The sequence below is a fragment of the Streptomyces sp. NPDC055815 genome (assembly GCF_053616475.1).
In genome coordinates, this window is sequence record NZ_JBSHDU010000051.1 from 1 (window position 1) to 56,218 (window position 56,218).

A 56,218-nucleotide genomic window follows, 5' to 3' on the forward strand; every position below is an offset into this window, starting at 1 on the left:
GCATCGGTCATGAACGCGGCGGGGATGACGAGGACCGGGTCCGCGCCCTCACCGAAGAAGGAGACCGAGCCGTCCTTGTTCTGCTTCGGCGTCAGGCCACCGGCATCCAGGGTGAAGGTGAAGGACACCGGACCGGACGGCTTCGCGCCCAGGACGATGTTCTCCTTCACGCGCCCCGGACCGACCACGTACAACAGATCCGCACCGGACACCGCGTCCTTGTACGTGACCGTGTCGCCCTTGGCCACCGGCGCGAGCTTGCCCGCGCTCTTCAGCCCGAGCGTCACCGCGTGACCACCGGCCTGGAATCGCAGCAGCCGCTCGGCATCCGAGCCGAACCAACTGGAAGCCGCGTTCGTCGTGTTGGCGAAAGCGAAACCCTGGGCATCGGACGGAACGACCGTCGGGTCGATGTCCTTCCAGGACTTCCCCGCCCGGTACCCGGTCGGCACGGCCGACACCTCGGCCTGCACACGGCCGTCGGACAGCTGCCAGTACCGGGCGTTCGCCGTCCGCTTCCCGATCAGCTCAGCGACACGCTTCGCCTTCGGCGCCGCCTTGCCCTTCGGCAACTTCTCCCGGGACGGCAGCACCGGGGCACCACCGGTAGTCGGCTCCTCCGGCCCGCCCGACTCGCCCTCGTCGTCCGAGAACCAGTCGGCGAAGGCATCGAAGGCACCCTCGCCGCCGTCATGCGAAACCGGTGCCGCATAAGCGACTTGCGGCAGCATGGCTCCGGCGACCGCCGCAACCACGAGGCAGGCTATCGCCCGCCCGTATCTGACTTTCACGCCATTCCCTTCATCGGAGCCCATCGCGCGCTTGGCGAAATGGGCATGCCGACGCGCCGGCGCGGGTGCTCCGCGCCGGTCACGGTGGATCTCGCCTCGACCGGAGCGCCTCAAGGCATGCCAAACCAGGCCATCTTCCGTTCGCGGAATGGCCTGGCCAGAGGCGACTGATCGCGGCGGGGGGATTCTGCAACACGGAGTTGATGGTTCGTCAACTGATCACGCATATGGGGCATTTCCCTGGCCGAGTGAGGGTGATCGGGGGTGCCATGTCCGACTTCTCCACTGCCTGGCATTCGTTGAATCCGATGATGTATAACCCCGGTGAATTTCCATCGACAGAGCACGTCCAACGCGCCATTGCCACCGGGGCCTTCGGTAGGACCACGTGCGGCAGTGAACTCCCCACCCCCGAATCATCCGCAGCCCCTGAAGGAGCCCAGTGACCCCGCACCATTTCCGTTTCCGGCGTACGGCCCGGGTCGTGGCGGCCACTGCCGTCACCCTTGCGACCCTCGGTCTCACCTCCCCGGTGGCGCCGGCGGCGCAGATTCCGGCCGGAGTGCGCAGCATCGCGCTGCAGGGTTCCGACCCCGCCCAGCGCGCGCTGTCCGCTCGGAGCACCGCGCCGTTCAGCATGCTCGGCGTCACCTGGACCGACCCGCGCGCTGAGCTCGGCGGAACGGCGCAGGTCCGTACCCGCGACAGCGTCACCGGTGTCTGGTCCGGCTGGCGTGAGCTCGAACTCGACGTGCGTACGCCCGAGGTGGGGACCGCCACCGAAACCGGCAGGGTGCGTGCCGGAACCCAGCCGCTGTGGACCGGGCCGTCCGACGGTGTCCAGGTCCGGGTGACCGGGCAGCACGGAAAGCTGTCGAAGCTGCCCGCCGGGCTGCGGGTGGAGCTGGTGGACCCGGAGACGGTCGCGGCCTCGGCCACGTCGTACGCCGCCACAACCGCTACGACGACGGCCACGGCCACGGCGAGCACGGCTCCGCAGCCTGCTGTCATCCCGCGTTCCGGCTGGAATGCCGACGAGTCGCTGGTGAAGGACCCGCCGACGTACACCACCGACACCAAGGTGGTGTTCGCCCACCACACCGCCGGCACCAACGACTACACCTGCGACCAGTCCCCGGACATCATCCGCGCGATCTTCCTATACCACGTGCAGAGCCAGGGCTGGAACGACATCGGCTACCAGTTCCTCGTCGACAAGTGCGGCACCGTCTTCGAGGGTCGCGCGGGCGGCATCGACAAGCCGGTCCTCGGCGCGCAGACCTATGGCTTCAACACGGACACCACCGGCGTCGCCGTCCTCGGCAACTACAACGAAGCGATCTCCTCGCAGCCCGTGCTCGACGCGGTGGCCGGGGTCGCCGCCTGGAAGCTCGGTCTGTACGGCTACGACGCCGCCGGCACCGTCGTCCTCACCGCGGCCGCCGACAACGGCAAGTACACCAAGGGCCAGAGGGTCACCCTGAACCGGATCTCGGGCCACCGCGACGGCTACCCGACCGAGTGCCCCGGCAACAACCTGTATGCCGATCTGTCCGTCATCCGCACACTCGCCTCGGCGGCGCAGACGGGCTGACCTCGCCCGGAAGCGACCGCACGGAAAAGGGCTTGCCCGCCATTGGGGAAGGAAATGCACCACATGAAGAACACTTCGGTTCGAGCCAAGATATCCGCCGCATTCACCGCTCTCGCTGCCGGCATCGGGCTGCTGGTCACCGCCACACCGGCGCACGCCGCCGAATACTCGGTCACCAGCAACTGCGATGTTCCGTGGATCACGTGTTCCGAAGGCGACCTCTGGCTGCTGTACAACTCCAAGGAGTACGCCATCAAGGATGGCCGCTACATCACCAGCTGGGCCGCCTTCTACGGGAACGTCTCCGATTACTGGGGAACGAGCCAGTACCAGGGGTCGACCCTGACGACGTACCGCTACGTGTTCAACGGGAACGGCAACGGCGCCTGGCAGTACGTGAAGAACAATGCGGCCTCGGTGCAGAACTGCTCCTACGCCGACAACTACCGCGTGTACTACAACTCGGGCTACGGCGGCACCTCGCAGTACTTCGCCCACAACGAGCCCTGGGGCGACTGCAATCTCACCAACCTGATCTCGGCGCTCAAGAACGAGAACGCGTCGCAGCACTTCGCCTGAGCCACCGCCCCTTGCCATCGCTCTCGCAGATCGGAACATCACTCATGACCTGGAACAAGCGCGCGGGCCTCGCTGCCGCGACCATGGCGGCGGCGACCGCCCTGCTCACCGGATGCGGCGCGGGGACCGCGACCGACGTCGGCACCACGCCGGTGGCGGAGAACAAGCCGATGGTGGACAAGGCGAACTGGCCCAAGGCGACCCCGGAGCGGGGTCTGGCCAAGGGCTTGAACCTGCCGCTGGAGACGTACATGCAGACCTACCAGGACACCGTGGCCCTGGACCAGGCGTCGCGGAATCTCCAGGAGAAGTGCATGGCCGAATACGGCTTCTCCATCGAGCTGCCGCTGGCCGGTACGACTCCGCCGCCGAACGACAACGACGCCAACATGGAGCGCAGATACGGGCTCACCGACAGGCAGGCTGCTGCCCAGTACGGGTACGGGCTGCCCGAGGCGCTGACCCGCCAGGTGCGGCAGAAGATGCCGGAGCTGACCGACGAACAGGTTCAGGTGCTGACCGGGCACTCCAAGCCCACCATGGCGAACACGCCCGGTGCGGCCTGGGCCGCCGACTCCGCCCCCGCGTCCTACAAGGGCAAGAAGATCCACAAGGGTGGTTGTTTCGGGTGGGCGAAGGGCAAGCTGACGCAGCCCACGCCCGAAGACCTGACGTTCGTCTCCGAGCTGAACGGAAACAGCTTCACCGAGTCCATGCAGGCCCCGGCCGTGAAGCAGGCCCTGGCCGGCTGGTCGCAGTGCATGAAGGCCGCGGGCTACACGGCCCCCACCCCGTTCGAGGCGGCGGAGATCGCGCCGCGCGTGGAAGGCGGGCCCGCGTCGCAGGAGGAGATCGCCGTCGCACTGGCGGAGATCGACTGCAAGGCGAAGACGGGTCTGGTCGCGGTGTGGTTCGCCGAGGAGTCGAAGATCCAGAAGGCGCAGATCGCCGAGCACCAGGACAAGCTGAACGGCACCCGTACCCGTAACAGCAACGCCGTGGCCGCGGCCCACGCGGAACTGGCCGGCTGACGCCGGGCGCGGGGCGCGGGGTACAGACACCCGTTCAAGGGCATGTAAGCCCCTGCGGGCGGCAAGCGAGCCTTTGGCCTCGATCCTTCGTGACGGTCCGCCGGTTTCTCCGGCGGGCCGTTTCGGCCGTTCGGGGCGCGTTCGGGGCGCTGCCTCCAGAAGAAGCCGAGCTTTCTCGGTGGCGCGTCAGCCCGGGCGGGGGCCGGAGGAGTCGTCGTCCGGGTTCACGCCGGTGAACGCCGAGTCGTCCTTCGTGCCGCTGGGGCGCTGGGTCCGGCCCCTTCGGCCGGTGTCGCGCATGCCCTTCTCCGACGAGCGGCCTCGCTTCTCGCCTCGGGCCGTGTCGCTGTGAACGGTGTCGCCGGGGACGTTCCGTTCTTCCTCCTTGGCGGTCTTCCGCCCCTTGCCGGGCGGGGGCGCGTGCTTCTCGGGATGGAAGGAACGCGAAGCGCTCGGATTCTCCTGCTGTCGTGTCTCGTCCACATCAGGGGACCAGCCGTGCTGTCCGGCCATACCGTCGCGGCTCGGCTCGCCGCGCGAGGGCCTGGAGGACTTCGGATTCTCGGCCATGAGTCGACCTGCCTGTCCGTGCGAGGGGCATGCATGCGCGTACCCGTACGACTCTGATTTTCCCACGAGACACAGGGCGCGTCTCCTGGCGGCGCGCTGCGGCGATCACGCCGCCACTCGGCCGGACGCCCACCTCGTACGGGTGAGGTGCGGGCTCCGTCGCCCTGCCGACCTCCTCGGGCTGCCCGATGATCGCAGGCGGTCGGTGGTCCGCGGTTCCCAGGACCGCACCGCCCCCCGCGACCCGGAAAGGCCGTCCATGCGCATCCTGCTCGTCGCCAGCAGCTTCAACAGCCTCACCCAGCGTGTCCTGGTCGAGCTGCGCGACCGCGGGCACACCGTTCCCGTGGAGGTCACCCCCGACGGTGCCGCCGTGCGCGAGGCCGTGGCGCGCCACGCGCCGGATCTGGTCGTGGCGCCCCTGTTGAAGGCCGTCGTGCCCCGCGACGTGTGGACGGCGCACCGTTGCCTGATCGTGCACCCGGGGCCCGTGGGCGACCGCGGCCCGTCCTCGCTGGACCACGCGATCCACGACGGGGTCGAGGAGTGGGGCGTCACCGTCCTCCAGGCCGACGAGGAGATGGACGCCGGCGACGTCTGGGCTTCCGCGACCTTCCGCGTGCCGGAGGTCGGCAAGAGCGATCTGTACCGCAACGAGCTGTCCGACGCCGCCGTGGCCGCCGTGCTCCGCGCCGTCGAGAGGGTCGCCGCCGGGGCGACACCGCGTCCGCAGACCGGCGAGATCCGCGCCCGACCCGCTCTCCGCCAAGAGGAGCGCCGGATCTCGTGGGACGAGGACACCACCGGGACCGTTCTGCGCACCCTGCGCGCCGCCGACTCGCAGCCCGGCGTACCGGACCGGCTGCTCGGCGCCGAGTGGTTCCTGCACGGCGGCCACGCGGAGGACGGTCTGCGCGGGCGGCCCGGTGCTCTGCTTGCCACCAGGGCGGGCGCGGTCTGCCGCGCCACCGTGGACGGCGCGGTGTGGATCCCCGAACTCCGTGCCCGCACCGGCCCCGGCAGGCCGCGTGCCTGCAAGCTCCCCGCCACCCTGGCCCTCGCGGGCCGGCTCCCGGAGCTCCCCGAGCTGCCGGCACCCGTCGACCCGGCGCCGGGCCGGCGGACCTGGACCGACATCTCGTACCGCGAACAGGGGCCGGTCGGCGTCCTGTCCTTCGCGTTCCCCGGCGGGGCGATGAGCACCGACCAGTGCCGCCGCCTGCTTGACGCGTACGAGACCGCCCGTGGGCGTCCCACCTCCGTCCTGCTGCTCGGCGGGCAGCGCGACTTCTTCTCCAACGGCATCCATCTGAACGTCATCGAGGCCGCCGCCGACCCCGCCGCCGAGTCCTGGGCCAACATCAATGCCATGAACGACCTGGTCGAGGCGGTTCTCACCACGACCGACCGGCTCGTCGTGAGCGCGATCGGCGGCAACGCCGCCGCCGGCGGGGTGATGCTCGCCCTCGCCGCCGACGAGGTCTGGTGCCGTTCGGGTTCGGTGCTCAATCCGCACTACCGGCGCATGGGTCTGTACGGATCGGAGTACTGGACCCGCACCCTGCCCGGGAAGGTGGGCGAGGCCGTGGCCGCGCGCCTCACCGAAGAGGCCCGGCCGGTGTCCGCGGCCGCATCGCTCGACATGGGTCTGGTCGACCGGGTCGTGGACTGCGGACCCGGGGAGTTCGCCGCCGAGGTCACCCGATTGGCCCTCCGTCTGGCATCCCGTGGCGGTCTCCAGCCGCGGATCGCGGCGAAGAAGGCGGAGCACGAGCGCCGGGAGTCCGTCTCTCCCCTTGCGGCCCATCGTGAGCGGGAGCTCTCCCGGATGCGGACGATCTTCGACGATCCCGCCGCGAGCTACCACGCGCGGCGCCGGGCCTTCGTCCGGAAGGAGGCCCCCCGAGCGCCGCTCCCGAACGGCCCAGGTGCGGGCGCGGGCGCATCGGCCGACTGTTAAGCAAGACCTAGGCCCGACATGAGGCCTTCGCCCCATCCCTCCTCAGGAGGCGACCCATGAGCGCAGTGAAACCGGCCCCGGTCGAGGACCAGGGTGCCGCACCCGGCAGCGAAGAGAAGCCGATCCACATCCTCTGGATCAACGCGGGTCTGAGCTGTGACGGAGACTCGGTGGCCCTGACCGCCGCCATGCAGCCCAGCATCGAGGAGATCGCCCTCGCGGGGCTGCCAGGGCTGCCCAGGATCGCGGTCCACTGGCCACTGATCGACTTCGAGTGCGGTCCGGTGGGCGGCGCCGACACGTTCATCGAGTGGTTCTTCAAGGGGGAGCGGGGCGAGATCGACCCGTTCGTGCTGGTCGTGGAGGGATCGATCCCGAACGAGGCCATCAAGCAGGAGGGCTACTGGTGCGGCTTCGGCGACGACCCGGAGACCGGTCAGCCCATCACCACCAGCGAGTGGGTCGACCGGCTGGCACCCAAGGCCCTCGCGGTGGTCGCGATCGGCACCTGCGCCACGTACGGCGGCATCCACGCCATGGCGGGGAACCCGACCGGCGCCATGGGCCTCCCGGACTATCTCGGCTGGGACTGGAAGTCGCACGCCGGCATCCCCATCGTGTGCGTGCCCGGCTGTCCCATCCAGCCGGACAACTTCGCGGAGACGCTGACCTACCTGCTCTATCAGGCGGTCGGCTCCGCGCCGATGATCCCGCTGGACGACAAGCTCCGTCCGAACTGGCTGTTCGGGGCGACCGTGCACGAGGGCTGCGACCGGGCCGGCTACTACGAGCAGGGCCAGTTCGCCTCGACGTACGACTCGCCCAAGTGCCTCGTCAAGCTCGGTTGCTGGGGCCCCGTCGTCAAGTGCAACGTCCCCAAGCGCGGCTGGATGAACGGTGTCGGCGGCTGCCCGAACGTCGGCGGCATCTGCATCGCGTGCACGATGCCCGGATTCCCGGACAAGTTCATGCCGTTCATGGACGAACCTCCCGGTGCCAGGGTCTCCGTCTCCGCCAGCGGTGTGTACGGCTCGGTGATCCGCCGGCTCCGGGGCATGACGTCCAAGACCGTGGACAAGGAGCCGAAGTGGCGGCACACCGGCGAGCGCATCACCACCGGCTACCGGCCGCCCTGGTGACCGTTACCGCCATCGCGCCACCCCGCAAGACCCCCCCATCCAACCCACTGTTCGCGTAGACGAAGAGTTGACGAAGGGCACCGCAGCGACCATGGCATCTCCGGCGAAGACGACGGGTGACGGCTCCGGCCTTGTGGAGATGGCCTGGGACCCCATCACCCGGATCGTGGGCAGCCTCGGAATCCACACGAAGATCGATTTCAAGCAGAAGCGCGTCGCGGAGTGCTACAGCACGTCCTCCGTCTTCCGCGGCTACAGCGTCTTCATGCGGGGCAAGGACCCCCGCGACGCGCACTTCATCACCAGCCGCATCTGCGGCATCTGCGGTGACAACCACGCGACCTGCTCCGTGTACGCGCAGAACATGGCGTACGGCGTGAAGCCCCCGCACCTGGGCGAGTGGATCATCAACCTCGGCGAGTCCGCGGAGTACATGTTCGACCACAACATCTTCCAGGAGAACCTGGTCGGGGTCGACTACTGCGAGAAGATGGTCCGCGAGACCAACCCCGGCGTCCTGGAACTGGCCGAACGCACCGAGGCGCCGCACGCCGCCGAGCACGGCTACCGCACGATCGCGGACATCATGCGCTCCCTCAACCCCCTCGAAGGCGAGTTCTACCGCGAGGCGCTCCAGGTCAGCCGCTACACCCGGGAGATGTTCTGTCTCATGGAGGGGCGGCACGTCCATCCCTCCACCCTCTACCCCGGCGGCGTCGGCACGGTCGCGTCCGTGCAGCTCTTCACCGACTACATGAGCCGCCTCATGCGCTACGTGGAGTTCATGAAGCGGGTCGTCCCGCTCCACGACGACCTCTTCGACTTCTTCTACGAGGCGCTGCCCGGCTACGAGGAGGTCGGCCGCCGCCGTGTGCTGCTCGGCTGCTGGGGCGCGCTCAACGACCCCGAGTACTGCGACTTCACCTACGCCAACATGACCGACTGGGGCCGGCGGATGTTCGTCACCCCCGGTGTCGTCGTCGACGGCAAGCTGGTGACCAACGACCTCACCGAGATCAACCTCGGCATCCGCATCCTGCTCGGCAGCTCGTACTACGAGGACTGGCAGGGCCAGGAGCAGTTCGTCACCCACGATCCCCTGGGCAACCCGGTCGACCCGCGCCACCCGTGGAACCAGCACACCATCCCGGCCCCGCAGAAGCGGAACTTCGACGACAAGTACAGCTGGGTCATGTCCCCGCGCTGGTTCGACGGCAAGGACCACCTGGCACTGGACACCGGCGGCGGCCCCATCGCGCGCCTGTGGTCCACCGCGCTCTCCGGCCTCGTCGACATCGGCTACGTCAAGGCCACCGGGCACAGCGTCGTGATCAACCTCCCCCGGACGATGACCAAGCCGGAGACCACCTTCGAGTGGAAGATCCCGAAGTGGAGCAACGCCCTGGAGCGCAACCGCGCCCGGACCTACTTCCAGGCGTACGCGGCCGCCGTCGCCCTGCACTGCGCCGAGAAGGGCCTGGAGGAGGTCCGCGCCGGACGCACGCAGACGTGGGAGAAGTTCGACGTGCCGGACGAGTCCATCGGTGTCGGCTTCACCGAGGCCGTACGGGGCGTCCTCTCGCACCACATGGTCATCAGGGACGGCAAGATCGCCAACTACCACCCCTATCCGCCGACGCCGTGGAACGCCTCCACGCGGGACACGTTCGGGACCCCCGGTCCGTACGAGGACGCGGTGCAGAACACCCCGATTTTCGAGGAGAACACGCCCGAGAACTTCAAGGGCATCGACATCATGCGCGCCGTGCGCAGCTTCGACCCCTGCCTGCCGTGCGGCGTCCACATGTACACGGGCGACGGCAGGACCGTGAAGCAGATGCACGTGCCCACCGGCCTGAGCGGTCTGGCCGGATGAGCGCGACCACCGCCGAACAGGCGGGCCGACGGGTCGAGGAGGTCCTGGACCGGCTGGCCGAGAACGGCGACGCCGAGGCCTGCGCGGCCGCGGAGGAAGTCGTACGCGTCCTCATGGAGTTCTACGGCAGCGGCATCGCCCGCGTCGTCGAGCTCCTGGGCCGCCCCGCCGCCCGTCCACCCGCCGACCCGCTGGGCCCGCTGCTCGCGGACGAACTCGTCGCGAGCCTCCTCAACCTGCACGGACTGCACCCCGAGGACGCGGCGACCCGTATCGACCGCGCCCTGGCCGCCCTGCCGCAGCCCGTGGAGAACGCCGGATTCGACCCGGCGACGGGCGTGCTGCGGCTGCGGGTCGCCGCCTCGACCGGCTGCGGCTGCTCCGGCACCCAGGAGTCCGTCCGGCAGGCGGCCGTGGACGCCCTCGCCTGCTTCGCCCCCGAGGTGACCGGTGTGGAGCTGGAGAGCCGCGCCCCGCGCGAACCGGCGCTGCTGCAGATCGGCACCCGTCCGTCGCTCGCGGGCGCGGACCACCGCTCATCGGCCGCCCTGTGAACGGGCCGCCGAACAGCGCCGTGCGGCCCCCGGCGCCCACCGGCCTGCGCCGGTTCACCACTCCCCGCCCACCCCGCGAGGAGCGCTGCGAACTCTGCGGCGCCCCGCTGGCGGCCGAGGAGCGCCACCCGCATCTCGTCGACACGGACAAGCGGGCCCTGGTCTGCGCCTGCGGCCCGTGCGCGCAGCTCATGGACCGCTCCGCCGCCTCCCCGGGGCGGTTCCGGGCGGTCCCCGGCCGCTTCCTGAGCGACCCGGGACACCGGATCGACGACCGGGCCTGGGAGTCGCTGCGGATCCCGGTCTCGGTCGCGTTCTTCTTCCGCAACTCCGCCCTCGACCGGCCGGTGGTGCTCTACCCGAGCCCCGCCGGCGCCACCGAGAGCGAGCTGGAGGAGGACGCCTGGCGGTCCGTCCTCGACGCCACCCGGCTCGCCGCCCACCTCGAACCCGACGTCGAGGCCCTGCTGCTGCGCCGGCACGAGGGCCGCACCGAGTGCTTCCTCGTGCCGATCGACCTCTGCTACGAACTGGTGGGCCGCATGCGACTGCACTGGCAGGGCTTCGACGGAGGCGCGGAGGCGCGGGCGGACCTCGACGCCCTCTTCGCCCACGTCCGCGGCCTGGCCCGCGAGCCGCAGGGGAGCCGGCCGTGACCGAGTTCTCCTTCGGCTGCACCGACGTCCGCGCCGACGCCTACGCGGCCGGACCCACGCTCGTGTTCCGGCTGCGGATCACCGCCACCGGCGGCACCCGGGTCCACGCCATGGCCCTGCGCTGCCAGATCCGTGTCGAACCCGCCCGGCGCGGCTACGACGACCACGAGGCCGCGGCCCTGGCCGACCTCTTCGGCGAACGCTCCCGGTGGGGCAGCAGCCTCAACCCGATCCAGTTCGCCCAGGCCTCCGTCATGGTGCCCGGCTTCACCGGCGAGATCGAGACCGACCTCGTCGTGCCGTGCACCTACGACACCGACATCGCCGCGTCCCGCTACTTCCGGGCGCTCTCCGACGGCGACGTCCCGCTGCTCCTGCTCTTCTCCGGCACCGCCTTCACCGGCGCCGGCGGCTTCCACGTCGAGCCCGTCCCCTGGGACAAGGAGGTCTCCCACCGCATGCCCGTGAAGGTGTGGCGCGAGATGATCGACCAGCACTTCCCCGGCTGCGGATGGATCAGGCTCCCGGGCGACGCGATGGACGCCCTGCTCGCCTACCGCTCGCGCCGGGCCCTCCCGTCGTGGGAGGCCACCGTCGAGTCCCTGCTCGAAGCGGCGGGGGAGAGGACACGATGACCACCGTCGCCTTCACCCCCGGCACCGAGGCGCGGTTCGCCGTCGCCCGGCACGTCGCCGACGCCGTCCTCTTCGAGGGGTACGTCCTCTACCCGTACCGTGCGTCCGCCGCGAAGAACCGGCTCCGCTGGCAGTTCGGGGTCCTGGTGCCGCCCTCCTGGAGCGCCGCCGCCGAGGAGCACGACTTCCAGCTCACCGAATGCCTCATGGAGCCCAAGGCCGACGCCGAACTCGCCGTGGAGGTCCGCTTCCTGCGGGCCCAGCGGCGCACCGTCGAGGAACTCCGTGAGGACGGGACCTTCGCACCGACCGGCGAACTCCGGCTGGCCGACCGGGTCCTGGTGGCCTGGGACGAAGGCGTCGAGGAGCGCGTCACCCTCGTCGTCCCCGTCGCCGAACTGCGGGGCGACGGCACCGCCCTGCCCTTCACCCGCCCCGCCGCCGAGGAGACGGAGGAGGTCACCGACGCCGACGGACGCGTCCTCGGCCGGCTCGTACGCCGCCGCGAGGAGATCCGCGGCGCCCTGCGGATCTCGGCGGCCGAACTCGACGGCCCGTACCGCGTCGAGCGCCTCTCGGTCACGGTGGAGAACACCAGCGACTGGACCGCCGAGCGGGACACCGACCGCCACGCGGCACTGCCTTACTCCCTCGTCGCCGCCCACACGCTGCTCCGCATCGACGGCGGCTCGTTCCTGTCGATGACCGACCCGCCGGAGTGGGCCAGGGGCGCCGTCGCCGCCTGCCGCAACCTGCACACCTGGCCCGTCCTCGCAGGCGAACCCGGACGCGACGACCTGATGCTCTCCTCGCCGATCATCCTGGAGGACCACCCGGCCATCGCGCCCGAGAGCCCCGGCGCCCTCTACGACGCGACCGAGATCGACGAGATCCTCGCCCTGCGCACGGCGGCCCTCACCGACGAGGAGAAGCGCGAGGCCAGGGGGACCGACGCCCGCGCGGCGGCGGTGATCGAGCTGGCGGACACCATGCCGCCCGAGGTCCTCGAACGCCTGCACGGAGCCGTACGGAGTCTCCAGAGCGTCACCGGCCCCGCGAAGCCGGCCGGAGACCTCCTCGAACCGGAGACGCCCTGGTGGGACCCGGGCGGCGACACCACTGTCGATCCGGGCAGCGACCACGTCCTCGTCGACGGGCGCGCGGTCCGCGCGGGCAGCAGGGTCCTCCTGCGCCCCCGGCTGCGCCGCACGGACGCCCAGGACCTGTTCCTCGACGGGCGCAGCGCCCTGGTCGAGGCCGTCCTCCACGACGTCGACGGCGGAGTCCACCTCGCGGTGACCGTGGAGGACGACCCGGGCGCCGACATCCGCCGCGAACAGGGCCGGTTCCTCTACTTCCAGCCGGACGAGGTCGAAGCCCTGGAGGACGTGTGAACGGCCCCGCGCCCGAGGCCCGGACGCCCGGCACGGGCCGCACCCTCGTGGCCGGGGTGGGCAACATCTTCCTCGGCGACGACGGCTTCGGCGTGGAGACCCTGCGGCGGCTCACCCGCGAGGAACTCCCCGCCTCCGTCGAACTGACCGACGTCGGGGTCCGGGGCGTCCATCTCGCCTACGAACTCCTCGACGGCTGGGACACCCTCGTCCTCGTCGACGTCACCGCCCGCGGCGGTGAACCCGGGACGCTCTATCTGATCGACGCCTCGGCGCCCGACGACCGCGGCCGCGGCACGGAGCCCGCGCCGCTCGACGGCCACCGGATGACGCCCGACGCCGTCCTCGCCCTGCTCGACACCCTGTGCGCGGGAACCGGGGCCGCGCCGCCACGGCGGATCCTCGTCGTCGGCTGCGAACCGGCCTGCCTCGACGAGGGCATCGGGCTCAGCCCGCAGGTCGCCGCGGCCGTGCCCGAGGCGGTGCGCATGGTGACCGAACTGGTCCGCCAGGAAGCCGTCGTATGAAGACCGAAACGGAGAGCACCATGCACAGGAACGTCCTCGGCGCCGCAGTCGCCGCCACCGCCGCCCTGGCCGTCGTGGCCGTCGTCGTCGGAGTCCTCCCCGACCTCCGGCGCTATCTGCGCATCAGCAGGATGTGACGCGCCGGCGGGTCCGGCGGTGGCGGCTGCACCGAACGGACGACACCGCCGTGCGGTCCCGGCGCGCCGGGCGGAACTCCGCCGCCGCCCGGCCTCTAATGGCGCCCGAGACCCACCCGCGCCAGGACGGAGACCGATGCACGAGATGTCCCTCGCGGTCGCCGTCGTCGACCAGGTCGAGGCCGCGGCGAAGTCCCGCGGGGCCGTCGGTGTCAGCAGCATCGAGCTGGACGTGGGCGAGCTGGCCGGCGTCGTCGCCGACGCCCTCGCCTTCTGCTTCGAACTCGCCTGCGCCGGAACCGTCGTCGAGGGCGCCGAGCTGATCACCCGTACCGTCCCGGGCACCGCGCGCTGCGCACCGTGCGCCGAGGACTGGACGGTCGGCATGCCGCCCCGGCTGCTCTGCCCCGGCTGCGGCGGCGCAGCCGACGAACTGGTCTCCGGCCGTGAACTCCAGATCCGGGAGGTCCGCTGGGCCGGCCCCGAGGCGGCACGCGAAGAACGTCGTCAACCGATCACCGAGGAGACCTGAGCATGTGCCGAGCCGTCGATCTCCAGCGCGCCGTCCTCGCCAAGAACGAGGCCGCGGCACAGATCCTGCGTACCGAACTGACCTCCCGCGGCACCACGGTGGTCAACCTGCTCTCCAGCCCCGGAAGCGGCAAGACCGCCCTCCTTGAGCGTGAACTGCGCCTCGCCGGCGAACGGGGCGTCGCCGCCGCCGCGCTCACCGCCGACCTGGCCACGGAGAACGACGCCCGTCGTCTGGCCCGCTCGGGCGCCCCCGTCAAGCAGGTGCTCACCGACGGCCTCTGCCACCTGGAGGCCGACATGGTCGCCCGGCACCTGCACGACTGGCTGCCCGAGTCCACCCGGCTGCTGTTCGTCGAGAACGTCGGCAACCTCGTCTGTCCCGCCGGCTACGACCTGGGGGAGTCCCTCCGCGTGGTGCTCGCCTCGGTCACCGAAGGGGAGGACAAGCCGCTCAAGTACCCCACCGCGTTCGGCCTCGCCCAGCTGGTGATCATCACCAAGACCGACATGGCCGAGGCGGCGGAGTTCGACGAGACGGCCTTCCGCGCCCACGTGCAGCAGGTCAACCCCGGGGTCGAGGTCGTCCTCAGCTCGGTGCGTGACGGGCGGGGCGCCGGAGCACTGCTCGACCGGGCCCTCGCGGCGACCGAGGGGAACCACGTCCACACCCCGGTGATGGCCCGGGCCGGCGCGTGAGCACGGCGCGACCCGGACCCGCACCCGCCACGGTCCCGCGGCGCAGCCGTGTCGTCGTCCGCGGTGTCGTGCAGGGCGTGGGCTTCCGGCCCTTCGTCTACGCCCTCGCCACCGGGCTGCGTCTTTCCGGTCACGTCACCAACACGGCGGACGGCGTCGTCGCGGAGGTCGAGGGAGCACCCGAGGACGTCGCCTCCTTCTGCGCCCGTCTCGCGCCCGACGCCCCGCCCATGGCCCGGGTGGAGTCGGTCGAGACGGCCGAGGTGACCGCGAGCGGCGGCAGCGGATTCACGATCGTGCCCTCCCGCCGGGGCGGCGCCGTCCGCACCCTCGTCCCGCCGGACACGGCCACCTGCGACGACTGCCTCGCGGAGCTCGCCGACCCGGCCGACCGGCGGTATCTGCACCCCTTCATCACCTGCACCAACTGCGGCCCGCGGTTCACGATCGTCACGGGACTGCCGTACGACCGGGTCCACACCACCATGGCCGGCTTCCCGATGTGTCCGGACTGCGCCCGGGAGTACGCGGACCCGGCCGACCGGCGCTTCCACGCGCAGCCCGTCGCCTGCCCCCGCTGCGGCCCCCGGCTGCGGCTGGTCACGGCGCCGGACCGTCCGGCCCCCTCCGGCCCCGGGCCGGATGCTCGCCTCGCCCCCGACCCCGGCGACGCCCCGGTCGCCGCCGCGCGCAGGATGCTCGCCTCCGGCGCGATCCTCGCCGTCAAAGGCCTCGGCGGCTACCACCTGGCCTGCGACGCGACGAACCCCGACGCCGTGGCCGAACTGCGCCGCCGCAAGGCGCGCGGTGACAAACCGTTCGCGATGATGGCCGCGGACCTCGCCGACATCGAACCCCTCGTCCACCTCGGCACGCTGGAACGCGAACTCCTCACCGGCCGCGTCCGGCCCGTCGTCCTGCTGCGCCGCCGCGACGACGCCCGGCCGCGCCACGGGGCCGCGCCGGCGCGGGCGGTGGCCCCGGGCAGCCCGGACCTCGGCTTCATGCTCCCGTACACCCCGGTCCACCACCTCCTCCTCGGCCTCGGCTCGGCGGACCGGGAAGGGCCCCGCCTGCTGGTGATGACCAGCGGCAATCTCGCGGGCGAACCCATCGTCACGGACGACGCGGAGGCGCTGACCAGGCTCGCCGGACTGGCGGACGCCTGGCTGCTGCACGACCGACCGATCCATGTGCCCTGCGACGACTCCGTCGTCCGCGTCTGCGACGGCCAACAGCTGACGCTGCGCCGCTCCCGGGGCTACGCACCGCTGCCGGTCATGCTGCCCGTCGACGTCGCTCCCGCCCTCGCCGTCGGAGGCGACCTGAAGAACACCTTCTGTCTCGGCGCCGGACGTCAGGCATGGCTCTCCGCCCACATCGGGGACATGGACGACCTCGCCACCCAGCTCGCCCTCGCCTCCGCCGAGCGTCGGCTCGAGTCCGTGACGGGCGTACGGCCCGGACTGCTCGCCGCCGACCGCCACCCCGCCTACCGGTCCACCCGCTGGGCCCGCGAACACGCGGCGGGACGGCCCGTCGTCCCCGTACAACACCACCACGCGCACGTCGCGGCGGCGATGGCCGAGAACGGTCTCGACGGCACGCGTCCCGTGATCGGCGTGGCCTTCGACGGCACCGGCCACGGACTCGACGGCGCCGTGTGGGGCGGTGAGTTCCTTCTCGCGGACTACGCCGGGTTCCGACGGTTCGCGCACCTGGCCTACGTACCCCTGCCGGGTGGTGACGCGGCCGTACGCCGGCCGTACCGCATGGCTCTGTCCCACCTGCGGGCCGCGGGCCTCGCCGCCGACCGGGCACTGCCCTGCACGCGAGCCTGTGAGCCCGGAGAACTACCCCTGCTGGAAAGGCAGTTGGAGCGCGAGCTGAACTGTGTGCCCACCTCCAGCATGGGGCGCCTCTTCGACGCCGTCTCCTCGATCGTGGGGATCTGCCAGCACGCGGGATACGAGGCGCAGGCCGCGATCGAGCTGGAGGCCGCGGCCCTGCGCGCACCCGCCGTGGCCGAGGACGCACGCTACGCCTTCCGGCTCGGCTCGACGCGGACCGGTGCCCCGCTCACCGCCGACCCCGCCCTCCTTCTGGCGGCGGTGGTCGCCGATGTGCTGGACGGGACCCCCGCAGCCGTCGTCGCGGCGCGGTTCCATCGGGCCGTGGCCCGATGGGTGCGTGTGGTCTGCGCCGCCGCCCGCGACGAGACCGGCGTGGAGACCGTCGCCCTGACGGGGGGAGTGTTCGCCAACACGGTGCTCTCCTCGGCCTGCGCCGAAGGACTGCGGGAGGACGGCTTCACCGTCCTGCGCCACCGTCAGATCCCGCCGAACGACGGCGGGCTGGCTCTGGGCCAGCTCGTCGTGGCCGCCCGGATCACGGACGGGGCGGCCCCCGGCACACCACGACGAGAGCGAAACTGAGGAGACACCCATGTGCCTGGCGGTACCCGGAAAAGTGCTGGACGTCGAGGTCCGGGACGGCACCCGGATGGCCACGGTCGACTTCGGCGGCGTGGTCAAGGAGGTGTGCCTGGAGTACCTGCCGGACCTGAAGCCCGGTGAGTACGCCATCGTGCACGTGGGCTTCGCCCTCCAGAAGCTCGACGAGGAGTCGGCCCGGCGGACGCTGGAGTTGTTCGAGACCCTGGGCCTGCTCCAGGAGGAGTTCGGAGACCCGTGGGAGGCCGCCGAGGCCGCGGGCGGCGCGTGGCAGGCGCAGGACGGCGTCGGCGGGGAGGTACGGCCGTGAAGTACATCGACGAGTTCCAGAACCCGGACCTGGCGGGCCGGCTGCTCGACGAGATCCGCGCGACGGTGACGCGCCCCTGGGCCCTGATGGAAGTCTGTGGCGGCCAGACCCACAGCATCATCCGGCACGGCATCGACCAGCTCCTGCCGCCCGAGATCGAGCTGATCCACGGCCCGGGCTGTCCGGTCTGCGTCACTCCGCTGGAGATGATCGACAAGGCCCTGGAGATCGCTTCCCGGCCAGGGGTGATCTTCTGTTCCTTCGGCGACATGCTCCGCGTCCCCGGCACGGGCCGCGACCTGTTCCAGGTCCGCGGGCAGGGCGGCGACGTCAGGGTGGTCTACTCGCCTCTGGACGCGCTGCGGATCGCCGAGCAGAACCCCGACCGGGAGGTGGTCTTCTTCGGCATCGGCTTCGAGACCACGGCGCCGCCCAACGCGATGACGGTCCATCAGGCGCGCAAGCTGAACATCCGCAACTTCAGCCTGCTCGTGTCCCACGTCCGCGTCCCCCCGGCGATCGACGCGATCATGCGGTCACCTGAGTGCCGCGTCCAGGGTTTCCTCGCCGCCGGCCACGTCTGCAGCGTGATGGGCACGGCCGAGTACCCGGAGCTCGCGCGACGCCACCAGGTGCCGATCGTGGTCACCGGATTCGAGCCGCTGGACATCCTGGAAGGCGTACGCAGGACCGTGCTGCAGCTGGAGCAGGGCGAGCACACGGTCGAGAACGCCTATCAGCGCGCCGTGACGGCCGAGGGCAATCCGGCGGCACAGGCGATGCTGAGCGACGTCTTCGAGGTCACCGACCGGGCCTGGCGAGGCATCGGCGTCATCCCGGACAGCGGCTGGCGCCTGTCCGAACGCTACCGGGACCACGACGCCGAACACCGCTTCGCCGTCGAGGGGATCGACACCCGCGAGCCCGCCGAATGCCGCAGCGGCGAAGTCCTCCAGGGCCTGCTGAAACCGAACGAGTGCGAGGCGTTCGGCACCACCTGCACGCCCCGCTCCCCGCTCGGCGCCACGATGGTGTCCAGCGAGGGCGCCTGCGCGGCCTATTACCTCTACCGGCGGCTCGACGCGGGGACCCCGGGACAGCGGCCTGCCGCGTCGGCCCGCACGGCCTCCGGCACCCCGTCCCCGGTCACCGCTTCCCTGGAGGGCAGCCCCCTTGCCTGACACCGTCAGCACCACCCCGGCGGCCGACGCCGCGCAGCCGGCACCCGACATGCTCGCCTGGACCTGCCCGGCCCCACTGCGCGACCGACCGCGCATCGTCATGGGCCACGGCGGCGGAGGAGTACTGTCCGCCGAGCTGATCGAGCACGTCTTCGCCCCCGCCTACGGCGGACCGGCCCTCGCCCACACCGCCGACGCGGCCGAGATCCGGATCGGCGGCGCCCGCCTGGCGTTCTCCACGGACTCCTTCGTGGTGCGCCCCCTGTTCTTCCCCGGCGGCAGCATCGGCGACCTCGCCGTCAACGGCACCGTGAACGACCTCGCCATGAGCGGTGCCCGGGCGAGCCACCTCTCCTGCGGGTTCATCCTGGAGGAAGGCGTCGAGACCGACGTGGTCGCCCGCGTCGCGCAAGCCCTCGGTGAGGCGGCGCGCGCGGCCGGCGTCCAGGTCGTCACCGGTGACACCAAGGTCGTGGAGGCCGGTCACGGCGACGGCATCTACATCAACACCTCGGGGGTCGGGCTCATCCCCGACGGAGTCGACCTCCGCCCGCAACGCGTGGTGCCCGGAGACGTCGTGATCGTGAGCGGCCCGATCGGCATGCACGGCGTGGCGATCATGAGCGTGCGGGAGGGCCTCGAATTCGGTGTCGAGATCACCAGCGACTGCGCACCGCTCGGCGGCCTCGTCGAGGCGATGCTCGCCGTCACGCCGGACCTGCACGTGCTGCGCGACCCCACGCGCGGGGGCCTGGCCGCCTCGCTGAACGAGATCGCGGCGGCGTCGGGCACGGGCGTCGTCATCCAGGAGCGCGCCGTCCCCGTCCCCGAAGCGGTCGGCAACGCCTGTGCGGTGCTCGGCCTCGACCCCATGTACGTGGCGAACGAGGGCAAGCTCGTGGCCTTCGTCCCGCGTGAGCACGCCGACGGCGTACTGGCCGCGATGCGCGCCCACCCCCTGGGCACCGATGCGGCGGTGATCGGCGAGGCGGTCGAGACGCACCCGGGCATGGTGGTGGCTCGTACCGGATTGGGCGGCACGCGCGTCGTGGACATGCCACTCGGAGAGCAGTTGCCGCGGATCTGCTGAGCTCAGGCCCGGCGGCCGCGTCGCTCACGGGAGGTGTCGAGGGTCCACGTGTGGGTGCAGTTCGGGCACTGCAGGTGGACCCGGGGCCCCTTGTTCGCGATCAGGTAGCGCCAGTGGCTCCGGCAGTTCCGGCGGTCCAGGCAGGTCGCGCAGTCACGGGCGTCGTCGCAGCCGGGACACGCGACCCAGGCCCGCCGAGCCGGGTCGGCGTGGGGATCAAGCGGAAGACGCACTGCCCGGCACCTCCCCGGGCAGCACACCCGCCGCGACCAGCATCGCGTGCATCCTCTGCTGCTCCTCGTCCAGGCCCGAGTACAGCAGGGCGTGCGCCGCCTCCTCCTCACGCAGGACGGCAACGGGGTCCCAGTCGGGCCCCAGGGCCGCCACGACCTCGGCACGCCGACGTGCCTCCTCGACGGTGAGGTCGATGCTGAAGCCGACCAGGTCGGAACGAGGATCGGGGTCGTGGTTCATGGGGGTGCTTTCGGGATGAATCGAACAAGTACGCCACCACGTCTACCAGAACGCGCGGCACGCACGGAAGGGCCCGACCTGCCTTCGACGGTCCCTGTGGTGCACTTCATGCCGAGCGGGCGTGGCGGCGAGCCTTCACTCCAGGTGGGTTCTGGCGCACTTTCCGTGACGCGCATACGGTGAGTGACGGCTGACGTCCGCAGCGGCCTCGGGGAAGTCGCCCTTGGGATGGCCGAGCCGAAGACACAGCTGCGAGGCCCGTCGGTCGGTGGACCTCAGATGCCGTGTCGGAGCCGGCCCGGAGACTGGAGAACCCCCGACTGCTGGACGACCCGCCCCCGTACCGTCAGAACGCCGTACCGCGCGGGCCGCGCCAGCTGCGGATCGCCTGCGACGGGATCCGACCCTGGTACGGCAGCGGGCGCACGGCCCGCACGGCGCGGATCGCACATACCGAACAGCGAGGCGGTGAGCCAGGTCCGGTGCGGCGCCGGCCACTTGATGCCACGTCAGGAAGGCCGACACGCCGTGTCGGGCGCCCCGACAGGGTCAGGAGTACCAGGAGGCCTCCGTCGGACGCGCCCGCCGGGGCACCTCCCGGGTGGGCATGGGCGTGCGCTCGCCACCCACGAGCAGGGTGCTGGCCGGATCGCCGCCGAGAGCGCCCGGGAGCTCCACCTCGACCTCGATGCCGCGAGGCGGGTCGGTGGGCAGGATCGTGGTCATCACGGTCGTCTGGGCGTGACGGCCATGGACGTGGGCGGCGGCGACCTGCTTCCCGTCCACGAGGAGCTCCAGCTCCCGCGTCCCGCCCATCCGCAGGCCCACGGTGACCGAGCAGCCGGCGTGCTCGCAATGGAAGTGATACTCGCGGCCCATGGTCGCCTCCCTGAAGCGCCTGGCAACAAAGCCCCTTCCCTTCATCGTGGCACCGAGTGGCGGCTGCGCCAGCGGTGGCGCCGGCGGGACCGTCCGGCCTCTGCGCAGGTGGCAGGTGCGAGAGACGATCGAGGTAGGGCATGTCCCGTCGGCCGGGTGGTCGCCGGGTGCTGGGTCTTGAATCCGCGCGCTCGAGCGGATCGCCGACCTCCAGGTGAAGGCGTCGCCGGGAGAGGAACATGAATGCGTCGAGCAAGGCTTCGAATGGCGGGCGAGTCGACCGTCCGGCTCGGTCGGCGGTGACGGTCGGCCCCCGGGCGCCGGACGAGAGGGCCACGGCACGGCGAGGAGGCGGCCGTGTGCGGCGGGCGGCCGACTGGGGCAGGGGGAAGTACACCGGGTCGTGGGCCGATTCCTTGTGGCGGCGACTGGGTGCGGTCGACTTCATCAGCCAGGCCATGGTGCTGGCCGCCACGCTGTTGCTGTGCGCGGTGCCGTTCTTCTTGATCGTGACTGCTCTGGCCGGGCGATCGGCTGCGTCGGCACTGTCGCAGCGCATGGGTCTCAGCGAGCAGGCCGCAGCCGATGTCGGTGAGCTTTTCGCCTCTTCGTCCGCCATTTCCGCCGCGGTGACCGGGCTGTCCTGGGTGTTCTTCGTCCTGGCCGGGCTCGCCGGGGCGAAGGCGGTCCAGCAGCTGTACCAGCGGGTTTTCGACGTGAGGGCCCGGGGCGTGGCGGACTCGGTGCGCGCTCTCGTCTGGTTGGCGCTGGTCGTGGGCGCGCTGTTCGCGGTGTCCGCGGTGGGTCCGGGGCTGCGCGCGAGTGGTCCGGTGCTCTTCTGGATCACGCATTTCGTGGCGAGCATCGGTTTCTTCTGGTTGTCGATGCGGTTCCTGCTGGCCGGGGAGATCGCCTGGCGCGGGCTGTTGCCCTGCGCGGTCGCCACGGGTGTCTGCTGGGTGGGCATGATGGCCGTGTTCTCGGTGATCTTCTCCGGCTTGATCGTCAGTTACGACCAGAGATACGGGTTGATCGGCACCGTGTTCGCGTTCATGTCCTTCTTCATCGCGATCGGGGTGGTGCTGGTCCTGGGAGCGGCACTCGGCCTGGTGTGGACGGAGCACGGTCTGTCGTTCCGAGGCGCTCTGAGCAGGCTGCGCAGGAAGTCATGACCGGCGGCGCCACGGCGGCACACGGCGCCCGATCAAGGTGGCCCCGGCTCTCGCCCGTCAGGATCGCGTGGACGGTGCTGCGGGGAGGGGCGTCGGTCGCCGTACGGGTGACCGTACTGGTGGCCGTCTCCTCCTCGCGGCCCGCCGTCACCCTCCCCGTCACCGGGGCCGGCCGCGCTCAGGATCCGCCCCAGCACCCGAGTGAGGCGCCATGAACCACGCAGACCGGACACCGCACGGACGGGGCGGTGCCGGCCGCCCGCAGCGGCGCGGGGCGCCCGCGACGTTCGTCGATCACGTCCGATCGGACGGCGTGATCGTCCGCCTCGGATCGCGCCGTCATCGCAAGCACCACGTGCCGGGCGCCGGATCGACCTGGTGGGCGCCCACGGCCCGTGGCTGGTGGATCGCGGTGCTGTTCGCCCTGGGGTCCCTGCTGTTCGCAGTCGGGTCGATACCTGCCTATGGCGACGCCGTCGGGGCTCGATGGGACACCGTCACCTACTTCGTCGGCTCCCTGTTCTTCACCTCGGCGGCCTTCCTCTGCTACCGCGAGACGGTCGACGCCGTGCCCCCGGCACGCAATCCCCACCACCGGCGATTCTTCACCTGCCAGCCCGGCCGGATCGACTGGTGGGCCACCGCGGTCCAGCTCGCCGGCACCCTCTACTTCAACGTCAGCACCGGGCTCGCCATGGGCGACAACCTGTCCGCCGAGGCCGCGCACCAGCACGTGTGGCGGCCCGACGCGATCGGCTCCGTGTGTTTCCTGGTGGCCGGCGCGCTTGCCTGGTACGAGGTCTGCCACGGCTGGCTCGCCTGGCGCCCCCGGTCCTGGGCCTGGTGGATCACCCTGACCAACCTGATCGGGTCCATCGCCTTCGGGGTCTCCGCGGTCGCCGGTTACATCGACCCGGTCACCGGTGAGGTGAACAACCTCGACCGGGCCGACACGCAAACCCTGATCGGCGCGGTGTGCTTCCTCGTCGGCGCCGTCCTGCTGCTTCCCGAGCGCACCGAGGAAACCCCGGTCCCGGCCCCCGAGGCCGACCGGCCGCGTGGTCCCGGACATGGTTCACACCCCGGATCGCTCCGATCGGCGAAGCTCCGGTGCCCACCGCCGTAGGACAGGAAGCACTCTGCCTCGCCGGAACCTACCGTGGACCTTGGGGACCGATCCCACGGAGTGACGATGGACAAGAACAGTGCCATGGGCATGGCCAAAGCCCGATTCAAGGCGATCGCCGGAAAGCTCACCGGCGACGAGCGTCTCGAGGCCGAGGGGAGAACGGACCAGGCGAAAGTCAAGATCCGTCAGAAGATGCAGGACATCCGCCACCGTGCTGAAGGCATCAAGGACTCGTTCAAGCACGACCGTTCATGACGTACGTGCTCGGCGTCGCGTCAGCGGGGGAGGGACGAGGCGACCCGACGGCGCAACCGGAAGACGGAAGCACTTCGATGTCCTCCCGTGATCCGGATGGTGCCGAGCGGCGATGGCGCGGGCCGATCGGCACCTGGGCGGCCGTGGTGCTCGTGGTCGGCGTTCTCGTCGTGGCCAATGTCCTCCTGCACCGATGGACCGGGCCGATCCGCCTGCTGACGGCCGTCGCGGTCAGCGTCCTGCTGCTCGGTGTGCTCCGCTGGGCGGGCGGCACCCTGGCGGACGCGGGCCTGGCGCCCGGGACGCTGGCCCGCGGAGCCCGATGGGCGCTGGCGCTGACAGGGCTGGTCGGAGTCGTCTACGCCGTCGGGGCGCTGCTGCCGGCCACCCGGTCGCTGTTCGAGGACCGGCGGTACGACGCGATGACCGGGGGCGAGTTGGTGACACGCGTTCTCGTGGTGGTGCCCGTCGGCACCGTCCTGGTGGAGGAGATCGCGTTCCGCGGAGTGCTGTACGGACTGGTGTGCCGGGCCCGTGGAGCGGTCTGGGCGACCGCCGTGTCCAGTGTGCTGTTCGGCCTGTGGCACGTCCTGCCGTCCCTGCACCTGGCGACCGCGAAGCCCGTGCTGACCTCGGCCCTCGGGGGCTCCGTGCTCGGCTCCGTCCTCGCCGTCATGGGCGCCGTACTGTTCACGGCCCTGTCGGGCGTCCTGTTCTGCGAACTGCGACGCCGCAGCGGCAGTCTGCTGGCCCCCATGGGGCTGCACTGGGCCGTCAACGCGCTCGGCTACATCGTCGGCTTCCTGCTGCGCTGACCGCGCGGCACGCGAGAACGCCACGCGCGGCGTCAGTGATGCGGCTCGATGACGACGCGCAGCCGCTCCAGGTCCTGCGGAGTGAAGCCCGACGGCCGCATGACGGCGTTCCAGCCGTCGACGTACGCGGCCTTGTAGGTGTGACCGTGGCCGTCCGGCACGCCCGTGGAGAACGGCAGGTCGGCGGTGACCTGCCAGAAGGTCACGAACGGGATCCAGACCATCTCGTCGAGCACGTCGCCGCCGGGCGCCTCGCCGATCCAGTCGGGCTCGGAGAGAGCCAGCTGCGGGCTCCACCAGACGATCGGATCGGACGGGTGCATGAGGTACAGCACCCGCGTACCGTCCCACGGCTGGTCCGCCGGAAGGATCCCGGTGGTCGGGTCGTCGGTGAACCGTACGGTACGCCCCTCCTTGTAGACGGGCTCGATCTCCGGGCTGCCCGCGTCACGGTGGTCGCTGAACTCGCGGAACAGGGTGTTGAAGTTCGGTGGACCGGCGAACAGGGTGCCGGCGGTGCGGTTGCGCAGGTCGTACTCGCCGCTGAAGGCCGTCTCGCCACCGAACGACCCCAGGCTCTCGCCCGCCACGAACAGCCGCGGCCGCTGGTCCTGGGGCAGCTTGGACCAGATGCCGTAGACCGCGTCGAAGAGTTCACGGCCGGCCTCGCGCGCCTTGGACTGGTCCACGAGATAGGAGAGCCACGACGGCAGGTACGAGTACTGCATCGCCACGGTGGCCGAGTCGCCGTCGCCGAGGTACTCGAACGAGTCCACGGCGGCGGGGTCGACCCAGCCGCTTCCGGTGGTGGTCATCACGAGCAGGTTCGCGCGCTCGAAGCCGCCGGCCCGTTCGAGGTCCGCGACGGCCCGCTCGGCGCGGGCTTCCGTGTCGTCGGCGGTCTGGAGCCCGGCGTAGGCCCGGACGGGCTCCTGGGCGGGGCGGTGGGTGAACGCGCCGATGTCCCGGGCCGTCGGACCGCTGCCGGTGAAGGCCCGGCCCTGGTAGCCCAGCGTGTCCCACGGCACCAGCGAGCCGGGCCCGCCGGAGCGCAGGGTGGTCGTGGGCTGGTGCACGCCTTCGGGAGTCTCGTTGTCCCGCAGCGAGAACGCCTCGTTGGTCGCGTTCACGAAGCCGGCGAGGAGCACTCCGCTGACCACGGCCCATGCGAGGCCCGCCACCACGATCCAGCCGACCACCCGTGCCGCGCGCGGGCCGATCCAGCGGCGGAGGAGGCGGGCGACCCAGCGGTACAGGCGTCGGAGTCCCCGGCCCGCGAGCAGCAGCAGCCAGAAGACGAGCGCGGCCACGAACGGGCAGGCGACGGCGGTGAGGACGTTGTAGTCGCTGACCCCCATGAGCTCGCGGATCTCGTGCTGCCAGTACTGACCGAACGCGAACGCCAGGCCGAACAGTACGACCGCGCACACGATCAGGACCTGCCACGACCTGCGCGACGCGCTCCGCGCCTCCCGGTCGGCGAACGCGCGCCATATGTACGCCGCGATCACGCCCAGCCCGTACCCGATGGCTGCGCTGATGCCGCAGATCAGTCCCTGGAGGATGCCGCCGCGAGGCAGCAGCGACGGGGTGAAGGAGAGGCAGGCGAGGAGCAGCGCGCCCCAGCAGCCGGGGACCGTGAGGTGCGGCGACCACCGGAGGCGCTTCCCGGAGCCGGGGGCCGGCTCGGCGTCCCCGGTCCCCGCTTCCCCGCGGTCCGAGGCTCCGCCGTCCGGCGGAGACGCGTACAGGTCAGGAGTCATGGCTGTCCTCCGGGGGACATCATCCCAAGGCCCGGGAGGACCCGCCATGGGGACTCACCGCTCCGCGAGACGGAGGGCGTGTACGGCCGGTGCCACTGAGCCGTACCGGTGCACGTGCTCGCGGCGCCGACGCCGAGGTCGACGCGACCCTCCCGGTGCCCCTCCGGGTCCGACCCGCAGCCCTCCACGTCCTGGCCTGACGAGCGCCCGCGAGCCTGCCGGAGCGAGGGCGGGAGTACGGGGCCGGGGTCAGCCGGTGGCGGCGGCTCGCTGAGCTGCGTCGGTCATCGAACGGGCGAGCCGGGCGCACGCGCGGTGAAGCCGGCGTCCGCGCGGGCCGTATCCGGTGTCCGCGCGGGCCGCGGCCGGGCTTCCCGCGGTTCCGGTGGGGGCGTCGCCCCTCTCGTCGCCCGGGTCGACGCCGCCCCCTGAGCGCTGCACGATCCACGGGCCGACCAGCTGAGCCCGACCCTGAGCCACCCCCTGTTCCCGCCCCGAACATGCGAAGCGCTCCGGCGAATGCTGCAATGAGACAGGACTGCCTCCGGTCGCGTCAGCCGAGATGCGGCACGCACGGGGGGTGGGTTCGGTCAGGTCCTCCCAACTGCGTGTGGAGTGGTCATGAGCGACGAATTCGAGGACATGGGGCCGGTCGACTTTCTGGTCATCGAGTTTCCCGGCAACCGCATGACGGGCAAGGGATTGCCGCTTCTCCTCGATCTGGTCGACAGAGGCATCATCCGCATCCTCGACCTCACGTTCGTCCGGAAGGACACCGACGGCAGTGTCGTCGGCCTGGAACTCGCGGACTTCGACGCCGACGGCGAGCTGGACCTGGCCGTGTTCGAGGGTTCCTCCTCCGGGCTCCTCGGGCAGGACGACATCGACGAGGCGGGGATGGCCCTCGAGCCGGGCAATTCGGCCGGCATCCTGATCTACGAGAACCTCTGGGCCGCCCCCCTCGCGAGGGAACTGCGGCGCGGCGGCGCGCAGCTCGTGGCCGGCGGGCGTATCCCCGTGCAGGCCCTGCTGGCCTCGCTGGACGCCATGGAGGAATCGGACGGCAGCGCCGCCGCCTGACGCCGACGGACGACAGCCAAGGAGGATCGACATGCCAGGACTTCTTCGGGGCGTGGCGCGCACCGCGGTAGTGGCCGGGACGGCGACCGCCGTCTCCAACAGGGTCTCGCGACGCCAGGCGGGTCGTTGGGCCCGGCAGGAACCGGCGCCGGCGGAACAGTACGCACCGCCACCGCCACCGGCCGCGGCCCCCGCGCCTCCCGCACCGGCCGACGAGATGAACAGCAAGATCGCTCAGCTCAAGGAACTCGGCGAGCTGAAGGAACAAGGCGTGCTGACCGAGGAGGAGTTCGCGGCTCAGAAGAGCAAGATCCTCGGTTCCTGACCCCGGGCGCGAGCGTGCCCTCGGCCCCCGGCGTCTCATGCCTGCCGGGGGGCGAGGCACGCTTCGCGCGACCAACTGGTCGCTCGCTGAAGTGGCAGACGCTCGGTGACGACGAAGGACAGCACGGCGGCCGGCACCGCCACCGTCTCCACGTTGCCCAGCAGGACCACGACCAGGATCACGCTGCTCACGGGCAGCCGCAGAGCTGCGGTGACCGAGGGGCCGAGGGGCCGGCAGGAATCCGGCTGCCCGGCCCAGGAACAGAGCGGGAAAGACGGGGCCACCGCGCAGTCTGCCCAGACTCAGCGCGTACGCCAGACCCTTGCAGGCCAGTACCACGACGAGGGCACTCACCGACCAGGCGTGCGGGTTCGGTGCCAGGTCCGACAAGGCAGGCATGTGCGAACCTGGGCCGTCGATTCGACCGGCACACAAGCCCTTTGAGGCGGAAGGCCAACCCCCGTGAGGCCGCTGCGGGTCTTCTCGACTGCTCGCTCGGCCGGGCGATCGTGCACCGGATCGCCCCGTACGCGCCCCCACCACGGGGGCGTGAATGGCCAAATGCGCTGGGACCGCGGCTCTTGACGGGCGCCGTCGCAGTCCCCTCGCGCCTCGCGGCGGTGCCGCGCCGGACCCGGACGCGCAGGGGGCCTCCACCGCCCGCCACCATGGCCGGAGTCTGCGGCGCGCCGACCGGCGGCCATCGTTCCGGCCGCGCAGCGGCGCCCTCCGGGCCGGGCCGGGCGCGCCCGGAATCCCGCTCGACGATTGGCCGGTTCCGGTAGATCCCGGACGGACCACCTCCGGTGGATTCTGTAGCCCCGTGCACTTCCGGCGAATCGTAGGAGGTACTGCATGTCCATCATGTCCACCACCCGCGCGGATGAGATCGTCACCGCCTGGCTCCAGGGTGCCGAGACGGCCTTCGGCGCCGACAACCCGGCCGGCCCGCTCTACGTGGGCGGTGCGGCCGGAGAGGCCGCGCTGACCGACGGCACCGAGGCGCTGCTCACCGGGTGCAGCAGCTGTACGGGCTCGCTGCACAGCTACTGCTGCTGACGAACCTCCGTACGGCACCGGACGCACCACCCGGGGAGCCCTCAGGGGCTCCCCGGCCCGACGAGGCCGACGAGCCCGACGAGCCCGACCAGGCCGACCAGGCCCGACCACGCGCAGGCCGGCCCCCGTGTGCGGAAACCCGACCCAGGCGTCAGGAGAGGACTCAGCATGGTGGAACCGGTGGCAGCAGCCCGCGCGGCCGACGGACCGCCGCCCGAGGGATGGTTCGCGGGCCCCGTGGACGCCTTCGCGGCCCCGCTGTTCGCGGAGCTGGACGACCGGATCCCAGGGATGGCCGGGTTGGCCTCCGACGAGCGGGAAGTCCTGCGCGAGGCGACGCGCGAGGCTCTCCGCCGTACCCTCCAGCTCCGGCTCAACCGGGTGCTCCTGCTGGAGCTGCGGGCTGCCGCCCTCGCCGGCGACCTGCCCGGCACCGACCCGTCCGCGCGATGGGACGCCTTCCTCCTGCAGGCCTCCACGCCCGGCTTCTCCGAGACCCTGCACCGCCGCTACCCGGCGCTGCGTCGACGGGCCTTCGCCTCCGGACGCCTGCTGACCGCGGGCGCCCTGGAGCTGGGTGCGCGGCTCGCCGCGGACCGTCGGGCCGTCGCCGGCCTGCTCGGAGGCGATCCCGGACCGCTGCGCGCCCTGGAGCTGGCCCGAGGGGACACCCACCACGGTGGCCGGGCGGTGGCGCTGCTGGTCTTCGAGACCGCCTGCGTCATGTACAAGCCGAGACCGGTGGAGGTGGACGCCGCGCTGCGCTCCTTCGTCGCCGCCGTCCCGGGCGCCGAGGACCTGGGCGTACCGAGGGTGGTGGTACGGGACGGCTACGGCTGGGCCGAGCACCTCGGTCACCGCTACTGCCGAGGCGAGGCGGAACTCGCCCGCTTCTATCGCGCCCTGGGCGGCTGGCTGGCGGTGATGCGGCTCCTGGGCGGGACCGACCTGCACGCCGAGAACCTGGTGGCCCACGGTCCGGTGCCCGCCGTCGTCGACGCCGAGGCCCTGTTCACCCCCGATGTCGAGGTTCCGCCGAGCGGGCGCGGCGACGCCGTGGACCGGGCGGCCCGGACGATCCGCAACACCGTGCTGCGCACCGGCATCCTCCCGCTGCGCACCGACGGCTACGCCCTCGCCGGCGTGGACCTCTCGGCCGCCGGTGGTCTGCCCGGTCAGCAGCCGCAGATCCGCGTCCCGGTCATCACGGACGGAGGACGGGACACCGCCCGCATGGAGGTCGCCGCGGTGGACCTGCCGCCGGCCCGCAACCACCCCAGCCCCGAGCCGGTGCTGATCCGCCACTGGGACCAGGTGCTGACCGGCTTCGACGGGCTCACCGAGGCCCTGGCGGAGCTCGACGCGGGTGGTGGACTCGACGCACTGTTGCGGGTGTTCGACGGCTGCCGGGTCCGCAGGATCCGGCGGCCCACGCAGACGTACACGGACATCGGCCGGATGCTCTGGCACCCGGCTTCGCTGCACGACCCCGACGCCGCCCTGACCCGGGCCCGGGACATCCTCCACCGCAACGCCCTCGCCGCCCCGGGCGCGCCCCTCGAACCGGCCGTGATCGACCAGGAGATAGCGGACCTCCTGGTCGGAGACATCCCCGCGTTCGGCGAACGGGTGGACGGACAACGCCTTGACGCCTTCCTCGCGGGGTGGCGGCGGGCGGACCTCACCCGTGAACGCGACACCATCCGCAGTGCCCTGGTCGGCGCCTACCTGAACGAACGCAGGCTTCCCGACCGGGTACGGACGCCCGCCCGCGCGCCGCACGCCGAGGACCTGGACCGGCGGCGCCGGGCGCTGGCGGCCGAGGCCGTGCGGACGGTCTGCGAGGCGGCCGTGCGCGGCGCCGACTCCGCCGCCACCTGGATCAGTCCCGTGCTCACGGACTACGGCTGGGCCGTCCGCCCGCTGGGCGCGGACCTTTACACCGGGCAGGGCGGCGTCGCCCTCGCCCTCGCGGAGTACCAGCGGGAGCAGCGGGCCGGCCGAGCCGATCCGGTGGCCGGTGTCGAGTCCGTGCTGACCGGCACCCTGGAGGTACTGTCCGCCACCGAGGACACCACGCCGACCCGCCAGCTCGGCGGGTTCACCGGGATCGCCTCGCAGGTGTGGACCTGGGCCGCACTGCACCGCCTCCTCGGTACGCCCGGGCTGCTCGACCGGGCCCGCGCCAGGGCCGCGCTGCTGACCCCGGAGGCCATCGCCGAGGACCGTGCCCTCGACGTGCTCAGCGGCGCGGCCGGCGCGGTCGTCCCCCTGCTCGACCTCGCCGAAATCACCGGCGAGGAGCGGTGGTTGGAAGCTGCCGCGGCGGCCGGTCGGCATCTGGAGCGGAGCGCGGTCGTCGACGACCGCGGGGCACGGTGGTCCACGGTGATGTTCCCCGAGGGCATCGGCGGATTCGCCCATGGCGCCACCGGCGCAGGGTGGGCGCTCACCAGGCTTGCCCTCTCGTCCGCCGGGGGCCCGGCCGACCGGCGGCGGTGGTACGAACTCGGCACTCTGGCACACGACTTCGAGGAGTCGCTGTACGCGCCGGAGGCAGGCGCCTGGGTCGATGCGCGGATCGGAGGAGACGTCGACCATCCCACCGCATGGTGCCACGGCAGCACGGGCATCGGACTGGCCGCCCTCGACCTCTACCGGCGCACGGGCGATCCTCGCCACCTGGACACCGCGCTCCGCTCGGGGCCGGCCGGCCTGCGCGAGGGGTTCGGCTGGAGCCACACCCTCTGTCACGGCGACCTCGGACTCTGGGAGCTCCTGCACCACCTGCGCGGCCTGAAGGGGTACGAGGGACCGTCCGCCGCACAGGCCGACGCAGAGCTGATCACCGGCATCGAGCAGCGCGGTCCGGTCGGAGGCCTCGCCAAGGAGGCGTTCGCACCCGGTCTGCTCCCCGGGCTGTCCGGGGTGGTGCACCACCTGCTCCGCATGCACCCCGACGCACGCCTGAGCTCGCCGCTCCTCCTGGCCCACCCCGAGCGGCCGGACACCACCTGACGCGATCGCCTGTCTCGGATGTCGAACGGCGGCGGACTCCGCGAGCGGGTCGGCCGCCGGCCCAGGGGAGTGACCCGCTCGCGGATCGGCCGTCATCGACGGAGCCGTAGTCGGTCGGCGGCGCCTCGCCTTACCGTGGACGCCCTGGCGTTGCCGACCCCCGCCACCCCTCCCGCTCCCGCCGTCTGCTGGAGGTCGTCGCCGACCAGGACCTCGCCTTTCCGCCCGGCAGTCGCTACGGCTGATCGAATTCGGACGACGTCGCGGTCGCGCTGATCACCGAACGGGCCACGGGGCACCCGCACGGGAAGTTCGTCTGTGTCTTCCTGGACCAATGGGGCTCCTGAGACCGGCTTCCACGGCCGCGCCACGGTCGGGCCACGACCGGGCCATGGCTGGGAAGCCTCGACGACGGTGCAGGGCGCGATGATGGCCGAAAGCAGCGTGGGCTGGGGTGAACCGGGTGATACGCGCTGGTAACTTACGCGAGTTGATCAAGGTCGAGGCCCCTCCGCGGAGTCTCGGCCCGAGCCACCCCCCAAGCAAGGAACCGCATTGGCCCTCACCATCCGCACGACGGCCCTTCCACTCGCCCTCTCCGCCCTCTTGCTGTCCGCGACCCCCGTGTTCGCCGACGCGCCCACTCCGCCCACTCCGCACCTGGACGCGGTGGAGCAGTCCCTGCGCCAGGTCTCTCCGGGTCTGGAGGGCTCCGTCTGGGAGCGCACGACGGGGAACAGACTGGGCGCCTCCACCCCCGGCGCCCCCGACTGGCTGCTCCAGACCCCCGGCTGCTGGGGCGATCCCACCTGCGCCGACCGTTCAGGCTCCCGGCGCCTGCTGGAGAAGGTGCGCGAAGACATCGCGAACGCCCGTCACAGCGTGGACATATCCACTCTGGCCCCGTTCCCCGACGGAGCCTTCCAGGACGCGATCGTGGCCGGCCTGAAGGAGGCCGCGCAGAAGGGCAACCGGCTTCAGGTTCGCATCCTGGTCGGTGCCGCACCCCTCTACCACGCCAACGTGATTCCGTCCGCCTACCGCGACGAGCTGGTGGCCAAGCTCGGTCCGGCGGCCGCGAGCGTCACTCTCGACGTGGCCTCGATGACGACGTCGAAGACCGGCTTCTCCTGGAACCACTCCAAGCTGGTGGTGGTCGACGGGAACTCGGTGATCACCGGCGGCATCAACAGCTGGAAGGACGACTACCTCGACACCACCCACCCGGTGAACGACGTCGACCTCGCGCTGTCCGGCCCGGCGGCGGGCTCCGCCGGACGCTACCTCGACACGCTGTGGGACTGGACCTGTCGCAACAAGAACAACTGGACCGCCGTCTGGTTCGCCTCCTCCAACGGCGCGGGCTGCCTGCCCACGCTGCCCCGGCCTGCCGCCCCGCCCGCCGAAGGTGACATTCCAGCCCTCGCGGTGGGCGGCCTCGGCGTCGGGATCCGGCAGAGCGACCCGTCCTCGTCGTTCCATCCCGTCCTGCCGAGGGCCGCCGACACCACCTGTGGATTCGGTGTGTCCGACCACACCAACTCCGACCGCGACTACGACACGGTCAACCCGGAGGAGAGCGCCCTGCGAGCACTGGTCGCGAGCGCGACCGAGCACGTCGAGATCTCGCAGCAGGACCTGAACGCGACCTGCCCGCCGCTGCCCCGCTACGACATCCGGCTCTACGACACCCTCGCCGCGAAACTCGCCGCCGGCGTGAAGGTGCGCATCGTCGTCAGCGACCCGGCCAACCGGGGCGCCATCGGCAGCGGCGGCTATTCGCAGATCAAGTCGTTGTCCGAGGTGAGCGACGCCCTGCGCGGCCGCCTTACGGCCCTGACGGGTGACGTGCCGAAGGCAAGGGCCGCGATGTGCCAGAACCTGCAGCTCGCGACCTTCCGCGCCTCGGACAAGCCGACGTGGGCGGACGGCAAGCCGTACGCCCAGCACCACAAGCTGGTCTCGGTGGACGACTCGGCCTTCTACATCGGTTCGAAGAACCTGTACCCCTCCTGGCTCCAGGACTTCGGCTACGTGATCGAAAGCCCCGCCGCCGCGCGCCAGCTGGCGGACGGGCTCCTCGCGCCGCAGTGGAAGTACTCGCAGGCCACGGCGACGTACGACTACACGCGCGGCGTCTGCCAGGGCTGACGCCCGCCCGACCGGTACCTCGGAGCACCTGGGCGCACCTCGGGTCAGCGTGTCCGCCGGCCCGAGGTGCCACCGGCACCGCGCACGCCGTCGTCGCAGTCGCAGCGGTCGGACAGGGAGCGGTGCCAGAACAGCCGTCAGCCGGTCATCGAGTTGGCGCGGACCTCGCCGCCGTACTTGCGGTTCGTCGACCACCAGCAGCGGGTTGAGCACGCTGAGCGCTCCCGCGGCCGTGACCGTCCTGACCGGTGGAAGGGGTGTCACCACAGGCAAGGAGTGGACGGATGACGGCAGCGGGCCGCGTATGGTCCGGATCTTCGTGAGAGGTGGTGACGGTGCGGGCGACGCCGGGCAGGGCCGCCGTATGGGGCCTGGACTCGGGGGTGCTGCCGCTCGCCTACATCCGGCGGCTGTCGGGGGCCGACGGCGGCGCCTGAGGGGGCGTCGCCCGCGACCGGCTATGCCGCAACCGCCTCGGTCGCCGTGGACGGCTGACGCTCGCTCACCGTGCGGCCGCCCCAGACTCCGTACGGCTCAGCCACGCTGACGGCATGCTGCAGGCACTGGGCCCGTACGGGGCACCGGTCGCAGACCGCTTTGGCGGCCTCCTCGCGTTTCGCCCGGCTCTTGCCGCGCTCACCCTCCGGGTGGAAGAACACCTCGGTGCCCAGACCGCGGCACGCGGCCGCCCTCTGCCAGGCCCACTGATGCTCCGCCCGCCCGGGGAGGTGCGATGTCTTCGACATGCCAGCCCACTCCTTCGCTCCGGTGGCCGAACGGTCCTCTTCTCCCGTCTGGCCGTGAAGCCCCGCGCGAAACGTGCAAACGACAGGTCGGCCAGTCGGCCGACGGCCCTCGGTCCGCGGACCGTCGCCGCCGCATGGGCGCCGAGGACGCGCTCCACGAGCGCTGCGTCGGACCTTCCCCGCTCGGACACGGCCCGGTCGACCCGTTCGCCGAAGGTGGCCGTGTCGTGGCTGTCGACGCCCGCCGCGCGGTCGACCGGACGCCGGTTCATCAGGTGGGGTTCGTCGGCCAGTGCCACCTGCCGTGCGGCGTCCTCGTCGTGATGCACCTTCACGTTGAACTCGTCCTTGCCGGCGAGCACCTCCAGCCGTGCCAGGTAGCGGTCGTGGCGTTCCTCCGGGATGGCGGCGACGGTCTCGTCGTCGGGAGAGATCCCTCCGAACCTCAGCGGCAGGACCGTGCCGTCCTTGCCGGCCTCGATCACGACGTGCAGATGCGCCAGCAGATCGCGTCGCCGCGGAACGAGTTCGGCCGGGGCGTCGCTGCACAGGGCCACCAGGTCGCCGCCGCGTACGGCGCGCACGGGCCTGGGCGGGTCGCCCACCCCCTCGATGTCGCCGGACAGCTTCCGGCCGGCCGGGGCTATGCCGTAGACATACGTGGTCATCGTCTCCCCTCTCGTCCGGTGCGTGTCGTCTCCGCCCCGTCGTTACGGGTCCTGGCGGAGGGCCTCGGGAACGCCCGGGCCCCGATCAGGCGCCGGGGGCTGGGGGCACGCGTGGGACCGGGTGATGTCGTGGGGGCGGTTCGGTGTCGTGGTCCTCTCCCGTGTTACCGGCTGTCCTGCCCTCAAACCGGGCAGGGTTCTCGGTCACCGGCGGAGTCTTGCGCCGCGCCGGTGGGAGCGAGTACATGTCGAACATGGACATGCCAATCCAGAAGATCCGCCCCGGCAGGGGCCCACGGTTACGAGTGCGCTCGGTCGGGACTGCTTCCTCTCTGAGGGCCGGACCGCTCGCCGTGGTCCTGCTCCTCCTGGTGAGCCTCGTCGGAACACCCGCCGTGGCCAGTGCCGCGCCACCCGACGCCCCCGCCCGTGCGTTCGTTGCGACGTCGAACGCGAGCGGCGCGGCCGTGGCCCAGGCCCGCGAGCGCTGGGGCGACCGGCGGCTCGACGAGGTCTCCTTCCTCGGCACCCACAATGCGTTCACCAACTACGAGGATTCCCGCTGGAGTTCGGTGTCGCAGTCCGAGTCCCTGCGCCATCAGCTCGACAACGGGGTACGAGGCCTCAGCCTGGACACGCATGGGTACGAGCGCAGCACCTGGCTCTGCGTCGTCAGCTTCGGCAGCGACTGCTACCCGAGCGACGTCTACCTCTGCCATGGCGACTGCAAGACCTTCGCGGGGGCCACGTACGCGCTGCCCCGGCAGTCCTTCCAGAGCAGCATGCAGACAGTGGTGGACTTCCTCGCGGCGAACCCCCAAGAGGTCGTGACCGTCTTCCTGGAGGACTACGTCAGCGCCCAGCAGCTGGGCGACTCGCTCGGGCGGGTACGCGGCCTCGACCAGCTGCTCTTCCGGCCCGAAGCGTGGAACGTGCGCGGGCAGGGGTGGCCGAGGATGACCGAACTCGTCGGCGCGGGGAAGCGCCTGCTGATCTTCAGCGACGCACCCGACCGTGAGTATCTCGGTGTCATGTACGACAAGGCCTGGACCGTCAGCAACTTCTGGAGCCTCGGCGACCTCGGCAACGACCTCTCCTGCGTCAGCCGGTGGTCCGACGTGCCGCTGGACCGTCAGGAGCCCGGCTTCCGGCGGCTCTTCACCATGAGCCACCACCGGAACGTACCCACAGTCATCAACGCCGCCCTCGACAACGGGACCAAGCTTCGGGACCGCGTCACCCAGCAGTGCCGCGCGGCGGCGGGCGGCCGTGACCCGAACTTCGTCTCGGTCGACTTCCACCGGGTGTCCGACAGCAGCGGCCACACGCCTGCCTCGATCGTCGCGGAACTGAACGCCCGGAACTGAGGCCCCGGCCACCCGCTGCGGGCCGAAGTGCGGAAGCGGTCCCGCCGATCCCTCGGGCATGACTCCCGCGAGCGTGACTGGCTGTGCCCGAGGAGCTCGCCGTCGACCTGGGGGTCATGCGCCCGCTGGGCACTGTGGGTCGGCGGGCCCGTGGTCGTCGTGCCGCTGCTCCTGGTGCCTTCGCGGGCGGTTGGTCCCCGGCAGCCCTGATGTGGGCGGTCCTGGGTGTCGCCCACTGGCCCTGGCTGTACGTGAGACTGACCACGCGCCGTACCGAGTGGTGCGCCGCTCCGATGTGACCTCTCCCCGTGCGGTGGACCGCGCCCTGCGGATGCCGGCCGGATCCCGCTGCGGATGCCCGCGGCGCGCGATGCGGATAGTGTCGATGGGCGCGCCGCGACCGAGGAGGTGTTCCGTGCGCGCCGCGGCGACGGCAGCGCTGGTTCGCCGTGGAGTGGCCCCCAGGCTGTGACTCGCCGTGCTGCGGCATCCTCACCTGGTCAAGGAGCGTAGTCGATGTGGCCCGCAACCGCCGTCTGATCCTCAGCTCACCGTCCGAGGTCTGGAACCTGCTGTCCGACGGCCATCGCTACGGAGAATGGGTGACGGGTACCCAGCAGGTCCTCGCTGCGGACACGCACTGGCCCCAGGTGGGCGCACGCCTGCGCGTCCGGGTCGGCGTGGGTCCCCTCACCCTCGACGACACGTGCGTCGTCCGCATCTGCGATCCGGTGCACCGGCTGGAGCTGGAGGCCAGGGCCCATCCGTTCGGTGCGGCACGCATCGCCATGAACCTGATCCCCTGGGGCGACAACACACTGTTCATCCTGGACTGGCATCCGCTCCGCGGTCCTGGTACCCGGATGCATGGACTGCCGGTGGACTACGTCGTCGCGGTCCGCAACGGCATGATGCTGACCAAGCTGTCGCGGATCGCGGTGCGCGAGCGCGGCGAAGTGGACAGCCGCCGCACGCAGGACGCACGCGGCTGAGAGACGCCCGGGCGACGGCAGAGTCCGTGCCGGGGCGTGGTCGGCGGGCGACGGTCCGCAGGTCTCACTCCATGAGCTCCTGGCCGGCCTGACGGATCTGACCGCCGCGACACAACTCGGTCTGCGAAAGGGCGGCCATCCCGGCGCCTCCGCCGGACGGGGTACTTCGGCAGCGTCGTCGAACACTGCGCACGCCATTGCTTCGGCGACTCGGTAGCTTCTCGACCAGGTGCTCTCGCACAAGGATGCCCAGCGGCGCCCCGTGAGGGCGTGGCGGCGGGTCCCGGCAGCCGGGCCTTGCCGTGACCGCTGACGAGGTCGAAGACGCGCCCGTCAGCGTGCTGCTCGCCGCCGCTGCCAAGGCGGAGCTGCTCGTCGTGGGGTCACATGGGTTGGGTAGCGTCCGCGGGTTCATCGTCGGTTCGGTAGGGCAGGAGGTCATCGCGGAAGCCGAGCGTCCAGTGGTTCTCGTTCGCCCCGGATACGAGAAGGACGGCTCCGGTGCGTCCGAGGGGAGCAGCCGCCGGAAGGTGGTGCTCGGTCTGGATGTGAACGAAGTCAAGGACGAGCTGCTGTCCTTCGCGTTCGATTTCGCCGGGCGGCACCACGTCCCGCTGGAGATCGTGCACACATGGCATGAATCCTTCGTTCACCACTCCAGCGCGGCCGCGAAGGACGAGAGGGCGGCAGCGCTTGCCGACGCGGTTCGACCGTTCCGGGACAGGTTTCCGGCGACGGAGGTGGCGGAGGTGTCCGCTTCGGGACGGGCAGCCGAACATCTCATCGAGGCCGCGTCGGACGCGCGCCTCGTGGTCGTCGGCCGCCGGAGGGCAGCCAGGGGCGCTCACATCGGATCGGTCACCCACGCCGTCATCCACCACGCCTCCTGCCCTGTCGCAGTCGTACCGCACACCTGACGGATGGGGACATCGGACGTATTCGCTGGTGGGGCCCTCGGTCATGACCTCCTCCGGAGCCCCCACCCACCCAAGCTGCGGTTCAGCTGGTGCGTCGCAGGGCCGGTGGGGTCCAGGCGCCGGTGAGGGCCGGCTGCTGGGGCCAGTACAGGCGCAGGAAGACGTTGAAGCTGCCTGCGGGTGCGGGTAGCCAGTTGCTTTCGCGCTCGGTTCCGGGGCTTTCGTGCTGGACGTAGATGTCCAGGGAGCCGTCGGGGTTGGTCCGCATACCGCTGCGGTCGCCGATCGCGTAGCGGTTCAGCGGGTTGTCGGCGAAGAGCTGATGCTCATTCATCATCGTGAGGGACCAGAAGCCGTCGACGGGCGGGGTTTCGCCGGCGCCGAAGTGCAGCACGTAGGTGTGGGCACCGTCGAGAGGCCGGCCGTCGGCATCGGTGGTGGCGTGCGGGTACAGGGCGTCGGCGTCGAGGTTGGCTCCGTACCCGAACCGGGTGATGACCGCGCGCTTGGCGTAGTCGGTTCCGTAATCACCCAGGCCTCGGTGCACGGTCCACCCACCGGAGTTCGCGGACTCCGCTCGGGTGAGCAGATCGCGCAGGACCCCCGGGCCGCGCCGCGCTCCCGCGTCCAGGGTGGCGAGCTCCTCGGGGGACAGGTCGTCCAGGCTCGCGCCGGGTGTGATACCGAGCTTGGCGAATCTGCCCAGGACCGGAGCATCGGCCGGGCCGGGAGGGTTGTCGACCATCATCCGGTTGAGGAGGGTGAAGTACTCGCGACCGCTGAGAGTGTGGACCTTGTCGACGGGCGGCGTCGTGGTGTCGGCATCGGGGGGAACGGGGACATCGGTGGGAGGGTTGTAGTCATCGGGGTCGCCGGTCCACTCCGACAGCGGGATCAGGCGCGTGGCGTCCTGGAGCCGGTTGACGGAGGGGAAGTCCGACGGGCCGCTGGTCGCGTACCGGGCGGTGATCCAGTTCACGACGGTCGGCGACTTCAACAGGGTCAGGCCGGGCGGGGTCGCGCCCGACCAGGAAGGCCCGGCGATCAGGAAGGGGCCGGCGGACGGGCCGTTCTTGCGCCGGCCGACGACGGCGCAGACATCGGACCAGGCGTCCAGGATCGGGACCATCCAGAAGCGGTCGCCGAAGTCGGGCAGGGTCAGCACGAGAGGCTCGTCGGACAGGTCGAGCCAGGCACTGGAGTACAGGGTGTCGGCGTTCGGTGAGACGACCTCGGTGAAGGAGGCGTCCGGGGTGGCGCGCATGTAGCAGAACTGGTTGACCGGGGCCTTCCGACGCGCGTCGTCCCGGGCCGGAACCGCCGACATGGAGCCTTTCGTCATGGCAGCCGTGACCAGGGGGTACCCGTAGATCCACGCCTCCGTGGCCAGCTTCTCAAGCGACTCATCTGCCATCGGCTTCTCCCAGGAGCTTCTGCGAACTCTGTCGGCCCGACGCTATGAGCGCCACCCGCCTTCCCGCGCGGCGAGTCCGCCGGACGGGTGACGCGGACGTAAGCGTCGGATCTGACCGGCAACGAACAGTTGCGATGGGCGGCGTTGCTGACGAGCGAGGCGTTGGCGGAGGCGTCGGGGGGTGAGCGGCACGGACGGACGTGTGCGGGCCCACTACGAGGGGTACTTCCCACCGATGCCCTGGTGGTCGGGCTGTTGCGCGATGGCCCGGCGGGCCGGGTCGGTGAACTCCCGGTCGATCGACTCCTGCAGCAGGCTGATCTCCGTCCGCACGGCGGCGTGCTGAGACGGCGGCAAGCTGTCGAGCAGGCCCTCGAGCATGGCGTGGAGCCGTCGGCAGACCTGAACGGACGACCTTCCGTACTCGCGGATCTCGCACACGGCGAGCTGGAGGAAGTTCTCCCAGTCACGCCCAGGGAGCACGAGCCGGGCGCGCTCGTGGGGATCGGCCAGGACATATCGCCCGGGGAGGCGTGTGCTGCCGACCGTGTGCAGGAAGGACTCGATGTAATTGATCACCTGCACTGCGGTCGTGGGGTCGTTCACCGCAGGGGAGAGGGCCCTGATGGCGATGTCGACGAGGATCCTCAGGGCGAAGGCGGGGTCCTGCTCGATGGTGCGCTCGGCGCCGAGGGCGACGAGGGCGGTCACCCGGTCCGGGTCCGGCGGCGACGTGCCCCCGTGGACCTCGATGAGGACAGTGCCGGGCGGTACGGAGTCGCCGATCAGCCGGGTCACGACGAAGACGCAGTCGTGGCGCGTCGCCTCCGCGACCAGCCCGGCCACGTCGAACGCCTGGATGGTTCCACCACGTCCGGAACGCAGGCGCATCACCGGACGGCCGGACGGCACGGTTCCGTCTCCGTGCGGCGCCGCGCCCCGGATCGCCGCGGCCCCTCTCCTGAAGACGGCCTCCCCCATCCGGGTGACCAGCTCGGCGATGGCCACCGGTCGGAGATTGTGGGTGAACCTGTTGAGGTAGATGAGCAGGAGCACGAGGCTGACGGCCACCGCCATACCGGCCAGGGTGACCCCGAGATCGGGGACGGAGTCGGTCTCGACGCTGCGCAGCAGGGAGAAGGCGAACGCGAACGTCCCGGTGAAGGTCGCCAGCACCGCCTTCTGCAGCCGGTCCCGATACCACAGGCGCATGTAGCGAGGGGAGAGGGTGCCCGTCGCCTGCTGCACGACGAGTACGCCGATGGTGACGACGAATCCGAGCAACGCCACCATCGCCCCCACGATGGCGGAGAGCACGCCGCTCGCCGTCGTCGCGGAGTAGTGCCAGCCGCTCGGGATCCAGTCCGAGTCGTCGGCGGTGAGCGCGAGCTCAGCGAGGAGGACACCGAGGACGAGACCGAACAACGGCACGATCCACAGGCTTGCCTTGACGTATTGCCGCAGCCTGAACCTGGCTGCCCAGGACGTCAGGACGCTCATGTCACGCCTCCTTCACCCGGAGGAGTCCGGTGCTCACGAGGCACATGAGACCGCGGGCTCCCTCAGCGGGAGCGCTGCCACCCCACGGTAGAACCCTTCTCGGAGCGGCGCAGCGGCTGGAGCTCCCGTCATCGCCCGGTGCGACTCGCTCGCCAGGACGGGACGACACCGTCGGCCTAATCCGGCCGAACGGCGCCTTGACCGCCCCGGGCGCCGTGTAACGGTGCCCGATCGTTGTCTGACGGCGCCGCCCCGATGGGCGCGCTGGCGCGCACCGCGGGAGCCATTCGGGCCGACGCGGTCGTCCCGGCAGCTCGTCAGGCGAGGACGTTGACGGCACGGGCGAGTTCAGGCAGCTGCCTGCGTCAGGCGACCAGTTCGTAAATGCTCCGGGCCGTCAGCCACAGGCCGACCAGCAGGGAGAGCGTGACCACCAGCTGTTCCTGGTGCCGCTCCAGCCAGCTCCGTAGGGCGTTCAAGCGGGCGTGCGCGGCCGCGGGCACCCAGACCGTGTACATCTCCATGACGATGAGGCTGAGTGTGGCCAGCAGGCAGTAGCCGGTCAGTACGAGCCAGTCGGTGAGGGTCGAGAGGTCCGCGTCGATGGCGGTCGCGGCGCCGGCGCCGACCAGGCCCCAGGGCTGCAACAGCCACGCCAGACCGGCTGCCGCGACCGGGGATGCGTTGTCGATCCGGGCGGCCCAGCGTGGCGGGCCGTGCGGGCGGGGCGGTCGGCGGTGCCGGTACGCGCCGAACGCCACCAGTGCCAGGCCGATGGCGAGTTTCGCGGCGATCGTGGCGGTCGAGGGCGCGCTATGACGGGCCGGGGGCTGACCGCCGGTCAGCAGCACGACGAGGGCGATCACCGCGACCAGGTTGGCCAGCCACGACAACAGGAACGCCAGACCCTGACGAACGCCGCCCCGCGAGGAGAGCAGCAGGATGAAGGCGCTGTTGTGCAACGGCCCGAGGGTGATGGCCGTACCGATCACCATCAGGTCGAGGACCATCGGACCAGTCGCTCCTGGGTCTCGGCGCTGTTCGCCACGTATGGACAGAGAGGGTAGGGGTGAGGCGTTGCTACGGGACCGCGTTCCGACTCTGCAGGCGGCTGCCCGGCCGGTCAAGCAGGCCACGCCCGTGAAGCCTCGTCGGTCCGTTCGAAGGCGCACCGTCGCTCACGTCTGCATCGGCTTCACCGAGGCCACGGCAAGGCGATCCTGGGCGCCACCAGCCATCTCTTCAGCCTGGCCGCGTCTGCCACGGTCCGACCTCGCGGGAAGCTTCCTTGTCCGTTGCGGCCGGGCCGACGGGGGCGGCCGTGTTCAGGCTCAGCGGACCCTGATCCGGACCTGAGCAGGGTCCGGCTGCAAGGGGCGCCGCCTCGGTGGGTGATCGACCGGCGTCGGGCAGTAGGCAGACGCTGGTGCGGTCCGGTGCTTCCGGGGAGACGATGGGAAGCATGGAGGATGCCCATCCGCCGACCACTTATGGCGGGCGGCTGAGCGAGTTCACCGCAACGCCGTTCCTGCTCGTGGGCGGCGGGCGGGTGCGTGGGTGTGCCACTACGACCCCGTGAAGTGCGGTCGGGACTCACCCGCGGGGAGGCGAGCGATGAGTGAGCCGAACCCGGTCGACGACCTGGTCAGCGCCGCGGCCCAGGACGCCGGCGGCTGGCTGGGCGCGCTTCCGGTGGCGCAGGTCGCCACCGGCGCCGATGGAACGATCGTTCGCTGGAATCGGGCCGCCGAGGGGCTGCTCGGCTACAGCCCGCAGCAGGTGATCGGGAGGCACATCGCCGAGCTGTTGCACCCGGGCGCGGACAGCAGCCTCGGCCGGTCGCTGTGGGAGGCCGCGGCCGGCGGGCGGGGAGTCATGGGCACGGTGACCGCCTGGCACCGCGACGGACACCCCGTGGAAGTGGAGATCTGGGCAAGCCCCGTTCCCGACCGGCGTAACGACGCCTCCGCGGTCCTGCTCTTCGCCGCCGAGGCCCACGCCGCGCGGCGTATCCGCGGATCGTCGGCCGTGTGGGACGGGCTGTTCGCCCGCTCCCCGGTCGGTATCGCCGTCCTGGACACGCAGCTGCGGTTCCTCCGCGTCAACCCGGCCTTGGAGAGGATGAACGGCCTGTCGGAGTCGGCCCACATCGGTCGGCGCCTGTCCCAGCTCCTGCCCGAGGTGAACGCCGAGGACATGGAAGCCGCGATGAGGCAGGTCCTGGACAGCGGGGAGCCGGTCCTGGACCGCCGCCGCATCGGCCGCACACCGTCCGAGCCCGACGTCGACCGCGTGTGGTCGTGCTCCTACGTACGCGTGGAGGATCCGGGCGGCCGGCCGATCGGGGTCATCGCCTCGCTGCTCGACATCACCGACCAGCAGCAGGCTCACGTCGAAGCCGAGGCGGGACGGCGCAGGCTCGCACTGCTCAGCGAGGCGTCCATCCGGATTGGCTCCAGCCTGGAAGTGGAACGCACCGCCCAGGAACTCGCCGACCTCGCCGTCCCCCGCTTCGCCGACGCCGTCACCGTCGACGTCCTGGACTCCCTTGCCCGCGGCGACGAGCCCGGCATGGGCCTGGCCGGCGGGGTCGCCCTGCGCCGCCTGGGCAAGTCCCCGTTGACCGGGTCCGCGATCACCGACGTTCTCGCCCCCCTCGGCCGCACCCTCGATTTCCCCGCGGCAGCCCCGTACACCCAGGCTCTCTCCAGACGCCAGCCGTTCCTGCTGGCCACCCTCGACGAGAAAGCCATAGCCCCCGCCGCCCGCTACACCACCAGGCCGGCGCAGCTGCTGCAGCTCGGCGTGCACGCGTTCATGATGGCCCCGCTCTTCGCGCGGGACCTGGTACTCGGCGTGGCCTCCTTCTACCGAACCCGTCCGATCGGTCCCTTCACCTCCGACGACGTGACCCTGGCCGGCGAGCTCGCCGCTCGTGCCGCCCTCAGCATCGACAACGCCCGCCTGTACCACCGCGAACACGACACCGCACTGACCCTGCAGCGCAGCATGCTGCCCCAGCACATCAGCCCACCGGCCGGGCTCGAGGTCGCCCACCGCTACCTGCCCGCCAGCGACGTCAACGAGGTCGGCGGCGACTGGTACGACGTGCTCAACCTGCCAGGCGGGAAGGCGGCCCTGCTCATCGGTGACGTCATGGGGCACGGCACACAGGCCGCAGCCGTGATGGGACGGCTCTCCGCCAGCGTCCGGGCACTCGCCAGGCTCGACATCGAACCCGAAGAACTGCTCCATCAGCTGGAGGCGGCGCTCGACGACCTCGCCGAGCCGATGCTCGCCACCTTCCTCTACGCGGTGATCGACCTGGCAACCGGTCGCTGCCGCATCACCCGCGCCGGGCACCCGCCGCCCGCCACCGTCAGCCCCGAAGGCACCGCCGATCTCCTCGACCTGCCGCCCGGCACCCCGCTCGGCGTCGGCGGCACCCGCTTCACCACCGTCGAGACCACCCTGCAACCGGGCAGCCTCCTCGTTCTGTACACCGACGGCCTCATCGAGTCCCGCGGCAGTGACATCGACGAGCGTCTCGCCGAACTCACCCATCTGCTCGCCCAACCCCACCCGGCCCTGACCGGACTGTGCGACAGCCTCCTCGCCCATCTCGTGCCGGGCTCCGCGGACGACGACATCGCCTTGCTGGTCGCCCGATTCACCGGCGGCAGGTTGCCCGCGTCACCGGGTGAGGTCAAGTGAGGTCACCAGGTCCGCGGGCGTCATCCACGGCTGTACCCAGCCAGTCGGGTGATCTCTCTTGTGACGAGATGGCGTAGGGGACATCCGGGTGGATGTCCTCCTTGTTCGCAACTGTCCTCAGTCCCTGCGCCGTCGTCCTCTGCAGTTGCACGACGACTGAGGAGGCACTCATGACTGGGTTTCAGGCGTTCGCCACTGCTCCCGCCGCACTGGTGGATCTCGACCCGTACCGCTTCCCTGCCACGTTCATCGACGACCGGCCCGCGGAGACGCCGACGGCTTGCGGCACCATGGGCTTCGGCGACTACCCGCTGCCGGCGCCCGCGCCCTCGAGCCGGCTGTCCATGACCCTGGAGCCGGCCGACCTCCGCCGGCTGGAGCTGCACGCCGCGCTCACCACAGCAGGTATCGCGCCCCGGCCGGGGGACCTCGACGCCATCGAGGCCCTGTGCACGCTGGACGACGCCACCCACATCGCGCTCCGCCGCTGGCTCAGCGGGTGTGACAACCGCTGACACATCACAAGAGAGGCCGAATCCGCCACCCTCCGCCTCCCTGTCCATGGCGCTCCTGGTCCGGGATAGTCGGCCCCTTCGTCAGCTGATCCCGGGAACGAGGTAGCAGATGAATCCGTCTTTGTGGTCGGCTCGGTGGCTGGCTTCTGTCCAACTCGTGCTCCTGACGACTCCAGGCGGCCCCGCCACGAGATGGGAACGGCCCGCTCGATATCTGACAACCGGGACCTGGCCGGCCGTACCCGACCCCGGCCGGAGGGTGACCGGGCTTTCCTGGCTCGTCCCACCCGACGGACGCGGACCGCTTTTCTCCCCACGGGACGTGTACCGCGCGCTCACGCCACGCGTATCGGCGAAATGAAGGGGGGAGCGAGGAAGGGGAGCGGCCGCGCCTCGAGGCTCCGGAGGTTTCTCCACCCGCGAACCTCTGGGACTGGGCTGAGGTCTGCTCGTCTCGGATACTTCTCCGCGCTGCTACGGCGCCTGGCCTGGGGCGCCCGCCACGACGTCTACCGATTAAGGGGCAGGTTGCCGGAGGCTTCACAGCCGGAGGAGCGCTGATGACGCGAGTCGGAGATTCGTCGGCAGAAAGCGGCGACCTTGTCGAGGATCTCGTCGGCGGTCTTCGTCCAGACGAACGGTCTGGGGTGCTCGTTCCAGTCGGCGAGCCAGGACCGGATGTCGCGTTCAAGGGCCTGGACCGAGCGGTGGACGCCGCGCTGGCTGGGATCGGTCCAGGGCCTGGGTCTGCGACCTCTCGCCGCCGCCAGGTGCGGACCGTGTCAGGAGCGATCCGCAGCCGACGCGACACCTCCATGATCGAGTGGCCCTCGGCGCACTCCAGCACGATGCGCGACTGCCGAGTAGCCCTTGTCGGCGATGACTCGGTCGGGCCGGGTCCGGGGTCTGCCCGACCCCGGCCGGGCGACCTTGATCCGGTCCATGACCGCTTCGAACCGGTCGGGCGGGCATCGCGGGCACCCGCGGCGGCTCCAACCGCTTGGAGGAGGAACCGGTGAAACCGCACACGCTGCAGGCCGGTGGCGGCGTGGCCGGTCAGCGCGGGGCGTTCGGGTGGTGGACGCTGAGGCTGCCGTGGGCCGACAGGGCGTCGGCCAGGTCGCCGGGCGCGTGCCGCAGCGTGGCGTCCAGGAAGGCGAGCGTGGTTGCGGCGACGACGCGGGGGCTCCCGGTGCGGCCGAGGGAGCCGACGATCGAGGGCACCGGCGGTAGGTACAGCGGGCCGTCCATGAAGGTGAGGTGAGCGGCGCCGGGGACGGTGAGCCGGTAGCTCGTCGCGGTGTCGGATGCGAGGGCCTCGTCGAGGCGGGGCAGGTATCGCGGGTCGGTGCTCGGGGTGATGGCCTGCGTGAGTGCGAGCACCGGCTGGTGGAGGGCCGGGGAGGCGGGGCCGTGGGGGTAGCCGTCCAGGTCGATGACGGCGGCGAACCGGGGGTCCTGCCGGGCTGCCTGCAGGGCGGCGGCACCGCCCATGGAGTGGCCGGTCGCCACGGCCCGGCCGGTGTCCAGGCGTCCGGCCAGCGGGTCGCGCCCGGTCGACGGGTCACGTCCGCCCAGCGGGGCGGCGATCGCGCCGCGGTCCAGGCGCTCGAGCTGGGTGAGGACGAAGCCGAGGTCAGTGGCCCTGACGGCCGTCCAGCCGGCCGCGAGCTCCTCGTCCGCGTCCCGGTCGCCGGTGGAGGCGGTCACGGCACGGATGGTCCGGCCGTCGTCCAGGACGACCGCCGCGGAGTCGTACGGGTGGTCGAGGGCGGCCACCGCGTAGCCGTGACTGGCCAGTTCCTCCGCCCAGGCGGTGTTCTGGGTGCGCACCCCGCCCGCCCCGGGAGAGAACAGCACGACAGGGAACCGTTCGCGCCCACCGACCACCGGGGCGTGGAAGACCGCGTGGGTGCGGGCCTGCGGCACGCCGTCGACCAGGAAGCCGGGCAGGCCGACGGCACGGGCCAGGGCATCGGAGACGGTGCGCGCCTCCTGCCCCGTGCGTCCGAGGTACTGGGCCCGCTGCGCGCCCGCGGGGCTCCGCTGTGCGGGGTACCAGAGCTGGACCACGACCGTGCGCCGGTCGTCCGGGTCGGCGGTGAAGGTCTCCGGGCGGTTCGGGTCGGTCCACTGCACCACCCGGGTGCCGACGGCGAAGGAGCCCGACGGCTCGGGGAACACGGGTACGGGAAGTGCCCAAGCGGCCACCGGCCCGGCGGCGATCAGGCCGAGGCAGGCCGCCGACCCCGGCAACGCCAGCCACCACCGTGCCCGCCACGCCCGCCGACCGGGACGGCGCCGGAACGTTCGGAGCAGCGGGGAGAGGGCGAACGGCAGCGCGACGGCGCCACCCGCCAGCACCGGCAGCAGCTGCCAACGGATCCCCACCACACCCAGCACGATCACGGACAGCACCCACACCGCCCCCGCCGCGATCGTGACGCGCGGACGGGCGGCGGGGGGAAGCCAGCGCGCCACCACCAGCGCGACGGCGCCCAGTACGGCAAGGAACTCCGGAAGGGACATGGGCAGTCCCGCGATTGTCTCGGTCACCCCGCCATCCTCGAAGCGGCGCACACGGTGGCACATCGGCCCGCGGTCTTCGGCGTATGCCACCCCAGTCGCAAACGGACCCCGAAAAGGGAGGCCGCTGTGCGACCGCAGGAGGTACCAGCGCTCCTCCTGCGGTCGTACTCCGGCGTGGTGTCCTCCGACGGCGGACGTATGTGCGCCGCCGCCCTCGCCCCCTACCGTGGCAGGGCGGAGCACGGCGACGCGGGGACGCAGGGGGCCATCGGCGCTGTCCCCTGGCGGCCCGGCTCCGGCCGTACGCGGCGGTGACCCCGGTCCGAGGAGCCGGGGCCGCCACGGCGCCGCATCGGCAAGGGACATCGACAGGGACGTGATGATGACGGAGGCTGCCGCAGGGCACGACCATGCCCACCCGGTACGCCACCGGGACCGCGCACAGCAGGCGACGACAGCCGGGCTGCCGACCGCGGCACCCGCCTCCGCCACCGGGCGGGCGACCGGACCGGCGGAACCGACACGAGCCGCCTGCCGCCACGGTCGGCGGCTGCCGCCCGCCGTACGGCGCGTGCTGCCGCCAGCGCCGCTCCTTCTCGTACCCCTGCTCCTGCTCCACGTCGCGGCCACGTGCGCGCCGCACGAGATCCCGCCGGCCGCGGCGCTCACCGCCGCCCTCACGCTGCCCCTGCTGTGGCGGCAGCGGGCCCCACGCACGGTGTTCGGCGCCATCGCAGCCGCAGCCCTCGTCCAGTGGCTGGCGAACATCCAACTTCCCGCGGACGTCGCGCTGTGGGCAGCCCTGTACGCGGTGGCCGCGCACGCGGGCGGACGCGCGACGCTCGTCGCCGGCGCCGTCGTCGAGGGCGGGGCCCTGCTGGCGTGCCTGCGCTGGGCGACGGAAGGCGCCTTCCTGGCTCCCTTCGTCGCGCTGACCGCGACCGTCGTCGCCACCGTCGCCCTGGGCACGAACGCGCGGACCACGCGCGCCTACCTCGCAGCCCTGGAGGAACGGGCCGCACGCCTGGAACACCACCAGGACCAGCAGGCACGACTGGCCGTCGCCGAGGAACGGAGCCGCATCGCCAGGGAGATGCACGACATCGTCACCCACAACCTGTCCGTGATGGTCGCCCTCACCGACGCCGCCGTCCACACGCAGCACCGGTCACCCGACAGGACCACCACCGCGATGTTCCAGGTCTCCGAGACCGGCCGGCAGGCCCTGACCGACATGCGGCGCTCGCTCGGCATCCTGCGGACCGACGAACCCGACGCTCAGCGCCACCCCCTGCCCGGCATCGCCCAACTCGATGCCCTCGCCGACCGGATGCGCGCCGCCGGACTGCCGACCCGCCTCGACATCCTCGGCAGCCACACCCACGTGCCCGCCACCGCCCAACTGACCGTCTACCGACTGGTGCAGGAAGCCTTGACCAACACCCTCAAACACACCCCCGCCGGCACCCGCGCCGACGTCTGGATACAGTGCTCCGCCGCGACCGTCACCGTGAGCATCACCGACAACGGCGCCTGCCCCCACCTCCACGGCCCGTCGTCTCCCGCCGACGGCACGTCCGGCCAGGGCATCCCCGGCATGCGCGAGCGCTCGGCCGCCTACGGCGGGACACTGCGCGCCGGACCGCTCCCGGGCGGCGGCTGGAACGTCCACACCCGCCTCCACCTCGACAGCGACGGAGCAGCTCCCGCATGACGATCCGCATCCTGATCGCCGACGACGAGGCGCTGCTCCGGATGGCCTTCTGCATGGTCCTGGACGCCCAGCCCGACATGACACCCGTCGGTGAGGCCGCGGACGGCGCCGAGGCCGTACGCCTCACCCGGGAACTTCGCCCCGACGTCGTCCTGATGGATGTCCGGATGCCCGGGACCGACGGCATCGAGGCGACCCGGCTTCTCACCCGTGTCTCCCCCAGGAGCAAGGTACTGATCCTCACCACCTTCGACCTCGACGAATACGCCTTCGCCGGACTCGCCGCCGGAGCCTCCGGCTTCCTGCTGAAGAACACCAGGCCCGAGGAACTCCTCACCGCGATACGCGATGTGGCCGCGGGCGACGCCGTTCTCGCCCCGAGGATCACCCGCCGCCTGCTGGACGATCTCCGGCCGCACCTCCCCGACGGGAGCCGCACCGACCACCACGACGAACGACTCGGCCGGCTCAGCCCGCGCGAACGCGACGTCCTCGTCAAGGTGGGCAGCGGCCTGTCCAACGCCGAGATCGCGGCCGCCCTGCACCTCGCCGAGGCGACCGTGAAGGCCCACCTCGGGCGGATCCTGCAGAAACTCGGACTCCGCGACCGGATCCAGGCGGTCGTCTTCGCCTACGACAACCGCCTCGTCCGTCCGACCTGACACCACCGCCCCCCACGGGACAGCCTCCCGACCCTTCCACTGGATCCCGCCGGGCGCCCACCGAACCCCCGCCACTGGCCCGCGGCACGTCGGTCCGGGTCTGTCAACGTTGAGGTGTCCCGCCGCCGGGGGTGAGCAGGGCGGGAAGGTCGGCGAAGGAGTCGAGGACGTGGTCGGGCGTGCCGGAGGCGGTGCGGTGTGTCTCGGGGAGGTACTTGCCCGTCTTCACCAGTACGCCGGTGATGCCGCACCGTTGGGCGGCCAGCACGTCGGACTCGATGTCGTCGCCGACCATCAGCGCTTCCGAGGCGTGGACGCCGAGGTGGGCGAGGGCGCTGGTGAAGAACGCCGGAGCCGGTTTGCCCGTCACCTCCGCCTCGGTGCGGGCGGCTTTCTCGAGTCCTTCGAGGAAGGCCCCGGTGTCCAGGTCGAGGCCGCCCTCGGTGCGCCAGTACAGATTGCGGTGCATCGACACCAGCCGGGCCCCGCGCTGCAGTTGCCTGAAGACCTGGTTGAGGGCCTCGTAGCCGAACTCGGCCCCGGCGCCGCCGAGCACGACGACGTCGGCGTCACCCTCGTCGACGAGCGTGACGCCCGGCAGGTCGTCCCGTACGTCACCGCTGTTGAGCAGGCGGCAGCGCGCGCCGGGGAAGTGCTCGCGCAGATACGCCGCCGTGGCCGCCGGCGCGGTCAGGATGTCTCCGGCTCCGACGGGGAAGCCGAGGCCGGCCAGACGTGAGGCGATGGCGGCCCTGGTGCGGGAGGTGTTGTTGGTGACCAGCGCGATGGGGAGCCCCGTGCCGCGTAGCTGCTCCATGGCCGAGACCGTTCCCGGCAGGGCTTTCCAGGAGACGGTGAGGACGCCGTCGATGTCGACCAGGACCGCTCGGATTCGCTCCATGAAGCCGACGGTAGCCCCTGGCGCGTCGGTACGCTGCGACCTCGGCACGCGGGTCGCGACGACCATCATCCTTCCCCCCACGGGGAGAGGCGAACGCCGCCTGGCACTCGCGTCGACATGGCTGCCCGTCACCACACCTGGTGCGCGTCGAACTCCTTGACCTCCAGCGGGGGCTCAACGATCCTTTGTTGCGGCACGTGAGATGCGTGTCGTAATGAGCAACGCCTGCTCAGGTCTCGTACCAGCCGAGGAGTGGCCATGACGCATCAGGTCCGTGCTGTCGTCGCGCGGGGCAAGGGCGCCCCCGTCAGCCTGGAAACGATCATCGTGCCGGATCCCGGCCCGGGCGAGGCGCTGGTGAAGATCGAAGCCTGCGGGGTCTGCCACACCGATCTGCACTATCGCGAAGGCGGCATCAACGACGACTTCCCCTTCCTGCTGGGTCACGAGGCCGCAGGTGTCGTGGAGTCGGTGGGGGAGGGCGTCACCGATGTCGCGCCCGGCGACTTCGTCATCCTCAACTGGCGGGCGGTGTGCGGCCAGTGTCGCGCCTGTCTGCGGGGGCGGCCCTGGTACTGCTTCAACACCCACAACGCCAAGCAGAGGATGACCCTCGCCTCGACCGGGCAGGAGCTGTCCCCGGCGCTGGGTATCGGCGCGTTCGCGGAGAAGACGCTGGTGGCGGCCGGCCAGTGCACGAAGGTCGACCGAGCCGCGTCGGCGGCCGCCGCCGGACTCCTTGGCTGCGGGGTGATGGCGGGCATCGGTGCCGCGATCAACACCGGCAACGTCGGACGCGGTGACAGTGTGGCCGTCATCGGCTGCGGCGGCGTCGGGGACGCGGCGGTCGTCGGCTCGCACTTGGCGGGCGCGGCGAAGATCATTGCGGTGGACATCGACGACCGGAAGCTGGCCACGGCCAAGAAGCTGGGCGCGACCCACACCGTGAACTCCAGGGAGTCCGACCCGGTCGAGGCGATCCGCGAGCTGACCGGCGGCTTCGGCGCCGACGTCGTCATCGAAGCGGTCGGCCGCCCGGAGACGTACAAGCAGGCCTTCTACGCCCGTGACCTCGCCGGCACGATCGTCCTGGTCGGCGTGCCGACCCCGGAGATGAGGCTCGAACTGCCCCTCCTCGACGTCTTCGGACGCGGCGGCGCACTGAAGTCGTCCTGGTACGGGGACTGCCTGCCCTCCCGCGATTTCCCCATGCTCATCGACCTCCATCTGCAGGGGCGGCTGGATCTGGACGCCTTCGTCACGGAGACCATCGGGCTTGACGAGGTCGAGAAGGCCTTCGGCCGGATGCACGGCGGCGAGGTCCTGCGCTCGGTGGTCGTCCTCTGATGGCCGGAGCCCGCGTCGAGCACCTGGTCACCTCGGGGACCTTCTCGCTGGACGGCGGCACCTGGGACGTCGACAACAACGTGTGGATCATCGGTGACGACGACGAGGTGATCGTCGTCGACGCCGCGCACGACGCCGAGGCGATCGCCCGTGCTCTCCGCGGGCGCACGCTGCGGGCCATCGTGTGCACCCACGCCCACGACGACCACATCGACGCGGCGCCCGAACTCGCGGCGCGCACCGGGGCGCCGATCCTGCTCCACCCGGACGATCTGCCGCTGTGGAAGCAGACCCACCCGGACCGGGCACCCGACGGCGAACTGGCCGACGGGCAGGTGCTCGCGGTGGCGGGCGTCGAGCTGGCCGTGCTGCACACCCCGGGCCACGCCCCTGGTGCGGTCAGTCTGTACGCGCCGGCCCTGGCGGCCCTCTTCAGCGGCGACACGCTCTTCGCGGGCGGGCCGGGGGCGACGGGAAGGTCGTACAGCGACTTCCCCACCCTCGTCGACTCGCTCCGGGACCGGCTGCTCACGCTGCCCGGAGACACCGTCGTGCACACCGGGCACGGGGAGAGGACCACCATCGCCGCCGAGGCTCCGCACCTTGAGGAGTGGATCGACCGGGGTTTCTGACCGCCCGGTGCGCGGAGCGCGACGCGCCCGTTTCCTCGTCCGTCACAGGGCGAGGAGGCGGGCCGCCTTCATATGTCCGGTAGGGCTGGGGTGATCCCTCCGCGCGTTGTTCATGGTGCGCTGCGTTGCGCAATGGGCAACTGCCTGAGGTGAGTTGACCGGCCTGCGGATGCCTTGACAAGGGTTCGGGCCGACTCCAGACTGACGTTGCGCTTACCGCAATCCGTTTCGCTATACGCACCGAGGTGTCATGAAGATTCCCGTGTGCCGTCTCGCGGATCTCCCGCGAGGTGAGGCCTTCCGGCTTGACATCGATCCGCCGGTCTCGGTGTTCCACACCGACGACGGCGAGATCTTCGCCATCGACGACACCTGCACCCACCAGGACGCCTCGCTCGCCGACGGCTGGCTGGAGGGCTGCGAGGTGGAATGCCCGCTGCACGCCTCGAAGTTCGACCTGCGGACCGGCGCCGTCGACGCTCCGCCGGCCAAGCTCCCGGTCCGGACGCACGAGGTCGTCGTCGAGGACGGCGTGATCCACGTCCGGGTGTCGACCGACGCCCCCAACCTGCCGCCCTGTCTCGCGGCCCGGCTCACCGGGGGTTCCGCATGAGAACCGTGGCCGTGGTGGGCGCGTCGCTCGCCGGGCTGTCGGCGGCGCGCTCGCTGCGGAAGCAGGGTTACGACGGGCGGCTGGTGGTCATCGGCGACGAGCCCCATCGTCCGTACGACAGGCCCCCGCTGTCCAAGGAGTTCCTGGCCGGCACCCTCGACGAGGCGGCGCTCGCGCTGGAGGCGGACGACGAGGAGCTGGGGGCGGAGTGGCTGCTCGGCACCCGGGCCACCGGACTCGACCGCGGCCGACGTGCCGTACGGCTCGCCGAAGGGCGGAAGGTCGGCGTCGACGGCCTCGTCATCGCGACGGGCGCCTCCGCGCGCAGGCTCCCCGGCGCCGAGGGCCTGGGCGGAGTGCACGTCCTGCGCACCCTGGACGACGCCCGCGCCCTGCGCGACGAACTGGCCCGGGGTGGACGGCTGGTGGTGATCGGCGGCGGATTCATCGGCGCCGAGGTCGCCTCCACCGCTCACGCCCTCGGTCTCGACGTGACGGTCGTCGAAGCGGCCCAGACTCCGCTCGCCGGACCGCTCGGCGCGGCCATGGGCGGCATCGTCTCCGCGCTCCACAGGGATCACGGCGTGCGGCTGTTGTGCGGTGTGGGCGTCAAGGGGTTGCGTGGGGGCGAGCGCAGCAGGAGGGGGGTTCGGGGGAGTGTGGACGCCGTCCTGCTCGAGGACGGACGCAGCATCCCGGCCGACATCGTCGTCGTCGGTGTGGGGGCCCGCCCGTGCGTCGAGTGGCTGGAGGGATCCGGCGTCGAGCTCGACAACGGAGTCAAGTGCGGCGCCGACGGCCGCACCAGCCTGGCCGGGGTGGTCGCGGTCGGAGACTGCGCCAACTGGTACGACCCCCGCGCGGGCGCCCACCGGCGCGTCGAGCACTGGACCGGTGCGCGGGAGCGCCCGGACGCCGCCGTCGCCACACTCCTTGCGGGGGGCGCGGTGGAACCGGGTGTGCCCAGGCCGCCGTACTTCTGGTCCGACCAGTACGGCGTCAAGATCCAGTTCGCCGGTCATGCGGCCGGCGCCGACAGCGTGGCCGTCGAGGAAGGCGCCGTGGACGACCGCAACGTCCTGGCCGTCTACCGGCGCGCCGGAGAACCGGTCGCCGTGCTCGGCATGAACCAGCCGCGGCTGTTCACGCGCTGGCGCAAGCGGCTCGCCGCCACTACGTCCTGACGTCGCCCCCCACGGAACCCCACGCATGCCCCTGCGGACGGCACCCGAAGTTGCTCCCTCCACCACGCTGTCCGGAGTTGCTCTTCCCGGCGCGTGAACGACCCCTCCACGACGTATCCAGAGGAGTGCACCGTGACATCGACCGGTCTGCCGGACAGCCTGATCGCCACCCTCCCTGGCTCCTCCTACACGGATCCGGCGATCTTCGCCCAGGAGCAGGAGCACATATTCGAGACCATGTGGTTCTGCGTCGCGCGCGCCTCGGAACTGGCGAAGCCCGGCGCCTTCCGCACCGTCGACGTGGGCCGCGAGAGCATCCTTGTCACCCGCGCGAGGGACAACTCCGTCCGTGCCTACTTCAATGTGTGCCGGCATCGCGGAGCCAAGCTCTGCACCGAGGAGACGGGCGAGGTCAAGCGGGCCTTCCAATGCCCGTACCACGCCTGGACGTACGACCTGAACGGCAAGCTCGTCGCCGCGCCCAACCTCACCAAGATGCCCGACGTCGGCCGCACCGAGTACGGCCTGGTGAGCGTGGCCGTCCGTGAATGGCTCGGATACGTGTGGGTCTGCCTGGCGGAGAACCCGCCCTCCTTCGAGGAGGACGTCATCGGCGCGGCCGTCACCCGCCTCGGCGACCTGGAGTCGATCGAGCGTTACGACATCGACAACCTCTCGGTCGGCAGGCGGATCGTCTACGACGTCAGGGCGAACTGGAAGCTCATCATCGAGAACTTCATGGAGTGCTACCACTGCGCCACGATCCACCCCGAACTCACCGAGGTGCTCCCCGAGTTCGCGGACGGCTACGCGGCCCAGTACTACGTCGGCCACGGTGCCGCGTTCGGCGAGGAGATCCAGGGCTTCACCGTCGACGGATCCGAGGGCCTCGACCGCATTCCCGGGGTGGCGGAGGACCAGGACCGCCGCTACTACGCGATCACCGTCAAGCCGCAGGTCTTCATCAATCTCATCC

At 71.4% G+C, this 56,218-nt stretch carries 53 protein-coding genes and 3 pseudogenes (1 of these 56 cut by a window edge); 40 read left to right on the forward strand and 16 right to left on the reverse strand.

Translation table 11 applies throughout. The features are described from left to right. Positions 1–755 (reverse strand): hypothetical protein (locus tag ACWGN5_RS27835; RefSeq protein WP_453520072.1); only part of this gene is annotated, 755 nt, incomplete at its 3' end. Positions 756–1,233: 478 nt separating this feature from the next. On the opposite strand from ACWGN5_RS27835, the gene ACWGN5_RS27840 reads away from it, so the two are divergent. From ACWGN5_RS27840 to ACWGN5_RS27850, 3 genes are all read left to right on the forward strand, one after another. After that, the gene (locus ACWGN5_RS27840; protein ID WP_453520075.1) at positions 1,234–2,385 is read left to right on the forward strand and encodes a peptidoglycan recognition protein family protein; all 1,152 of its coding nucleotides are present in this window, start codon (positions 1,234–1,236) and stop codon (positions 2,383–2,385) included. A 63-nt stretch (positions 2,386–2,448) separates the two neighbouring features. Further along, entirely contained in the window at positions 2,449–2,964 is a 516-nt protein-coding gene (locus ACWGN5_RS27845) for a hypothetical protein (RefSeq protein ID WP_453520077.1), read from the forward strand. Positions 2,965–3,008: 44 nt separating this feature from the next. Further along, positions 3,009–3,995, forward strand: coding sequence for a hypothetical protein (locus tag ACWGN5_RS27850; protein ID WP_453520079.1), 987 nt, complete (start codon positions 3,009–3,011; stop codon positions 3,993–3,995). Between the two features lie 186 nt (positions 3,996–4,181). On the opposite strand, the gene ACWGN5_RS27855 is transcribed toward ACWGN5_RS27850, so the two are convergent. Continuing rightward, positions 4,182–4,565: a hypothetical protein gene (locus ACWGN5_RS27855; RefSeq protein ID WP_453520082.1), complete on the reverse strand. Its 384-nt coding sequence runs from the start codon at positions 4,563–4,565 to the stop codon at positions 4,182–4,184. 259 nt (positions 4,566–4,824) lie between these two features. On the opposite strand from ACWGN5_RS27855, the gene ACWGN5_RS27860 reads away from it, so the two are divergent. The 15 genes from ACWGN5_RS27860 (at position 4,825) to hypE (ending at position 19,707) form a co-directional block, all read left to right on the forward strand. After that, positions 4,825–6,525 carry an enoyl-CoA hydratase-related protein gene (locus ACWGN5_RS27860; protein WP_453520084.1) on the forward strand — a complete coding sequence of 567 codons (1,701 nt, stop codon included), beginning with the start codon at positions 4,825–4,827 and terminating at the stop codon, positions 6,523–6,525. 56 nt (positions 6,526–6,581) lie between these two features. After that, complete coding sequence (locus ACWGN5_RS27865; protein ID WP_453520087.1) at positions 6,582–7,664, forward strand: NADH-quinone oxidoreductase subunit B family protein; 1,083 nt, start codon at positions 6,582–6,584, stop codon at positions 7,662–7,664. A gap of 91 nt (positions 7,665–7,755) precedes the next feature. Further along, positions 7,756–9,540, forward strand: coding sequence for a nickel-dependent hydrogenase large subunit (locus tag ACWGN5_RS27870; protein ID WP_453520089.1), 1,785 nt, complete (start codon positions 7,756–7,758; stop codon positions 9,538–9,540). Continuing rightward, the gene (locus ACWGN5_RS27875) at positions 9,537–10,094 is read left to right on the forward strand and encodes a hypothetical protein (RefSeq protein WP_453520091.1); all 558 of its coding nucleotides are present in this window, start codon (positions 9,537–9,539) and stop codon (positions 10,092–10,094) included. Before ACWGN5_RS27870 ends, ACWGN5_RS27875 begins: the two co-directional genes overlap by 4 nt. Next, positions 10,091–10,750, forward strand: coding sequence for a DUF5947 family protein (locus ACWGN5_RS27880; protein WP_391098766.1), 660 nt, complete (start codon positions 10,091–10,093; stop codon positions 10,748–10,750). Before ACWGN5_RS27875 ends, ACWGN5_RS27880 begins: the two co-directional genes overlap by 4 nt. Further along, positions 10,747–11,385 (forward strand): DUF6084 family protein, encoded by a 639-nt coding sequence (locus tag ACWGN5_RS27885; protein WP_453520093.1) that lies wholly within the window; start codon positions 10,747–10,749, stop codon positions 11,383–11,385. The genes ACWGN5_RS27880 and ACWGN5_RS27885 overlap by 4 nt, the downstream gene beginning before the upstream one ends. Further along, positions 11,382–12,779 (forward strand): hypothetical protein, encoded by a 1,398-nt coding sequence (locus ACWGN5_RS27890; RefSeq protein ID WP_453520096.1) that lies wholly within the window; start codon positions 11,382–11,384, stop codon positions 12,777–12,779. The genes ACWGN5_RS27885 and ACWGN5_RS27890 overlap by 4 nt, the downstream gene beginning before the upstream one ends. Beyond that, positions 12,776–13,306 (forward strand): hydrogenase maturation protease, encoded by a 531-nt coding sequence (locus ACWGN5_RS27895; RefSeq protein WP_453520099.1) that lies wholly within the window; start codon positions 12,776–12,778, stop codon positions 13,304–13,306. Before ACWGN5_RS27890 ends, ACWGN5_RS27895 begins: the two co-directional genes overlap by 4 nt. Further along, entirely contained in the window at positions 13,303–13,443 is a 141-nt protein-coding gene (locus tag ACWGN5_RS27900) for a DUF6893 family small protein (protein WP_351179957.1), read from the forward strand. Before ACWGN5_RS27895 ends, ACWGN5_RS27900 begins: the two co-directional genes overlap by 4 nt. Positions 13,444–13,579: 136 nt before the next feature. After that, positions 13,580–13,975, forward strand: a complete 396-nt coding sequence (gene hypA / locus ACWGN5_RS27905) for a hydrogenase maturation nickel metallochaperone HypA (RefSeq protein WP_453520102.1) — start codon at positions 13,580–13,582, stop codon at positions 13,973–13,975. Between the two features lie 2 nt (positions 13,976–13,977). Beyond that, the gene (hypB, locus tag ACWGN5_RS27910) at positions 13,978–14,673 is read left to right on the forward strand and encodes a hydrogenase nickel incorporation protein HypB (protein ID WP_453520103.1); all 696 of its coding nucleotides are present in this window, start codon (positions 13,978–13,980) and stop codon (positions 14,671–14,673) included. Continuing rightward, positions 14,670–17,108 carry a carbamoyltransferase HypF gene (gene hypF / locus ACWGN5_RS27915; protein WP_453520106.1) on the forward strand — a complete coding sequence of 813 codons (2,439 nt, stop codon included), beginning with the start codon at positions 14,670–14,672 and terminating at the stop codon, positions 17,106–17,108. Before hypB ends, hypF begins: the two co-directional genes overlap by 4 nt. A gap of 10 nt (positions 17,109–17,118) precedes the next feature. Then, positions 17,119–17,436: a HypC/HybG/HupF family hydrogenase formation chaperone gene (locus tag ACWGN5_RS27920; protein ID WP_453520109.1), complete on the forward strand. Its 318-nt coding sequence runs from the start codon at positions 17,119–17,121 to the stop codon at positions 17,434–17,436. After that, positions 17,433–18,617, forward strand: coding sequence for a hydrogenase formation protein HypD (hypD, locus tag ACWGN5_RS27925; protein WP_453520111.1), 1,185 nt, complete (start codon positions 17,433–17,435; stop codon positions 18,615–18,617). The genes ACWGN5_RS27920 and hypD overlap by 4 nt, the downstream gene beginning before the upstream one ends. A gap of 49 nt (positions 18,618–18,666) precedes the next feature. After that, positions 18,667–19,707, forward strand: coding sequence for a hydrogenase expression/formation protein HypE (gene hypE, locus ACWGN5_RS27930; protein WP_453520180.1), 1,041 nt, complete (start codon positions 18,667–18,669; stop codon positions 19,705–19,707). A gap of 2 nt (positions 19,708–19,709) precedes the next feature. Here the strand turns inward: hypE and ACWGN5_RS27935 are convergent, their stop codons facing one another. The 3 genes from ACWGN5_RS27935 to ACWGN5_RS27945 form a co-directional block, all read right to left on the reverse strand. Beyond that, the gene (locus tag ACWGN5_RS27935) at positions 19,710–19,940 is read right to left on the reverse strand and encodes a hypothetical protein (protein ID WP_369148547.1); all 231 of its coding nucleotides are present in this window, start codon (positions 19,938–19,940) and stop codon (positions 19,710–19,712) included. Then, on the reverse strand, positions 19,924–20,181 hold the full coding sequence (locus ACWGN5_RS27940) for a DUF6400 family protein (RefSeq protein ID WP_453520113.1): 258 nt from the start codon (positions 20,179–20,181) through the stop codon (positions 19,924–19,926). The genes ACWGN5_RS27935 and ACWGN5_RS27940 overlap by 17 nt, the downstream gene beginning before the upstream one ends. Before the next feature lie 549 nt (positions 20,182–20,730). Next, on the reverse strand, positions 20,731–21,060 hold the full coding sequence (locus ACWGN5_RS27945; protein ID WP_453520115.1) for a hypothetical protein: 330 nt from the start codon (positions 21,058–21,060) through the stop codon (positions 20,731–20,733). Positions 21,061–21,419: 359 nt separating this feature from the next. On the opposite strand from ACWGN5_RS27945, the gene ACWGN5_RS27950 reads away from it, so the two are divergent. From ACWGN5_RS27950 to ACWGN5_RS27965, 4 genes are all read left to right on the forward strand, one after another. Continuing rightward, the gene (locus ACWGN5_RS27950; protein WP_453520116.1) at positions 21,420–22,232 is read left to right on the forward strand and encodes a YhjD/YihY/BrkB family envelope integrity protein; all 813 of its coding nucleotides are present in this window, start codon (positions 21,420–21,422) and stop codon (positions 22,230–22,232) included. Positions 22,233–22,443: 211 nt separating this feature from the next. Continuing rightward, positions 22,444–23,358, forward strand: a complete 915-nt coding sequence (locus ACWGN5_RS27955) for a hypothetical protein (RefSeq protein WP_453520118.1) — start codon at positions 22,444–22,446, stop codon at positions 23,356–23,358. A gap of 66 nt (positions 23,359–23,424) precedes the next feature. Next, on the forward strand, positions 23,425–23,616 hold the full coding sequence (locus ACWGN5_RS27960) for a CsbD family protein (RefSeq protein WP_453520119.1): 192 nt from the start codon (positions 23,425–23,427) through the stop codon (positions 23,614–23,616). A 77-nt stretch (positions 23,617–23,693) separates the two neighbouring features. Then, positions 23,694–24,431: a CPBP family intramembrane glutamic endopeptidase gene (locus ACWGN5_RS27965; RefSeq protein ID WP_453520122.1), complete on the forward strand. Its 738-nt coding sequence runs from the start codon at positions 23,694–23,696 to the stop codon at positions 24,429–24,431. Between the two features lie 32 nt (positions 24,432–24,463). Here ACWGN5_RS27965 and ACWGN5_RS27970 read toward each other — a convergent pair whose 3' ends face one another. Beyond that, the gene (locus tag ACWGN5_RS27970; protein ID WP_453520124.1) at positions 24,464–26,194 is read right to left on the reverse strand and encodes an alpha/beta hydrolase; all 1,731 of its coding nucleotides are present in this window, start codon (positions 26,192–26,194) and stop codon (positions 24,464–24,466) included. Positions 26,195–26,815: 621 nt separating this feature from the next. Here ACWGN5_RS27970 and ACWGN5_RS27975 point away from each other — a divergent pair. Beyond that, a complete protein-coding gene (locus ACWGN5_RS27975) occupies positions 26,816–27,274 on the forward strand; it encodes a DUF6325 family protein (RefSeq protein ID WP_453520126.1) in 459 nt (152 codons plus the stop codon). A 31-nt stretch (positions 27,275–27,305) separates the two neighbouring features. Then, positions 27,306–27,599 (forward strand): SHOCT domain-containing protein, encoded by a 294-nt coding sequence (locus ACWGN5_RS27980; RefSeq protein ID WP_453520129.1) that lies wholly within the window; start codon positions 27,306–27,308, stop codon positions 27,597–27,599. Between the two features lie 35 nt (positions 27,600–27,634). On the opposite strand, the gene ACWGN5_RS27985 is transcribed toward ACWGN5_RS27980, so the two are convergent. After that, positions 27,635–27,790, reverse strand: coding sequence for a hypothetical protein (locus tag ACWGN5_RS27985; RefSeq protein WP_453520130.1), 156 nt, complete (start codon positions 27,788–27,790; stop codon positions 27,635–27,637). A 664-nt stretch (positions 27,791–28,454) separates the two neighbouring features. Between ACWGN5_RS27985 and ACWGN5_RS27990 the strand changes: the two genes are divergently transcribed. The 3 genes from ACWGN5_RS27990 (at position 28,455) to ACWGN5_RS28000 (ending at position 33,827) form a co-directional block, all read left to right on the forward strand. Further along, positions 28,455–28,658, forward strand: coding sequence for a DUF6229 family protein (locus ACWGN5_RS27990; protein ID WP_086827200.1), 204 nt, complete (start codon positions 28,455–28,457; stop codon positions 28,656–28,658). 168 nt (positions 28,659–28,826) lie between these two features. After that, positions 28,827–31,676, forward strand: coding sequence for a type 2 lanthipeptide synthetase LanM family protein (locus tag ACWGN5_RS27995; protein WP_453520132.1), 2,850 nt, complete (start codon positions 28,827–28,829; stop codon positions 31,674–31,676). A gap of 555 nt (positions 31,677–32,231) precedes the next feature. After that, complete coding sequence (locus tag ACWGN5_RS28000; RefSeq protein WP_453520134.1) at positions 32,232–33,827, forward strand: phospholipase D-like domain-containing protein; 1,596 nt, start codon at positions 32,232–32,234, stop codon at positions 33,825–33,827. 458 nt (positions 33,828–34,285) lie between these two features. Here the strand turns inward: ACWGN5_RS28000 and ACWGN5_RS28005 are convergent, their stop codons facing one another. Together ACWGN5_RS28005 and ACWGN5_RS28010 are read right to left on the reverse strand one after the other, a co-directional pair. Beyond that, positions 34,286–34,573 carry a WhiB family transcriptional regulator gene (locus tag ACWGN5_RS28005; RefSeq protein WP_453520183.1) on the reverse strand — a complete coding sequence of 96 codons (288 nt, stop codon included), beginning with the start codon at positions 34,571–34,573 and terminating at the stop codon, positions 34,286–34,288. 116 nt (positions 34,574–34,689) lie between these two features. Then, positions 34,690–35,241, reverse strand: a pseudogene (locus tag ACWGN5_RS28010) (GvpL/GvpF family gas vesicle protein); the annotation flags it as partial. A gap of 353 nt (positions 35,242–35,594) precedes the next feature. On the opposite strand from ACWGN5_RS28010, the gene ACWGN5_RS28015 reads away from it, so the two are divergent. The 3 genes from ACWGN5_RS28015 (at position 35,595) to ACWGN5_RS28025 (ending at position 38,517) form a co-directional block, all read left to right on the forward strand. Beyond that, positions 35,595–36,608, forward strand: coding sequence for a PI-PLC domain-containing protein (locus ACWGN5_RS28015; protein ID WP_453520136.1), 1,014 nt, complete (start codon positions 35,595–35,597; stop codon positions 36,606–36,608). Between the two features lie 518 nt (positions 36,609–37,126). Further along, positions 37,127–37,600, forward strand: coding sequence for an SRPBCC family protein (locus ACWGN5_RS28020; protein ID WP_453520138.1), 474 nt, complete (start codon positions 37,127–37,129; stop codon positions 37,598–37,600). Positions 37,601–37,902: 302 nt separating this feature from the next. Further along, positions 37,903–38,517, forward strand: a complete 615-nt coding sequence (locus tag ACWGN5_RS28025) for a universal stress protein (protein WP_453520139.1) — start codon at positions 37,903–37,905, stop codon at positions 38,515–38,517. 82 nt (positions 38,518–38,599) lie between these two features. On the opposite strand, the gene ACWGN5_RS28030 is transcribed toward ACWGN5_RS28025, so the two are convergent. From ACWGN5_RS28030 to ACWGN5_RS28040, 3 genes are all read right to left on the reverse strand, one after another. After that, positions 38,600–39,931: a DUF1254 domain-containing protein gene (locus ACWGN5_RS28030; protein ID WP_453520141.1), complete on the reverse strand. Its 1,332-nt coding sequence runs from the start codon at positions 39,929–39,931 to the stop codon at positions 38,600–38,602. Positions 39,932–40,144: 213 nt separating this feature from the next. Next, positions 40,145–41,431, reverse strand: coding sequence for a DUF2254 domain-containing protein (locus ACWGN5_RS28035; RefSeq protein ID WP_453520142.1), 1,287 nt, complete (start codon positions 41,429–41,431; stop codon positions 40,145–40,147). A 365-nt stretch (positions 41,432–41,796) separates the two neighbouring features. Next, a complete protein-coding gene (locus ACWGN5_RS28040) occupies positions 41,797–42,441 on the reverse strand; it encodes a GAP family protein (protein WP_453520145.1) in 645 nt (214 codons plus the stop codon). 604 nt (positions 42,442–43,045) lie between these two features. On the opposite strand from ACWGN5_RS28040, the gene ACWGN5_RS28045 reads away from it, so the two are divergent. Then, entirely contained in the window at positions 43,046–45,145 is a 2,100-nt protein-coding gene (locus ACWGN5_RS28045; protein ID WP_453520148.1) for a SpoIIE family protein phosphatase, read from the forward strand. Positions 45,146–45,315: 170 nt separating this feature from the next. Continuing rightward, positions 45,316–45,660, forward strand: a complete 345-nt coding sequence (locus ACWGN5_RS28050; RefSeq protein ID WP_453520149.1) for a hypothetical protein — start codon at positions 45,316–45,318, stop codon at positions 45,658–45,660. 509 nt (positions 45,661–46,169) lie between these two features. Here ACWGN5_RS28050 and ACWGN5_RS28055 read toward each other — a convergent pair. The 3 genes and pseudogenes from ACWGN5_RS28055 to ACWGN5_RS28065 all read right to left on the reverse strand — a co-directional run. After that, positions 46,170–46,382: pseudogene (locus tag ACWGN5_RS28055) on the reverse strand (hypothetical protein); the annotation flags it as partial. A gap of 47 nt (positions 46,383–46,429) precedes the next feature. Beyond that, positions 46,430–46,687: pseudogene (locus tag ACWGN5_RS28060) on the reverse strand (hypothetical protein); the annotation flags it as partial. A 29-nt stretch (positions 46,688–46,716) separates the two neighbouring features. After that, positions 46,717–48,252, reverse strand: coding sequence for an alpha/beta hydrolase family protein (locus tag ACWGN5_RS28065; protein WP_453520151.1), 1,536 nt, complete (start codon positions 48,250–48,252; stop codon positions 46,717–46,719). Between the two features lie 63 nt (positions 48,253–48,315). Between ACWGN5_RS28065 and ACWGN5_RS28070 the strand changes: the two genes are divergently transcribed. The 3 genes from ACWGN5_RS28070 to ACWGN5_RS28080 all read left to right on the forward strand — a co-directional run bounded on the left by ACWGN5_RS28070 (position 48,316) and on the right by ACWGN5_RS28080 (position 50,565). After that, the gene (locus ACWGN5_RS28070; RefSeq protein ID WP_453520153.1) at positions 48,316–48,504 is read left to right on the forward strand and encodes a hypothetical protein; all 189 of its coding nucleotides are present in this window, start codon (positions 48,316–48,318) and stop codon (positions 48,502–48,504) included. Positions 48,505–48,571: 67 nt separating this feature from the next. Further along, the gene (locus tag ACWGN5_RS28075; protein ID WP_453520155.1) at positions 48,572–49,903 is read left to right on the forward strand and encodes a sensor histidine kinase; all 1,332 of its coding nucleotides are present in this window, start codon (positions 48,572–48,574) and stop codon (positions 49,901–49,903) included. Beyond that, positions 49,900–50,565, forward strand: a complete 666-nt coding sequence (locus ACWGN5_RS28080; RefSeq protein WP_453520158.1) for a response regulator — start codon at positions 49,900–49,902, stop codon at positions 50,563–50,565. The genes ACWGN5_RS28075 and ACWGN5_RS28080 overlap by 4 nt, the downstream gene beginning before the upstream one ends. A gap of 103 nt (positions 50,566–50,668) precedes the next feature. Here ACWGN5_RS28080 and ACWGN5_RS28085 read toward each other — a convergent pair whose 3' ends face one another. Continuing rightward, positions 50,669–51,466, reverse strand: coding sequence for a TIGR01458 family HAD-type hydrolase (locus tag ACWGN5_RS28085; protein ID WP_453520160.1), 798 nt, complete (start codon positions 51,464–51,466; stop codon positions 50,669–50,671). Between the two features lie 258 nt (positions 51,467–51,724). On the opposite strand from ACWGN5_RS28085, the gene ACWGN5_RS28090 reads away from it, so the two are divergent. The 5 genes from ACWGN5_RS28090 to ACWGN5_RS28110 form a co-directional block, all read left to right on the forward strand. Beyond that, positions 51,725–52,813: an S-(hydroxymethyl)mycothiol dehydrogenase gene (locus tag ACWGN5_RS28090; RefSeq protein WP_453520163.1), complete on the forward strand. Its 1,089-nt coding sequence runs from the start codon at positions 51,725–51,727 to the stop codon at positions 52,811–52,813. Then, positions 52,813–53,445 (forward strand): MBL fold metallo-hydrolase, encoded by a 633-nt coding sequence (locus tag ACWGN5_RS28095; protein ID WP_453520165.1) that lies wholly within the window; start codon positions 52,813–52,815, stop codon positions 53,443–53,445. The genes ACWGN5_RS28090 and ACWGN5_RS28095 overlap by 1 nt, the downstream gene beginning before the upstream one ends. A 250-nt stretch (positions 53,446–53,695) precedes the next feature. Continuing rightward, on the forward strand, positions 53,696–54,058 hold the full coding sequence (locus tag ACWGN5_RS28100) for a bifunctional 3-phenylpropionate/cinnamic acid dioxygenase ferredoxin subunit (protein WP_376589831.1): 363 nt from the start codon (positions 53,696–53,698) through the stop codon (positions 54,056–54,058). Further along, positions 54,055–55,242 (forward strand): NAD(P)/FAD-dependent oxidoreductase, encoded by a 1,188-nt coding sequence (locus ACWGN5_RS28105; RefSeq protein WP_453520167.1) that lies wholly within the window; start codon positions 54,055–54,057, stop codon positions 55,240–55,242. The genes ACWGN5_RS28100 and ACWGN5_RS28105 overlap by 4 nt, the downstream gene beginning before the upstream one ends. 132 nt (positions 55,243–55,374) lie before the next feature. Beyond that, a protein-coding gene (locus ACWGN5_RS28110; protein WP_453520170.1) for an aromatic ring-hydroxylating oxygenase subunit alpha crosses the window boundary here: on the forward strand, positions 55,375–56,218 show its 5' portion. The gene runs 287 nt beyond the window's last position; the window shows 844 of its 1,131 coding nt (coding positions 1–844); its start codon is at positions 55,375–55,377; its stop codon lies beyond the right edge, outside the window.

Bases quoted from the DNA above. Each gene is read 5' to 3' on its own strand.
- ACWGN5_RS28005 (WP_453520183.1), bottom strand. From the start codon at position 34,573: ATGTCGAAGACATCGCACCTCCCCGGGCGGGCGGAGCATCAGTGGGCC.
- ACWGN5_RS27875 (WP_453520091.1), top strand. From the start codon at position 9,537: ATGAGCGCGACCACCGCCGAACAGGCGGGCCGACGGGTCGAGGAGGTC.
- ACWGN5_RS27940 (WP_453520113.1), bottom strand. From the start codon at position 20,181: ATGAACCACGACCCCGATCCTCGTTCCGACCTGGTCGGCTTCAGCATC.
- ACWGN5_RS27965 (WP_453520122.1), top strand. From the start codon at position 23,694: ATGTCCTCCCGTGATCCGGATGGTGCCGAGCGGCGATGGCGCGGGCCG.
- ACWGN5_RS28050 (WP_453520149.1), top strand. From the start codon at position 45,316: ATGACTGGGTTTCAGGCGTTCGCCACTGCTCCCGCCGCACTGGTGGAT.
- ACWGN5_RS27980 (WP_453520129.1), top strand. From the start codon at position 27,306: ATGCCAGGACTTCTTCGGGGCGTGGCGCGCACCGCGGTAGTGGCCGGG.
- ACWGN5_RS27960 (WP_453520119.1), top strand. From the start codon at position 23,425: ATGGACAAGAACAGTGCCATGGGCATGGCCAAAGCCCGATTCAAGGCG.
- ACWGN5_RS27850 (WP_453520079.1), top strand. From the start codon at position 3,009: ATGACCTGGAACAAGCGCGCGGGCCTCGCTGCCGCGACCATGGCGGCG.
- ACWGN5_RS27945 (WP_453520115.1), bottom strand. From the start codon at position 21,060: ATGGGCCGCGAGTATCACTTCCATTGCGAGCACGCCGGCTGCTCGGTC.
- ACWGN5_RS28105 (WP_453520167.1), top strand. From the start codon at position 54,055: ATGAGAACCGTGGCCGTGGTGGGCGCGTCGCTCGCCGGGCTGTCGGCG.
- ACWGN5_RS28095 (WP_453520165.1), top strand. From the start codon at position 52,813: ATGGCCGGAGCCCGCGTCGAGCACCTGGTCACCTCGGGGACCTTCTCG.
- ACWGN5_RS28030 (WP_453520141.1), bottom strand. From the start codon at position 39,931: ATGGCAGATGAGTCGCTTGAGAAGCTGGCCACGGAGGCGTGGATCTAC.
- ACWGN5_RS28040 (WP_453520145.1), bottom strand. From the start codon at position 42,441: ATGGTCCTCGACCTGATGGTGATCGGTACGGCCATCACCCTCGGGCCG.
- ACWGN5_RS28090 (WP_453520163.1), top strand. From the start codon at position 51,725: ATGACGCATCAGGTCCGTGCTGTCGTCGCGCGGGGCAAGGGCGCCCCC.
- ACWGN5_RS28100 (WP_376589831.1), top strand. From the start codon at position 53,696: ATGAAGATTCCCGTGTGCCGTCTCGCGGATCTCCCGCGAGGTGAGGCC.
- ACWGN5_RS27955 (WP_453520118.1), top strand. From the start codon at position 22,444: ATGAACCACGCAGACCGGACACCGCACGGACGGGGCGGTGCCGGCCGC.
- ACWGN5_RS27900 (WP_351179957.1), top strand. From the start codon at position 13,303: ATGAAGACCGAAACGGAGAGCACCATGCACAGGAACGTCCTCGGCGCC.
- ACWGN5_RS27855 (WP_453520082.1), bottom strand. From the start codon at position 4,565: ATGGCCGAGAATCCGAAGTCCTCCAGGCCCTCGCGCGGCGAGCCGAGC.
- ACWGN5_RS27890 (WP_453520096.1), top strand. From the start codon at position 11,382: ATGACCACCGTCGCCTTCACCCCCGGCACCGAGGCGCGGTTCGCCGTC.
- ACWGN5_RS27845 (WP_453520077.1), top strand. From the start codon at position 2,449: ATGAAGAACACTTCGGTTCGAGCCAAGATATCCGCCGCATTCACCGCT.
- ACWGN5_RS27990 (WP_086827200.1), top strand. From the start codon at position 28,455: ATGTCCATCATGTCCACCACCCGCGCGGATGAGATCGTCACCGCCTGG.
- ACWGN5_RS28035 (WP_453520142.1), bottom strand. From the start codon at position 41,431: ATGAGCGTCCTGACGTCCTGGGCAGCCAGGTTCAGGCTGCGGCAATAC.
- ACWGN5_RS28045 (WP_453520148.1), top strand. From the start codon at position 43,046: ATGAGTGAGCCGAACCCGGTCGACGACCTGGTCAGCGCCGCGGCCCAG.
- ACWGN5_RS28080 (WP_453520158.1), top strand. From the start codon at position 49,900: ATGACGATCCGCATCCTGATCGCCGACGACGAGGCGCTGCTCCGGATG.
- hypA (WP_453520102.1), top strand. From the start codon at position 13,580: ATGCACGAGATGTCCCTCGCGGTCGCCGTCGTCGACCAGGTCGAGGCC.
- ACWGN5_RS27920 (WP_453520109.1), top strand. From the start codon at position 17,119: ATGTGCCTGGCGGTACCCGGAAAAGTGCTGGACGTCGAGGTCCGGGAC.
- ACWGN5_RS28085 (WP_453520160.1), bottom strand. From the start codon at position 51,466: ATGGAGCGAATCCGAGCGGTCCTGGTCGACATCGACGGCGTCCTCACC.
- ACWGN5_RS27970 (WP_453520124.1), bottom strand. From the start codon at position 26,194: ATGACTCCTGACCTGTACGCGTCTCCGCCGGACGGCGGAGCCTCGGAC.
- ACWGN5_RS27860 (WP_453520084.1), top strand. From the start codon at position 4,825: ATGCGCATCCTGCTCGTCGCCAGCAGCTTCAACAGCCTCACCCAGCGT.
- hypE (WP_453520180.1), top strand. From the start codon at position 18,667: ATGCTCGCCTGGACCTGCCCGGCCCCACTGCGCGACCGACCGCGCATC.
- ACWGN5_RS27870 (WP_453520089.1), top strand. From the start codon at position 7,756: ATGGCATCTCCGGCGAAGACGACGGGTGACGGCTCCGGCCTTGTGGAG.
- ACWGN5_RS28065 (WP_453520151.1), bottom strand. From the start codon at position 48,252: ATGTGCCACCGTGTGCGCCGCTTCGAGGATGGCGGGGTGACCGAGACA.
- ACWGN5_RS27995 (WP_453520132.1), top strand. From the start codon at position 28,827: ATGGTGGAACCGGTGGCAGCAGCCCGCGCGGCCGACGGACCGCCGCCC.
- ACWGN5_RS28075 (WP_453520155.1), top strand. From the start codon at position 48,572: ATGACGGAGGCTGCCGCAGGGCACGACCATGCCCACCCGGTACGCCAC.
- hypB (WP_453520103.1), top strand. From the start codon at position 13,978: ATGTGCCGAGCCGTCGATCTCCAGCGCGCCGTCCTCGCCAAGAACGAG.
- ACWGN5_RS27975 (WP_453520126.1), top strand. From the start codon at position 26,816: ATGAGCGACGAATTCGAGGACATGGGGCCGGTCGACTTTCTGGTCATC.
- ACWGN5_RS27865 (WP_453520087.1), top strand. From the start codon at position 6,582: ATGAGCGCAGTGAAACCGGCCCCGGTCGAGGACCAGGGTGCCGCACCC.